Origin of the sequence: Pseudoalteromonas sp. S554, assembly GCF_005930865.1 — a bacterium.
In the GTDB taxonomy this organism is placed as follows: domain Bacteria; phylum Pseudomonadota; class Gammaproteobacteria; order Enterobacterales; family Alteromonadaceae; genus Pseudoalteromonas; species Pseudoalteromonas marina.
The window spans coordinates 1-42,601 of the sequence record NZ_PNDV01000067.1; the positions used below are offsets into that span (position 1 = coordinate 1).

Annotated in this window: 36 protein-coding genes and 2 pseudogenes; 5 read left to right on the top strand and 33 right to left on the bottom strand. The window is 37.8% G+C overall.

Annotated elements, in window-relative coordinates; translation table 11 throughout:
- Positions 1–24: 24 nt before the first annotated feature.
- The 13 genes and pseudogenes from istA to CWB65_RS14545 all read right to left on the bottom strand — a co-directional run.
- Positions 25–996: pseudogene (istA, locus tag CWB65_RS14485) on the bottom strand (IS21 family transposase); the annotation flags it as partial.
- A 246-nt stretch (positions 997–1,242) separates the two neighbouring features.
- Positions 1,243–2,871, bottom strand: coding sequence for a glucose-6-phosphate isomerase (gene pgi, locus CWB65_RS14490; protein WP_138740837.1), 1,629 nt, complete (start codon positions 2,869–2,871; stop codon positions 1,243–1,245).
- Between the two features lie 188 nt (positions 2,872–3,059).
- Complete coding sequence (locus tag CWB65_RS14495) at positions 3,060–4,034, bottom strand: class 1 fructose-bisphosphatase (protein ID WP_138740838.1); 975 nt, start codon at positions 4,032–4,034, stop codon at positions 3,060–3,062.
- 2 nt (positions 4,035–4,036) lie between these two features.
- Positions 4,037–5,119: a class II fructose-bisphosphate aldolase gene (fbaA, locus tag CWB65_RS14500; protein WP_138740839.1), complete on the bottom strand. Its 1,083-nt coding sequence runs from the start codon at positions 5,117–5,119 to the stop codon at positions 4,037–4,039.
- A gap of 134 nt (positions 5,120–5,253) precedes the next feature.
- Positions 5,254–6,876 (bottom strand): glycerol-3-phosphate dehydrogenase/oxidase, encoded by a 1,623-nt coding sequence (locus tag CWB65_RS14505; RefSeq protein WP_138740840.1) that lies wholly within the window; start codon positions 6,874–6,876, stop codon positions 5,254–5,256.
- Positions 6,877–7,114: 238 nt separating this feature from the next.
- Positions 7,115–9,103 carry a methyl-accepting chemotaxis protein gene (locus tag CWB65_RS14510; RefSeq protein WP_138740841.1) on the bottom strand — a complete coding sequence of 663 codons (1,989 nt, stop codon included), beginning with the start codon at positions 9,101–9,103 and terminating at the stop codon, positions 7,115–7,117.
- Between the two features lie 316 nt (positions 9,104–9,419).
- Entirely contained in the window at positions 9,420–10,595 is a 1,176-nt protein-coding gene (locus tag CWB65_RS14515) for a porin (protein WP_138740842.1), read from the bottom strand.
- 143 nt (positions 10,596–10,738) lie between these two features.
- A complete protein-coding gene (locus CWB65_RS14520; RefSeq protein ID WP_502704847.1) occupies positions 10,739–12,409 on the bottom strand; it encodes an ABC transporter substrate-binding protein in 1,671 nt (556 codons plus the stop codon).
- Positions 12,410–12,743: 334 nt separating this feature from the next.
- Complete coding sequence (locus CWB65_RS14525) at positions 12,744–13,016, bottom strand: DUF2160 domain-containing protein (protein ID WP_138740844.1); 273 nt, start codon at positions 13,014–13,016, stop codon at positions 12,744–12,746.
- 20 nt (positions 13,017–13,036) lie between these two features.
- Positions 13,037–13,843 (bottom strand): carbohydrate ABC transporter permease, encoded by an 807-nt coding sequence (locus CWB65_RS14530; protein WP_138740845.1) that lies wholly within the window; start codon positions 13,841–13,843, stop codon positions 13,037–13,039.
- 10 nt (positions 13,844–13,853) lie between these two features.
- The gene (locus CWB65_RS14535; RefSeq protein ID WP_138740846.1) at positions 13,854–14,720 is read right to left on the bottom strand and encodes a carbohydrate ABC transporter permease; all 867 of its coding nucleotides are present in this window, start codon (positions 14,718–14,720) and stop codon (positions 13,854–13,856) included.
- Positions 14,717–15,835: an ABC transporter ATP-binding protein gene (locus tag CWB65_RS14540; RefSeq protein ID WP_138740847.1), complete on the bottom strand. Its 1,119-nt coding sequence runs from the start codon at positions 15,833–15,835 to the stop codon at positions 14,717–14,719. Before CWB65_RS14540 ends, CWB65_RS14535 begins: the two co-directional genes overlap by 4 nt.
- Positions 15,836–15,842: 7 nt before the next feature.
- On the bottom strand, positions 15,843–16,931 hold the full coding sequence (locus CWB65_RS14545) for an ABC transporter ATP-binding protein (RefSeq protein ID WP_138740848.1): 1,089 nt from the start codon (positions 16,929–16,931) through the stop codon (positions 15,843–15,845).
- A gap of 678 nt (positions 16,932–17,609) precedes the next feature.
- Here CWB65_RS14545 and CWB65_RS14550 point away from each other — a divergent pair.
- Positions 17,610–19,484 (top strand): sigma-54-dependent Fis family transcriptional regulator, encoded by a 1,875-nt coding sequence (locus CWB65_RS14550; RefSeq protein WP_138740849.1) that lies wholly within the window; start codon positions 17,610–17,612, stop codon positions 19,482–19,484.
- 21 nt (positions 19,485–19,505) lie between these two features.
- Here the strand turns inward: CWB65_RS14550 and CWB65_RS14555 are convergent, their stop codons facing one another.
- The 7 genes from CWB65_RS14555 to CWB65_RS14585 form a co-directional block, all read right to left on the bottom strand.
- Complete coding sequence (locus tag CWB65_RS14555) at positions 19,506–20,597, bottom strand: ABC transporter ATP-binding protein (protein WP_138740850.1); 1,092 nt, start codon at positions 20,595–20,597, stop codon at positions 19,506–19,508.
- 560 nt (positions 20,598–21,157) lie between these two features.
- Positions 21,158–21,910, bottom strand: coding sequence for a triose-phosphate isomerase (tpiA, locus tag CWB65_RS14560; RefSeq protein ID WP_138740851.1), 753 nt, complete (start codon positions 21,908–21,910; stop codon positions 21,158–21,160).
- The gene (eno, locus tag CWB65_RS14565; protein ID WP_138740852.1) at positions 21,907–23,214 is read right to left on the bottom strand and encodes a phosphopyruvate hydratase; all 1,308 of its coding nucleotides are present in this window, start codon (positions 23,212–23,214) and stop codon (positions 21,907–21,909) included. Before eno ends, tpiA begins: the two co-directional genes overlap by 4 nt.
- 121 nt (positions 23,215–23,335) lie before the next feature.
- Positions 23,336–24,790, bottom strand: coding sequence for a pyruvate kinase (gene pyk / locus CWB65_RS14570; RefSeq protein WP_138740853.1), 1,455 nt, complete (start codon positions 24,788–24,790; stop codon positions 23,336–23,338).
- A complete protein-coding gene (gap, locus tag CWB65_RS14575; protein WP_138740854.1) occupies positions 24,787–25,830 on the bottom strand; it encodes a type I glyceraldehyde-3-phosphate dehydrogenase in 1,044 nt (347 codons plus the stop codon). The genes pyk and gap overlap by 4 nt, the downstream gene beginning before the upstream one ends.
- Before the next feature lie 93 nt (positions 25,831–25,923).
- Positions 25,924–27,462 carry a glycerol-3-phosphate dehydrogenase gene (gene glpD / locus CWB65_RS14580; RefSeq protein ID WP_138740855.1) on the bottom strand — a complete coding sequence of 513 codons (1,539 nt, stop codon included), beginning with the start codon at positions 27,460–27,462 and terminating at the stop codon, positions 25,924–25,926.
- A gap of 326 nt (positions 27,463–27,788) precedes the next feature.
- Positions 27,789–28,547: a DeoR/GlpR family transcriptional regulator gene (locus CWB65_RS14585; RefSeq protein WP_138740856.1), complete on the bottom strand. Its 759-nt coding sequence runs from the start codon at positions 28,545–28,547 to the stop codon at positions 27,789–27,791.
- Positions 28,548–28,769: 222 nt separating this feature from the next.
- Here CWB65_RS14585 and glpK point away from each other — a divergent pair, with 222 nt between their 5' ends.
- Complete coding sequence (glpK, locus tag CWB65_RS14590; RefSeq protein ID WP_138740857.1) at positions 28,770–30,248, top strand: glycerol kinase GlpK; 1,479 nt, start codon at positions 28,770–28,772, stop codon at positions 30,246–30,248.
- 374 nt (positions 30,249–30,622) lie between these two features.
- Positions 30,623–31,816 carry an iron-containing alcohol dehydrogenase gene (locus CWB65_RS14595; RefSeq protein ID WP_138740858.1) on the top strand — a complete coding sequence of 398 codons (1,194 nt, stop codon included), beginning with the start codon at positions 30,623–30,625 and terminating at the stop codon, positions 31,814–31,816.
- A 635-nt stretch (positions 31,817–32,451) separates the two neighbouring features.
- On the opposite strand, the pseudogene CWB65_RS14600 reads toward CWB65_RS14595, so the two are convergent.
- The 7 genes and pseudogenes from CWB65_RS14600 to CWB65_RS14630 all read right to left on the bottom strand — a co-directional run bounded on the left by CWB65_RS14600 (position 32,452) and on the right by CWB65_RS14630 (position 36,755).
- Positions 32,452–33,260: pseudogene (locus tag CWB65_RS14600) on the bottom strand (Dam family site-specific DNA-(adenine-N6)-methyltransferase).
- A 35-nt stretch (positions 33,261–33,295) separates the two neighbouring features.
- Positions 33,296–33,559 carry a hypothetical protein gene (locus CWB65_RS14605; protein WP_138740859.1) on the bottom strand — a complete coding sequence of 88 codons (264 nt, stop codon included), beginning with the start codon at positions 33,557–33,559 and terminating at the stop codon, positions 33,296–33,298.
- A 238-nt stretch (positions 33,560–33,797) separates the two neighbouring features.
- Positions 33,798–34,544, bottom strand: a complete 747-nt coding sequence (locus CWB65_RS14610; RefSeq protein ID WP_138740860.1) for a nucleotidyl transferase AbiEii/AbiGii toxin family protein — start codon at positions 34,542–34,544, stop codon at positions 33,798–33,800.
- Between the two features lie 8 nt (positions 34,545–34,552).
- On the bottom strand, positions 34,553–34,753 hold the full coding sequence (locus CWB65_RS14615) for a hypothetical protein (protein ID WP_138740861.1): 201 nt from the start codon (positions 34,751–34,753) through the stop codon (positions 34,553–34,555).
- Positions 34,754–35,028: 275 nt separating this feature from the next.
- Positions 35,029–35,628, bottom strand: a complete 600-nt coding sequence (locus tag CWB65_RS14620; protein WP_138740862.1) for a hypothetical protein — start codon at positions 35,626–35,628, stop codon at positions 35,029–35,031.
- Between the two features lie 33 nt (positions 35,629–35,661).
- Positions 35,662–36,003, bottom strand: a complete 342-nt coding sequence (locus tag CWB65_RS14625) for a hypothetical protein (RefSeq protein WP_138740863.1) — start codon at positions 36,001–36,003, stop codon at positions 35,662–35,664.
- Between the two features lie 191 nt (positions 36,004–36,194).
- Entirely contained in the window at positions 36,195–36,755 is a 561-nt protein-coding gene (locus tag CWB65_RS14630; RefSeq protein WP_138740864.1) for a hypothetical protein, read from the bottom strand.
- Between the two features lie 31 nt (positions 36,756–36,786).
- On the opposite strand from CWB65_RS14630, the gene CWB65_RS14635 reads away from it, so the two are divergent.
- Together CWB65_RS14635 and CWB65_RS14640 are read left to right on the top strand one after the other, a co-directional pair.
- Positions 36,787–37,338, top strand: coding sequence for a hypothetical protein (locus tag CWB65_RS14635; protein WP_138740865.1), 552 nt, complete (start codon positions 36,787–36,789; stop codon positions 37,336–37,338).
- Positions 37,338–37,604 (top strand): hypothetical protein, encoded by a 267-nt coding sequence (locus CWB65_RS14640; protein ID WP_249365035.1) that lies wholly within the window; start codon positions 37,338–37,340, stop codon positions 37,602–37,604. The genes CWB65_RS14635 and CWB65_RS14640 overlap by 1 nt, the downstream gene beginning before the upstream one ends.
- Positions 37,605–37,694: 90 nt before the next feature.
- Here CWB65_RS14640 and yfbR read toward each other — a convergent pair whose 3' ends face one another.
- From yfbR to CWB65_RS14670, 6 genes are all read right to left on the bottom strand, one after another.
- Positions 37,695–38,288, bottom strand: coding sequence for a 5'-deoxynucleotidase (gene yfbR, locus CWB65_RS14645; protein ID WP_138740866.1), 594 nt, complete (start codon positions 38,286–38,288; stop codon positions 37,695–37,697).
- A gap of 135 nt (positions 38,289–38,423) precedes the next feature.
- Positions 38,424–39,338: a DNA cytosine methyltransferase gene (locus tag CWB65_RS14650; protein WP_138740867.1), complete on the bottom strand. Its 915-nt coding sequence runs from the start codon at positions 39,336–39,338 to the stop codon at positions 38,424–38,426.
- Positions 39,325–39,744, bottom strand: coding sequence for a hypothetical protein (locus CWB65_RS14655; RefSeq protein WP_138740868.1), 420 nt, complete (start codon positions 39,742–39,744; stop codon positions 39,325–39,327). Before CWB65_RS14655 ends, CWB65_RS14650 begins: the two co-directional genes overlap by 14 nt.
- 107 nt (positions 39,745–39,851) lie before the next feature.
- Positions 39,852–41,363 carry an LPD1 domain-containing protein gene (locus tag CWB65_RS14660; RefSeq protein ID WP_138740869.1) on the bottom strand — a complete coding sequence of 504 codons (1,512 nt, stop codon included), beginning with the start codon at positions 41,361–41,363 and terminating at the stop codon, positions 39,852–39,854.
- A 6-nt stretch (positions 41,364–41,369) separates the two neighbouring features.
- Positions 41,370–41,786 (bottom strand): hypothetical protein, encoded by a 417-nt coding sequence (locus CWB65_RS14665; RefSeq protein ID WP_138740870.1) that lies wholly within the window; start codon positions 41,784–41,786, stop codon positions 41,370–41,372.
- A gap of 121 nt (positions 41,787–41,907) precedes the next feature.
- A complete protein-coding gene (locus CWB65_RS14670) occupies positions 41,908–42,300 on the bottom strand; it encodes a hypothetical protein (RefSeq protein WP_138740871.1) in 393 nt (130 codons plus the stop codon).
- Positions 42,301–42,601: the final 301 nt, after the last annotated feature.

The following is a 42,601-nucleotide window of genomic DNA, read 5'->3' on the forward strand; positions in this document are numbered from 1 at the left end:
GGTTTCATTGAATCACAACAGCTGAGGCATGGGCGCTAAAGCCGGACGGTCAATTGACGCGAACCATGATTGTCGTGTACCACTAAGTTGCTTAAAAGGCTTATTATTTACCTCAAGCAACAAAGCTTTAATACAATGATTAAGCTCCGCTAAAGAGAAAAAGGTTTGATGACGCAGTTTAGCTAATATCCAGCGTTCAATGATTTGCACACCCACTTCAGCTTTGGCTTTATCTTGTGGTTTTCGAGGGCGAGCTGGCACGATCACGGTGCCATAATGCGCAGCCAGTTGCTGGTAACTAGGGTTAACATCCGGATCATAGCGGCATGCTTTACTGACACCACTACGCAAATTATCAGGGATGATCATCTGGGGTATACCGCCAAGAAACTCAAAGCATCGCGCATGACTCCCAAGCCAATCAGGTAAACTTTGGCTCCAGGTTGCTTCGCAAAACGTGTAGTTGGATGCGCCCATCACCGCCACGAATATCTGAGCAAACTTCACCTCACCCGTTGCATTACAGACAATAGGCATCGTTTGGCCAGCGTAATCGACAAACAACTTTTCACCGGCCTTATGCACTTGCCGCATCGAACGCTTTTGTTTTTTAAGCCACCGCATATAGCGATCACAAAACTGAGAGTAGCTATAACAACGGTTTGGATATTGCTGGGTATATTCTTCCCAAAGTAAATTTTTGGTGATGCCTTTACCGGTTAATTCTTTTCTAATTTGTGGCCAGTCAGGCATTTCAAAACGCTGAGATGGCCGTGTATCGGCGCGGGGATAAAACTGACTTGCTAGGACGGTATCATCCATTTCATCAGGTAGTGGCCAGGTTAACGATAACGCTTTGGCCTTTGTTAATAGTTTTTGAATAGCACCAACACTGATTTTTGTACTGGCACTTATTTTTCTAACGCTGAGTTGGGCAGCAAAATGTAGCCTCAACACTTCTCGAATTTTACGCATTGTGATCCTTTTGGTCGCCATATCCCTTCCTCAATCGAAAAAGGGGATAGCTTAACAAAGTAAGTAATAATCAATGCGTTGAAATTGTACTGGTTTGGTGTGAACACCGATTCCGGAAAATCAGTAAAAAGTGTTCACGATAAAACCGGAATAAGCGTTCACGCTAAAACCAGTATGGGTGTTCACGATGGGCCGGAATCACTGTTCACGATGCTCCGGAATATGCAAATAGATCTAAATACCGAGCTATTAATTAACTTTTGGATACTAGCGTTCTCTATACATCTTAATTAATTCATTCGTTGAACCATCCATATTTAATATCTCTTTAGGATTGGTTATTTTTGATAATACTTTATTACCCTGTGACTTTCCTAATTCAACACCCCATTGATCAAAAGAATTCAACCTCCAAATAACACCTTGAACAAACACCTTATGCTCATACATGGCAATTAAACTGCCGAGAGCCTTAGGAGTTAACTTTTCAAATAAAATGGTATTACTCGGTTTATTACCCTCCATCACCTTATGAGTTGACAGCTTTTGAATTTCTGATACATCACAGTTAGCCTTTTTCATCGCCGCTTTAACTTCTTCGAGACTTTGCCCAGCCATTAGTGCCTGACTTTGACCAAAACAGTTAGAAGCGAGCATATCATGGTGATTACCAATTTCGTGGAAAGGGAATAAAGGCATCAAAAAATCTACAGGAATAGGGGTTTTGCTTTGATGGATTAGTTGATGAAATGAGTGTTGACCATTTGTACCTTCACTTCCCCAAATTATTGGGCCAGTGTCATAAGACATAGACTTATTATCAAGTGAAATTGATTTACCATTACTTTCCATATCCAGTTGTTGAATATAAGCTGGTAAACCTCGTAAATAATGATAATAGGGCAATAATACTTGCGATTGAGCACCATAAAAATTTCGGTACCAAATACCTAATAAAGCAAGAATAACAGGCAAGTTTTTTTCTAACGGCGCATGCGTGAAATGTTCATCCATTTCAAACGCGCCTTGTAAAAAGTCACGATAATTATCAAATCCTATCGCTAACGCCAAAGGTAAACCAATAGCAGACCACACAGAATAACGACCACCAACCCAATCCCACATTGGGAAAATATTTTCTTTCTCAATACCTAATTTTTGCGCAGCCTCTACATTAGAAGAAACACAAGCAAAATGATATTTAACCTCTTCAGCTGTGGCTGTTGCAACAAACCAATTCCGTGCGGTTAACGTATTACGCAATGTTTCTTGGGTCGTTAATGTTTTAGATGACGTTATAAACAGTGTTGTTTCAGGATTTACTTTAGACAGCACATCGTGAATATGACAACCATCAACATTCGCAATAAAATGGACCTTTAATTGAGATTGTTGGTAAGGTTTTAGCGCTTCTGACATTATTTTAGGTCCAAGAAAAGACCCGCCAATACCGATACTAACAACATCAGTAAACGCTTTGCCTGTATATCCTATTTTTTTACCTAATGAAATATCATTGACAAAATGTTCTAACTTAGCGAGCGTTGTCTTTATTTGTGGCATCACATCAACGCCATCAACATAGACGGGGTTATTTGAAGAGTTACGTAACGCGGTATGTAATACCGGACGGTTTTCAGTGGTATTGATAGCTGAGCCACTAAACATTTTGTCACGCTTATTCAATAAATCCGATGATTCAGCTAAATTCATTAACAAGTGCATTGTTTCGTCAGTAACACGATTCTTAGAATAATCTAGCATTATTCCCGCCGCAGAAAGAGAGAAGCTTTTAAACCGTTCAGTATCTTGAGCAAATAAATCACGCATTTGTATATGTATATTTTTATTATAATGATTTACGAGTGACTTCCACTCAGGGGTGCTGGGTAACATACAAGTTATATCCTAATTCTGAAATATGAGACTATCTAAATTATTACGTTGCAAATAAATATTTAGACATGAGCAGTTTTTTAAATTAATTAAAATAACAACTAATCTTTTAGCGTTATTAATCAAAGGTTTTTATACAAAAATCACGGCTGAACTTTATTTACAAAGTTCAGCCGACGCTAATATTTTTATTGGCTTTTTAAGTATCCTAAACATTCATCTACTTCGCCCGTTGACCCCATAATCACGGCAACACGTTGGTGAATGTGAGACGGTTCAATATCTAATATCCGTTCTTGCTCGGTAAAGGCTTTACCATTGGCATTTTCAACTAACATTGCCAATGGGTTTGCTTCATACAACAAACGTAATTTAGCCGGTTGTTCAGGTTTTTTAATATCATTCGGATAACAAAAAATTCCGCCACGAGACAACACGCGATGTACATCACCAACCATTGCTCCATTCCAACGCATGTTAAATTTCTTAGCTCGCGTCCCCTCATCACCCAAAATAAGATCCTTAATATAATGAGTGAATCCTGATGACCATTGATTGAAGTTAGACATATTCACAGCAAACTCTTGTGTTTCTGTCTGGATATCCATTTGATCAGTGGTCAGTAAATAACAACCCTGCGTTTTGTCTAAAGTATATAAACGAGATGGTCCACCGGTTGTCAGTGCCAACATGGTAGATGGGCCATATAAAACATAGCCTGCACAAACCTGCTCAGTGCCTTTTTGTGAAAATTGCGATTCACTACCTGCAGATTCATCATCTTTTGCACGATAAACAGTAAAAATTGTGCCTATCTGACCATTAATATCAATATTTGAAGAGCCATCAAGTGGGTCAAAAGCAACAATATAAGGTGCACCTTCAGTTGCAGCAACAACATAGTCTTCTTCTTCAGACGCGATAGTTCTTACTTTGCCACTTTCTAATAACATGTCTTTAAGTAACTGGTTACTTATGATGTCCAATTTCTTTTGAGTTTCACCTTGAATATTCTCATCTAACGTAGAGCCAAGTACATTTGACAATGCACCTTGACCCACTCTGAATGAAATTTCTTTACAAGCCGTTAATATCGTTTTGATTAACAAGATCAATTCAATTTCGACATTGTCTTGCTCTAAACATGGAATTAAACGCTTCATACTTATTCCTTATACCTATCAAGGCAATTAAGTTCTTTAAACGAAAGCGCTAAACGCTCAGTCATCGACTGTTCTACTTTACGTAACCACACACGTGGGTCGTAGTATTTTTTGTTTGGACTATCGTCACCAGTGGGGTTACCAATTTGGCTTTGAAGGTATTCTTTATTTTCTTTATAATAATTAGAAACCCCTTCCCAGCTTGCCCACTGTGTATCGGTATCAATATTCATTTTTATCACGCCATAGCCGATAGCTTCAGTAATTTCAGATGGTGCTGAGCCAGAGCCTCCGTGAAAAACAAAGTTCAAAGTGTTATGACCTAAACTATATTTTTGTGAAACAAAAGCTTGAGATTTTTTCAATATTTTTGGCGTTAATTGAACATTACCGGGCTTATAAACGCCATGTACATTGCCAAATGAAGCCGCAATGGTGAATGAATTATTCACTTGGCTTAATTGCTCGTAAGCATAAGCAACATCTTCGGGTTGGGTATAAAGTAATGACGCATCAATCTCTGTATTATCAACCCCATCTTCTTCGCCACCAGTGCAGCCAAGCTCAATTTCTATCCCCATATCTAGTTTTGACATACGCGCTAAATACTGCTGACAAGTCTCAATATTTTCAGTTAAGCTTTCTTCTGATAAATCTAACATATGCGAGCTAAATAACGGCTTGCCATGTAAATTATAATACGCTTGTCCTGCGTCTAATAAGCCATCAATCCAAGGTAATAATTTTTTAGCTGCATGATCTGTGTGAAGAACAACTGGTATACCATAATGTTTTGCAGCCGCATGTACATAATGTGCAGCAGCAATAGCACCAAAAATTGATGGTTGATGATCTTTTAATGGAGCGCCTTTACCCAGAAAAAATGCTGCGCCACCGTGCGACAACTGAATAATAATAGGTGATTGACATTGATAAGCCGCTTCAAGGGCTGCGTTAATCGAGTTGGTACTAACAACATTTACTGCTGGAAAAGCATAACTTTGCTCACGAGCAACACGATACAATGTATTTAAATTTTCTCCACTAACAACACCAGGCGGTACTAAATTCGTTAAATTGGTCATTAATAATCCGTATGTTGGGAAATATGTTCAAGACCAGCTTGTAGAATTAGATCGTAAAGAAACTCATTCAGGCTAGCTGGACTTGTTTAGAGCTCGGTCGCTTGCGCCGATATATATGCGAAAGTGCGTATTGTCTAGTTGTTATTTTTTGCCAGAATCATATCCTTATATTCCTGTAATTTTTCATCTGCCTGATCGCCAAACAAAATCTGGCAAGCCTCTTTCAGACCCGGCGCGTTAAGAATATCTGACTCCGGTACTACCAGAGAGATTTTAGAACGACGGCGTAAAAAATCGTCTAACTTAGTTACCATTTCTCGCTGCGCGGCATGTTCGATTTCAACCCGTAAATATTCTGAATTTTCTATCAACAACTCCGCCTTTTCTGGGTTCTCACGGATGCTTTCCAGCATATTAATAGCATTACGACCATAACGGCGCCAGAATCTTGTTGTTAGGGGCTCAGAAGATGATACAGGGGTTAATTCATCGAGTCCCATTAGTTCTGCTCTGTGCATGAACTCCCGCTTAGTCGCTTCATCGGGTTCACCATACCACTTGTGTTTAGCATGTGGCAGCTCTATGCCAAAGCTTTTCACAATGCTAGCTACTTCGTCGCCAACATTAATACAATCGGTAAGTTTACCACCGAATATTGACATATATCGTGCGTCAGCATTAATATCAATGGCATGCTTACGCGACAGCTGAACCCAGTCGGCTTTGCCTCCTTTGCCTTTAATAGCTAGGGGTCTTACGCCACATCGTTCAGCAATCACATGGTCTTTGGTTAATATCTTATCCAAAATTAATAGCTTGTTCGCGTTGTCTAATACGAACTGTCGATCATCGTCGGTAACATATGCATAAGGGCTTTCGACCTGTGTGTCTGTGGTGCCAATACAGGTCTTAGGCCCCATAGGGATTACAAAAAACAGTCTGCCATCGTCAGCAAAAAAGGTTAGTATTTTTTTACTCTCGGTGACCTTATCGACGATTAAATGGATCCCTTTTGAAAATAGGTGATGATGCTCAGTATGCTCTTTGTTGACCTTATTAAGTGGGTCAACAAAAGGTCCGCAGGCATTAATTATTGTTTTTGAGCGGATCGTTAACTGTTCACCGCTAACCGTATCACAGGCGTTGGTTATCCAAATATCGTCTTCTTTGGTTGAGCCTAGCGACTCTACATAATTTGCGGCTATGCAGCCATAACTCATGCTAGAGCGAATAAAATTAAAAGTAAAACGGGCGTCGTTGTCAGGCAAATAACAGTCAGAGTACTCAAAGCCGCCATTTACCGACGAAGTATTAATTACATTTTCCATCGATTTGATTTTTGATGCTGTGAGATAAATGGGCTTTTGAGTAAAAAAACGGCCAATAGACCAATATAAGGCAGTACCGAGAAAAACCAGAAAAGGTGGAAAACGAAAGCCCTTTTGAATACTGGTTAAGAATCGAACTTCTTTAACCGAAGAAGGATAATTTCGCATCAAGTGATTACGACTTTTGCACAACTTGTTGACCAAGTTATATTCATAACTCTCTAGGTATTTAATCCCGCCCCAAGCCAAATTGGAAGAGTTCGAGCTAGTAAAACCCGCAAAATCGCCTTTATCAATCAAAGCAACTTTAACCCCTTTTGCAGCAAGGGCGGCGGCAGACACTGCGCCATTAATGCCACCACCGATAACTAATACATCAAAGATTTCATTCGGTAGTTTGCTGATATTATTTGCTCTAAGGTTATTCATGTTATTCCTTCATCCTTATTTTATTAATGCACTTCTTCTGTGTTGGTAATGTTATTAACACAATGGTTCAGGTGGATAACCATAAAGGTGTATCAGGCAGGTTTAACATCTTTACCATCTACCTCTGCGTTAGCAGTAAGGTCTGAATACTGCTGAACCTTTATCATTGCAGCTGAAGGTGAACGTATCGATTAGAACAGCTCTTTATTGGTGATAACATGATGATAACTAAATCTGTCTAAACGACAAAACGACTAACTTCATCCATTAACTGTCTTGCTACAGAATCTAAATTTTCAGCTGTCTCCTTTAATTTAGACGCATTTTCATTAGTACAACGGTAGCTCTGCTGGATGTTCGCTATATTACGATTAACTTCGTCTACCGTCGCTGATTGTTCTTCCGTTGCAGCGGCATTCTGCAAATTCATGTCACTTAATTCAGATGATTGAAAGGTAATATTCTTTAATTGCTCAGACACACCACTAAAACCATCAACAGTGGTATTAGCACACTCTTGACTACTGAGCATGGCTTGAACCCCTTGCTGACTACGGGTTTGTAATTGTTCGATCATCTCTTGAATGCGAGAAGTTGATTCTGAGGTTTTATGCGCTAAAGAACGAACTTCATCGGCAACCACAGCAAAACCTCGTCCTTGCTCTCCGGCTCGTGCCGCTTCTATTGCAGCATTCAACGCCAATAAATTAGTTTGTTGAGCTACACTATTTATCACATCTAAAATACTACCAATTTCATTGCTATCATCAGCCACCAGCTGAATAATAGCTTTAGATTTATTTATTTCATCGGAAAGTTTATCTATAGATTCATTTGCTTGGTTAACCAGTAGCTCGCCTTGAAGAGCTGCATCATGAGTAGATTGGGATTTATCTGCAGTGCCAGAACAATTTGATGCAACGTCTTGGACTGTTGCATCTAATTCATTTACCGCGACTACCACTTGTTCAGCCTGACCTAAACCACTACTCACTTCTTTATCAACGGTCAATATAACCTGTTGTATTTCCCCAACCGTTTGGCTTAATTGCTCACTTGCATTTCTAACATTACCTGTTAAATCACCTAAATGAGCAACCATTTGATTAAAGTTATTGGCAAGCATACCGAGCTCATCTCCACTTTTTACTTCTGCATTCGAAGTAAGATCTGAATGCTGTTGAACCTTTATCATTGCCTTCGAAAGTGCACGAATCTGTCCAGCTATTTGCCGTAGTAAATAAATACTTATTGCTAAGCTAATCACTAATGCAATTATTGCAATTATTGCAAGTTGCAATAATTTCAGATACGCAACATTTTTTGCATTTGTAATAGATTCTGTTAATTTATTAGCCATTATATTTTCCAGTATTTTTAGTTTGTCTATCCGTGTTGAAGCATTAGCAAACCAATAGTTAGCATTGATGCGTAAACGTTTTTTGTGTTTCAATACGGTCTTACGTATGCGTTCAACTTCCATAACAGCATCCCCTTCAAGTGTGTCATTAAGTAGTTTTTCTTGCTCTTCGTTCGCTATATCAAGAAATAATGTCATGTAAATATCTTGCTCTGCTAATAAACTAACAAAATGATTATACACTTCAATAGTGGGCTTCTTCGCCGTAAAAGCTTGTGTCAATACAGCACGTTCAATTCCCGCTAGTTCTTTGTTTTGTAATAGATATAAATAGGCATTCATTTGACGATTTATCTGCTTATCGTCAATGAAGGTTGAAATTATGCGACTAATTGCCAGTAATGAACGATTAAGTTTGATGTAGTATTGAACTATTTCATTACTAGGGATATTTTGTTCTTTAACGCCAATACGAATATTACCAAGCATCTCAAATTGTTGATCGATCGATGAAATTAAACTAGACAGTTGCTGACTATTGTCTGTCGTATTGAATTGAATCGCTACGTCTTGATAATCAAATAATTGCTGGTTAGTGCTAGCGACTTGCTCAATTAAATCTGTGGAGAATTTTTTACCTTTAGCACTCAAATACCCTATCGAAAAACCACTTTCCTTCTGTAATTCATGAATTAACTTGCTAGCAACAGTGTTCAATGCCTCTAACTCTTGCGCTTGTTGCATATCAGCGAAGACTTGATAGTTTTTTGACAGCATATTAACAATAACAACCAGAGCTAGTAGCAGTGGTATTGATGTAAGAGCAAGTAATTTATACTGAATTGATAAATTTCGTAAAAAGCTCATTTATATTACCTCACAGTAAAATTGAATTAGTTCCAAGCCAGGTTCATAAACCAATCTCTGCTATTATTAATTCGAAGTTATTTCGGAATACAATAGACCTTAATTTCAATAATATTGAGCTAAAAAGCCCTGCGCAAAAAGCGCAGGCAAAGCAGAACAGAAAGTAGTGCATATATTGCCAACCTAGAAAGGCAACCCCTCTGTTCATTTCCAAAAGTTGCCTAACAACTTAAGAAACTGTGGGAAGAATCCCAAGTGTCAAATCAACCAAAAAACCATACAGTAAAGGCAAATCTAACTGTATGGCTGTCCTTACTTAAAAGTCGAACTGAAAACCAAGCACAATAGCATCATAATTAGCTTGAACATCTGACTTATAATCTTGCAGTTCAGCAACTAAACGAAATTCTGTTGACATTTGATAATGAACAAATAACATTGAAAGTTCATTGTCTATTTCTGCTACAGCATCAAGGCCTTTACTAGCATCGGCAGCTCGACTATCTTGTTGTCCTTCGCCGTAACTTATGCCAACGGTAGTTTTATCAAAGACATAATCTGCTTCCACATACCATTGAGTGGCATCGACATCAGCATCATTGATACCACCGAATCCGTATAGGCCATCAGCACCAATACCGGTAGTATCTGTAAATGACAATGTTATACCAAAATCACCTAAATCAAGATGAGTACCAACATCGAAGCCTTGCATATCATAATCAAAAGAGTTCGCGCCTAACACTGAGACATTCTGTTGTATGAATCCAGCCCATAACTTAATACCACCCGTATTAAACTTCGTTGCATAATTAGCTTGCCCTTCGAAGCGTGGTGAATCTGTTTCAATGCTAGCACCTTGTGAGTCTTGTGGCTCTTCAGGGTTAATCATTGCTACTTTAAATGATAAACCATTGTAATCATTTGAAACAAACTTCACTTGAGGATTGAAATTGGCATAAACATAACCTGTACCTATACGTCCTCCTGTAGCATTACCAGTATCAGCACCGCCACCTAACCAACCTACGCCACCTTGGCTGGCAATATCACCAATAGCTGAGCTGTTAAATACACCAAAATCCTTACCAACGACAACGGTACCAAAATCACCTGCTATTTGAATATTTGCAACACGGCTTTCGAATAACCCGCTATTTTGCACACCACTACCTTGTAAATGTGTGTCTATTTGAAAATTACCTGAAACCGTTAAGCCATTATCCAGTTTTGGTGCAGCTACGTGAAAATTTAAGTTAGCAGGATTAAAGCCTGATTGAACTCGAAAAGCCTTTTCTTCACCTTCATGATCAGAGCTAACCACAAAAACTGGAATAGAACCACTGATACTCGTTTCCCAACCCGTGTCACTTTCAATCGTTACTGCTGCATTAACAGGGTTTGACATAGCCATAGTTACCATGGCTAAACCAATAGCGCTGCTTAACTTAGTCATTTCTCTTGCGTTTTTAATATTATTCAATGTTTTCATATTTTTACACCATAAAATTAGTATTTAGTTCACAAAACAAATTTTATTTATTAATTTTTTGTATAAAATTTGCGTAGCATTATCCATGCCCAAAGAGATTTCTGAGGGCTGGATAATAATTTTTATGAAGAATTAAAGCTTAGTTATTCGGCTTTCCAGCTTTTAAGTAAGTCATCATAAGCAATGGTTTTACCTTGAGGTTTTTCATTACTTAGTTTAGCTTTTGGAGCACCTGGTTTATTCAACCAATAACTAGGGTCACGTTTTTCATTTAGTTTTGGACCACATTCACCTTGAACATCAGAACGCTCTAATCGTTTCATAACCTTATCTTGTGCAGCAGCTAAGCTATCAAGGGCTTGTTGAGGTGTTTTCTCACCACTTGCCGCTTCAGCAATGTTCTGCCACCAAAGTTGAGACAATTTAGGATAATCAGGTACATTCGTTCCTGTTGGAGTCCAGTTCTCACGTGCTGGGCTACGATAAAATTCAACCAATCCACCTAGTTTTGGTGCCGCATCTGTCATTGCTTGAGAGTTCAAGTCAGACTCACGAATAGGCGTTAAACCCACTAATGTTTTCTTTAATGAAACAGTTTTAGACACAGTAAACTGGGCATATAACCAAGCAGCCAAACGACGTTTTTCTGGTGTTGACTTCATGAAGGTCCAAGCACCGGTATCTTGATAACCAAGTTTCATACCTTCTTCCCAATAAGGACCTTTAGGAGAAGGAGCCATACGCCATTTAGGTGTACCATCTTCGTTAACTACAGCTAAACCTTTATCAGTCATGCTGGCAGTGAAAGCGGTATACCAAAATATTTGCTGAGCAATATTTCCTTGAGAAGGCACAGGACCAGCTTCAGAGAAAGTCATACCTTGTGCTTGTGGTGGCGCGTAATCATTTAGCCAATCAACATATTTAGTTGTTGCATATACGGCTGCAGGACCATTGGTCGCTCCGCCACGTGACACGCTTGAGCCTACAGGACGACAACCTTCAACTCGAATACCCCATTCATCAACTGGTAATCCATTAGGTAGACCTTTATCACCTGCACCAGCCATTGAGAACCAAGCATCAGTGAAACGCCAGCCTAATGAGGGATCTTTCTTACCATAATCCATATGTCCGTAGACACGATTACCATCAATATTTTTTACATGATTAGTAAAGAAGTCGGCAATGTCTTCATAAGCTGACCAGTTTTCTGGCACACCTAATGCGTAGCCGTAACGACTTTTAAACGCTTTCTTTAGATCTTCACGAGCAAACCAATCAGCACGAAACCAATATAAGTTGGCAAACTGTTGATCGGGTAGCTGATATAATTTTCCGTCAGGGCCAGTGGTAAAATCTAAGCCGATAAAATCATCAATATCTAATGTAGGTAACGTATAATTTACAGCTTCATTTTCAATCATGTCTGAAATGGCAACAACTTTACCGTAACGAAAATGTGTTCCAATTAAATCTGAATCATTGATATAGGCATCATAGATATTACGACCAGACTGCATTTGGGTTTGTAATTTTTCAACCACATCACCTTCTTGGATTAAGTCATGATTAACCTTAATACCTGTGATTTCTTCAAATGCTTTGGCCAAAACCTTAGATTCATAAGTATGTGTTGCAATGGTTTCTGAGGCCACATTAATTGTCATGCCCTTAAATGGTTTTGCTGCCTCCATAAACCATTTAAGCTCTTCAAGTTGTTCTTTTTTAGTCAGTGTAGACTCTGTAAATTCTTTGTCTAGCCAACTTTTTGCTGTTGTAATAGATTGATCTGCAAACGCAGGTAGAGTCATCCCCGCAACTGATATAGCAGCGCCTAGTAAAACAATCTTCTTTAATTTATACTTTCTCATGATGTATCTCATTTTAATTTTAGTTTAATTTTATATTGTGATAAATCACTGGAAGCATGCTTCAACTTCTACCTTGTTCATGCTTCCAGAACTATTGTTGGTGTTACCCAACAGGTCGACTTGATGATTAGATTCAGTTAATGATAGTTAATTGAATCTACTTCTCAAGCCTTTAAACGTATCGAACTTTCTGACTTATCCGATACATTTAATTTTTAACTAGCAATATTTTCCCCCCAACAAAATTACTAGTTTAAATTTATTTTCTACTTACTTATCCCCAACGCAACAATATTGCTAACCAAATAACTGACAATGCTAAAGCAATCATCAAACTTAATTCAGTCACTGCCAGAAAGGCCAAATGAATATAAGCACTTGTTAGTAAACCAATAAAGAGTCTATCTCCTCGAGTGGTACTAATCGGTAAAAACCCCTTGCGTTCAGTACAAGGTACTTTAATTTCATATACTGTCATGCATGTTAATATAACTGCGATAACACTAAAGAATGTTACGGTCAATTCAGTCCACGCCATCCAACTCATAATATATCTCCTAAAATGTCTTATACACGACCCAAGGCAAAACCCTTGGCAACATGATTCCGTACAAAATAAATCACCAAAATACCTGGGATGATTGTTAAAATACCGGCGGCTGATAGTAAGCCCCAGTCAATACCCGCAGCACCCACTGTTCGGGTCATAATCGCAGCAATAGGCTTTGCTTCTACAGAGGTTAATGTTTTTGCAAGTAATAACTCGACCCAAGAAAACATAAAACAGAAGAAAGCAGTCACACCAATACCTGAACTAATCATAGGGAGAAAGATTCGAATGAAAAATCTTGAGAAACTATAGCCATCAATAAAAGCTGTTTCATCAACTTCACGTGGTACACCAGATATGAAGCCTTCTAAAATCCATACTGCTAACGGCACCGTGAATAAGCAATGGGCAAGGGCTACTGCAATGTGAGTATCAAATAAGCCCACTGACGAATAAAGTTGAAAGAATGGCAATAAGAAAACAGCAGGTGGTGCCATTCTATTCGTCAACAACCAAAAAAATAGATGTTTGTCGCCAACAAATTTATAGCGACTAAATGCATAGGCGGCTGGTAGTGCTACTATTAAAGTGATGACCATATTCATAGCAACATAGATCATGGAGTTTACATAGCCCATGTACCAACTTGGATCGCTAAATATTGTAATATAGTTATCAAAAGTAAAGTTAGCTGGCCACAACGTCAGTGCACCAAGTATTTCATCATTTTTCTTAAATGACATATTCAGTAGCCAATAGATGGGCACTAATAAAAACAATAAGAAAGCGGTCATGCCTAGGGTTTTACGTTTATTTATTTGCATAGATTACTCCTTATTTTGCCTTGTCTTGTAAGTTAATTACGGTGAAAAACATATAACATACCAATAAAACAATTAAATAATAAATCAGTGAGAACGCAGCAGCAGGTCCCAAATCAAATTGACCAATTGCCATTTTAGTTAACGCTTGGCTTAGAAAAGTGGTTGAGTTGCCTGGTCCGCCACCTGTTAAAACAAAGGGTTCGGTATAAATCATAAAGCTATCCATAAATCGTAATAATACACCGATAACCAATACACTTTTCAAACGAGGTAATTGAATGTAACGAAATATTGCCCAGCTTGATGCACGATCGATACGCGCTGCTTGATAGAAAGCTTCTGGAATGGCTCGCAACCCTGAATAACAAAGTAAGGCAATTAATGATGTCCAATGCCAAACATCCATTAAAAGTACAGTGAACCATGCATCACCTGCATTAGAGGCATAGTTGTAATCAATACCAATAGCATTTACTGCCCAGCCGAATAAACCAATATCTTCACGGCTAAACGTTTGCCAGATGGTGCCAACTACATTCCATGGAATTAACAATGGAATAGCGACAAGTATTAAACTCACCGATGCCATTCTGCCTTTCGCAGGCATCATTAACGCAACGATAATACCGAGTGGAATTTCAATCAACAAAACAGAAAACGAATAACTAAATTGTCGTAGTAGTGAGTCAAGTAAGCGCGGGCTGCGCAACATTTCACGGTACCATTCGGCGCCAACAAAATAGGCTGTATTTTGGTCAAAGATATCTTGTACCGAGTAGTTAACTACGGTCATTATCGGCACGATTGCCGAAAATGCTACCAGTATAAATACCGGTAATACAAGAAACCATGCTTTATTATTGGCTACCTTATTCATGCGTTTGCTCCTTCTAGCTCGACAGCCACTTCAACTAAAAATTCATCAACATAAAGTTTCAGCCATTGCTCAGGGAAACTAATATAAACTTTGCCTTTAGGTACTTTACGGTCTTCGTCAAGACGAACTTTTAATTGTTGCCCGTCAAGTTTCAAGTTGAGTATTTTGTATGTGCCTAGATCTTCAACATGGACAAGGTCACAACAATAAGCATCATTATTAGGCTCATCCCATATATGGATAAACTCAGGACGAATGCCTACCTTCAAATTATTGCTTGGCATTTGTGCAAGTAATTTAACCATTTCGGGTTCAAGATTTACTTGTGTGTTGTTAAATTTAACACCGGAAGAACTGCGTTGTACTTCGATCAAATTCATTCCTGGGCTACCAATAAAATAACCAACAAAAGCATGATTAGGACGTTCAAATAATTCGCGAGGTGTACCAAACTGGACAATTTGCCCGCCGTACATCACTGCAATTTTTTCAGCAAAAGTCGAAGCTTCTAATTGGTCATGGGTGACATACACCATGGTAATATTAAATTTCTCATGAATTTGCTTTAATTTACGGCGCAACTTCCATTTTAATTGTGGATCAATAACCGTTAACGGTTCATCAAACAATATCGCTGATACGTCACTGCGAACTAAACCACGACCCATTGAAACTTTTTGTTTTTCATCAGCAGTGAGTTTACTTGCATTACGCTTTAATAAAGGGGTTAACTCAAGTGCTTCAGCAATCTCATGTACTCTACTTTGTACCTTAACTTCTGGCGTTTTCATATTTCGCAGTGGAAAAGCCAAGTTATCAAAAACAGTCATCGAATCATAAATAACTGGAAATTGGAAAACTTGTGCAACATTACGATCTTCAGGTGGAATATTATTTACTTCAACACCATCAAAAAGTACCTGTCCATCAGAAGGAGAAAGCAGCCCTGACATGATATTTAATAAAGTGCTTTTACCACAACCTGATGGGCCAAGCAGCGCATAGGCACCGCCATGCTCCCAGACATGGTCCATTTCTCGAATAGCATAATCAGAAGGTTTACTTGGATCCTTGCTGTAGCTATGGGCCAACGATTTTAAATGTATTTCAGCCATGAATTTATTACCTCGTGATACGTTGAGATGGTGTTTGAATAGTATTACCTGCTTGATCAAAAACAAAAAGTTTATGTGTAGGTAAATAGACTTTGATCGGGTCGCCAATATGGTAACTAATGACACCTGACAGTTGTATTACTAAATCAAAATGATCATTAACAACATGCATATAGGTTTCAGAACCACTAATTTCAGCTAATTGCATACGCATTGAAAGCTCTAAATCATCGTCATGATTTGGTACTAAACCAATATGACTTGGTAATACACCAAAGGTATAGTTTCCGGGTTTAATCTTACTTAAATCCTGATCGAGTGGAAAATGAACAGACTCATCAAAAGTGACTTCACTTTTACTAAGGCGACCGGGAATGAAATTGATAGCGGGCTCACTGAACAGTTTTGCGGCATCAACACTGACAGGATTACGATATACTTGAGTTGCAGGACCAGTTTGTATGACTTGTCCTTCATGTAGTAACGTTGTTACCCCACCTAAAGCCATCGCTTCATTTGGCTCCGTTGTAGCGTATACGGCAATAGCATTACGTTCTTTAAATAGATCGCGTAATTCTGCTCGTAACTCTTCCCGTAACTTATAATCAAGGTTAACTAAGGGTTCGTCGAATAAAATGATACTTGCATCTTTGACTAATGCTCGAGCCATGGAACAACGTTGTTGTTGTCCACCTGAGAGCTCAAGAGGATGTCGATCTAAAAAAGGTTCTATCTGCAATATCGCCGCCGTTTCATTAACACGCTGGGTGATCTCTGACTCTTTAGTTTTTGCTATTCTCAATGGTGATGCAATATTTTCACGCACAGTTAAGTTAGGGTAATTTATAAATTGCTGATACACCATGGAGATATTTCGTTGTTGAACAGCTATATTGGTCACATCTTGACCATCCATATAAATACTGCCAGACGTGGGCTTATCTAGTCCTGCCATAAGGCGCATAAGGGACGTTTTTCCTGCAAGCGTACGACCTAATAGTACATTGAAGGAACCGGGTTCTAATTTCAGGTTTACATCGCTTAGGTAAGTTTCACCATCGACAACATAACCTAAATTTTCTAAAACGAGTGACATGTTATTGAATTCTCCCATTCATATTTATATCTCACATAAATCATTGATTAAATTTATGAACAAATCTTTTGTCATAACTCTATCTATGCATTCATTAAGCCAAAATGTAACAACTCGTAATAAAGCTCAATAAAACAATGTAAACCACTGTTATAATTAAATTAATTTAAATAGTGATTTTATTTAATTTAAAAATAGAAAAAATGCACACTGTTCAAAACTGTTCAAAATAATATTTTTATGACCACAGTTAACACATTTATTGAACAACTCCTATTGAACAGTTAAGAATTTCCACAATCTATATACTAAGACTAACAGATTATAATTAAATTATTATAAATCAAATATTTTGAGTAAAAACAAAAACAAAATAGGATACACCATTGTTTTATAATGGATTTTAAAAAAAGCTAAAACATCTGTTTTTTTTACTTATACTTAAAATATTTCCTTACTGTTGACTAAACAACCCAAAACACCTATAAATTGTATAACAATGAGTAGAATTTTTTTTGTTTAAACTGTTCAACAATTGGTCAGAGAGTATTTCAAATCAAGTTGTTGTTCAAATAATATGCTCATTCTCTGTTGTAATTTACAAGATAAAATATTGATATCAACATTTGATCAGCTTGAATTTGCTGATGTTGCTATTAATAGTATGAGGAAAAGCAGGTGAAAGATGATGATAAAATTAAGGAGTCTTGGCAACGTTGTGAGCTTTATGGCTTAGAACAATCAAGCCAACCTCAATTACAACGTTTGGGGCAAAGCGACCAACACTCTTTAGATGAAGAGTATCATCAACTCATCAAAACTACCGGTAATGAAGTATTACCTTATTACGAAAATATCCTATCAAATACTCAATGTTTGATTCTGCTCACTGATAATCAGGGGCAAGTCTTAAATAGCTGGGGAGATAAGCGTTTCCTTGCCTCACCTAATAAAGCACTTTTTGAAAAAGGGGTTGATTGGAAAGAAAGAAATAATGGAACAAATGCTATTGGTACAGCGCTAGCTTGTGGTGAAGCAGTACAAATTCAGCAAGATGATCATTTTTTAAAAGCTAATCGCTTTATGATCGGATCCGCGTCACCTATTTATGATGTGAATCATACCTTGTTGGGTGTCCTTGATATTTCTAGTGATGCCTATTTACCACAATCCCATACATTGGGCATGGTAAAGTTAATGTCACAAAGTATCGAAAATAGACTAATCATCAGTACTTTTAGCGATGAGCACTTTTTACTTACCTTTAATACAAATTTTGATAATTTAGATAGTCAATGGTCTGGAATAATCGTTTTCAGCGAAGAAGGTACGATTATTTCTGCGAATCGACGAGCTGAAATATTATTGTGTTACGACCTTTCCTTAGTAAATATAACCGATATTTTTGATATTCCCTTACAAAAACTGAAGAATCAGCTTCCTAACCTGCCATTTTCCTTTAGAGCTTTAAGTAAATATCATTTACATGGTTTTATTAAAGCGCCGATAAAAAATGAAATACAGCCTGTTGATTTTCGAAACAATGCACCTAAAGAATCGGACATTGATATTATTTCATTAGCACAGTTTAGCTTTGGTGATGAAAAGATTTCACGCTGTATCGAACAGGCTGAACGCATTATTGATAAAGATATCCCTATTCTTATTCATGGTGAAACGGGTGTAGGTAAAGAAGTTTTTGTCAAAGGCTTACATCACTATAGTCAACGAAGAATGCATCCACTTGTTGCAGTTAATTGCGCCGCAATCCCCAGTGATTTAGTTGAATCAGAACTCTTTGGTTATGAAAAAGGTGCGTTTACTGGCGCATCAAGTAAGGGCTCAATTGGCTTTATACGTAAAGCACATAAGGGAACTTTATTTCTTGATGAAATAGGAGAAATGCCACTTAGTGTACAAAGTAGGCTATTGCGTGTTTTACAAGAAAGAACAGTGACTCCTTTAGGTTCTACCGAAAACTATCACGTTGACATCAAACTCATATCAGCAACTAACCGTAGTTTAAGAGTGGATGTTGAATCGGGTCAATTTCGGCAAGATTTATATTATCGTGTCAGTGGACTCAACCTTGAGCTGCCACCTTTACGTGAGCGAACGGATAGAAAGCAGCTCTTTCATCAGGTCAATGCTCTTTATAGTCATGGCAGTGAAAATGAAAAACTACCTCCTGAGATAGTTGAGTTGTTTAATCAACACCCTTGGCCAGGAAATGTCCGTCAATTGGTTAGTGTCATTCAAATAGCCCAAGCAATGTCTGATGATGAGCCGATTCAAACAAGACACTTACCCGATGATTTTTTTGAAGATCTTAAACAAAACAAAATCAATAAAAAACAGTTGGTTAATAGTGAAACTGTTCAAAATGAACAAACAATTGAACACCTGACTATTGAGGATAAAATCTCAGCAGATAGGGCGGATTTACTTCAGACATACAATGAAAATAAAGGTAATATTTCACAAACAGCGAAAGCATTGGCCATTAGTAGAAATACCTTATATAAAAGATTAAAGGAAATAGGTATTCGTTAAACATTATAAATTAACGGTAATTTAATAGGTTAATACTGGCGCTTTAATCAATAAATCATTAGTACCAAACACAAAAATTTTATGTATCGGCATGTAAACCTTAATCTGAGCATCGGTGTGATATTCATGTACGCCAGCTAAGTGCATAACTAGACTAAAATGCTTATTCGAAAGCCTTATCATGCTTTCAGAGCCACTGATTTCGGCTAAATCAACTCTCATTGATAATTCTAAATCTCTATCATCAGCAGGCACAAATTTAAGGTGACTCGGTCGTATACCAAAACGATAATCTCCTGGTGCTAATTCAGCAATTTGCGAGTTTAAAGGGTATCGTAGCGTATTATGAAAAATAATTTCATTGTCAGTGATACTTCCTTCGAGTAAATTCATTTCAGGATCACTACAAAGTTTGGCGGCATCAACATTAATAGGTTGATTGTAAACAACACTGGCCTCCCCCTCTTGAATCACCCGTCCTTCATGCATCAATATCGATTTTCCTCCTAATGCCATAGCTACTTTAGGGTTTGTTGTTGCATAAATAGCAGTACAGTTGCGTGCTGCCAATAAATCTCTTATTTCAGTTCGTAATTCTTCGCGCAATTTATAATCAAGGTTCACCAAAGGTTCATCTAATAAAATGATGTCGGCATCTTTAACTAAAGCCCGTGCCATTGCAGTTCTTTGCTGCTGACCACCAGAAAGCTCAAGAGGGTAACGATCTAAGCAAGATTCTATGTGTAACAAGGCAGCAATTTCATTTACTTTAAGTTCGATTTCGGACTTTTTAAGGCCTATTACGCGTAAGGGTGAAGCAATATTATCTCTGACCGTTAAATGGGGATAATTAATAAACTGATGATGTACCATTGAAACATTACGTTGCTGAACCGGCACGTTAGTTAAATCAACACCATTTTTTAAAATACGCCCTGATGAAGATGATTCCAAACCCGCAATCAAACGCATTAAGGTAGTTTTACCCGCTTTTTTTCCGCCTTTCTTACCAAGTAATACGTTAAAAGAGCCCGGTTCCAGTACTAAATTCACATCATGAATACGTGTTTTACCATTTACTTTGTGGCATAGGTTTTCTAAAACTATTGACATAAAATCACTCAATTTACTTACTAGCGTCCTTACTAGCTATAGTATGACAATTTATGATTAATGTCAGTTTGATCGTAATCAAAAACCCCTATTTTATTTATTATAAACAAGCCCTAGAGGCATGGTTAAAATAAGTAAAGTAACTTAGCCAAATAATGCTACCTAATACCATTAATTCCACGAAGTTATTACTCACCTGTGCTGGTTAAAATTAACCAAAGCGGCGTTACTTTCAATCCCAATAGCCAGCTATTGCTCAATCAAGCGCCTTGCCCTGATTTATTTTCCCTACGCACAACCTAATCACAAACTTAATGAAAATAGTATAATACCTAGCGTTCTTTCGTTTTAAGGAGGTTTAGTTGATTACTGAATTGTTAAATAGTGCGGCAATAGAGTACAACGAGACGTTGAAAGCATTTTGTTTTGTTAGAATTTATAAAGCGTATAGAGAGTAATGTACTGCAAGTGTTGCAGAAGCTACATAAAGTGTAGCTTAACGCGTTAAATCCCAAGCCTATAACTGGTATTTAACACGTTAATAGTAGTATTGAGAGGGGTTAGTTATAAGCTTGGCAAATGTTAATAAAAGCATCTGCATTTAATGAAGCTCCGCCAACTAAACCACCATCAATGTCGTTTTGTTTAAACAAGGAGTGGGCATTATTGGCATTAACACTACCGCCATAGATAATGCGTATATTGTTGGCAATAGTGACGTCGTATTCGGCTAATTGGCGACGGATTAGAGCATGTACTATTTGTGCTTGTTCTGGGGTTGCTGTTTCACCAGTACCTATGGCCCATACTGGTTCATAGGCAATAACGGCATGCTCAAATGCTTTAATTCCTACTTGTTCAACGACCTTTGATATTTGCTCAGCAATAACGGCAAAAGTCTCTTCAGATTGACGTTGAACTAACGTTTCACCAACACAAAGCACAGGAGTAATTCCAGCTTGAACCACTGCCGAAAACTTATCAGCTATCTCTACATCACTTTCGTGATGGAGACTTCGACGCTCAGAATGTCCAAGCAACACATAAGAACACGAAAAATCATGTAGCATTGCCGTTGACACTTCACCAGTGAATGCGCCACTTTTGTAGGCACTAACATTTTGAGCACCGAATTTTATTTTACTTTGAGACAACTGCCGACTTACTTGATCCATGTAGATTGAAGGAGGGCAAACTACGATTTCTATACCATTACTTGAATCATACGAGGTGCTAATAGTAGCTAGCAATCTATCATTCTCTGCTAAATTGCCATTCATTTTCCAGTTACCGATAATCAGCGCTTGCCTCATGACTGATAACCTTTTTGAGCATAAACTTCAGCAAGACCATTATAAATAGATTGACCACTAAGTTCTTCTTCAATACGCAACAAGCGATTATATTTAGCAACTCGATCAGAACGTGAAAGTGAGCCCGTTTTAATTTGGCCTGCGCAAGTTGCTACGGCTAGATCAGCAATGGTAGTATCTTCCGTTTCACCTGAACGATGAGAAATAATCACTGAATACCCAGCCAATTGGGCCATATTAATGGCCTCAAACGTTTCAGTTAAGGTGCCTATTTGATTAAACTTAATCAAGATGGAATTAGCAATATTTTTCTCGATCCCTTGTCTAAGTATTTGTGTATTAGTGACAAAAAGATCATCTCCTACTAACTGAATTTTATCGCCTAGTATTTTGGTTAAATATGTCCAGCCTTGCCAATCACTTTCATCTAAGCCATCTTCTATAGAAACTATAGGGTATTTTTCAGTTAATTCTGCTAGATAGTCTGAAAACCCTTGAGCATCAAACGATTTGTTTTCTCCCGTAAGTACGTATCGACCTTCATAATAAAACTCACTGGCTGCACAATCCAAAGCTAGCGTAAAATCCTTCCCTAATTCATAACCTGCCTGTTCAACCGCTTCTTTAATTACCACTAATGCTTCTTCGTTAGAAGCTAAATCTGGTGCAAAACCACCTTCATCACCAACAGCCGTATTCAATCCACGTCCCGATAATACTTTTTTCAGTTGTTGAAATACTTCAGCGCCCATACGTAAACCTTCACTAAAGCTCTTTGCTCCTACAGGCTGGATCATGAACTCTTGAATATCAATATTATTATCCGCATGCTCACCACCGTTGATTATATTCATCATGGGTAACGGCAACGATAACTTATCCAAACTACCGTAAAGGGCAGCCAGATGCTGATAAAGCGATTGTTCTTTAGATAAAGCAGCCGCCTTTGCAACTGCCAGTGAAACGGCGAGAATAGCGTTAGCACCTAAATTTGATTTATTCTCGGTGCCGTCCAGCTCAATCATTGTCTTATCTATTGCTTGTTGATTCAGCGCATCAAGTCCAAGCAAGGCTTGATTAATCGGACCATTAATTATTTCAACAGCCTTTAAAACCCCCTTACCGTGATAACGACTATTGTCGCCATCTCTAAGCTCTAGTGCTTCTCTTGAACCTGTCGATGCACCTGATGGCGCACAAGCTGTTCCCACTTGGCCTGACGTTAAGATAACATCGGCTTCTACTGTTGGATTACCGCGAGAATCGAGGATTTCTCTGGCAATAACTTTACTAATTACACTCATATTTTGTCTCTTTATTATCAATTAACTTCTGCGATTAATACCAATATTGACGAGTCAAAAAACCTATTTTAATGACTCGTTATTGTTGCTGATTAGGTAATTAATCGTTAACTTGCACTATTTATCCTGCATTATGTTTAACCTGTACTATGTTCATTGCATTAGTGCCACCATGGATATTACAAAAATCACCTTTAGAGATAATAATCCAGTCTCCTTCGACAACTTCACCACGATGAACGAGTTCATCAACGACACTTTGGTTAACTTGTTCAAAAGAGATAGAGTCGAAGTTATAAGTTACGGGAACAACACCTCGATAAAGTGCTACTCGATTTTTCGTTTTTTGTTGGTGAGTAAAAGCAAAAATCGGAATGCTCGAGCTAATACGCGACATCAGTAATGGCGTATTTCCGGTCTCAGTTAAACTAATAATAGCCTTAACACCAGACAAGTGATTGGCCGTATACATAGTCGCCATCGCCACTGATTCATCAGCAGCAGTAAAGTCTTCATGTAGACGATGTTCAGATACTTGAGATTGTGGGTGACATTCTGCCCCCAAGATTATACGTTCCATAGCCTCAACAGCTTCGACAGGAAAACCACCTGCAGCAGTTTCGCCTGACAACATTACCGCATCAGTGCCATCTAATACCGCGTTAGCAACATCAAACACTTCTGCGCGTGTAGGTAATGGACTCTCGATCATCGACTCCATCATTTGGGTAGCTGTGATCACTACTTTTTGTAGTTCACGAGAACGTTTGATTAAATGTTTTTGTACGGCAATCAGCGCTGCATCACCTATTTCAACACCTAAATCACCTCGCGCTACCATGACCACATCAGAGGCAAGAATAATGCTGTCAAGCAAATCATTATCAGCAACAGCTTCAGCACGCTCAATTTTAGAAACGATATCGACTCGTCTACCATTACTGGCTTGCTCGTAGGCTTGACGGGCCTGATGTAAATCGTCTGGACATCGCACAAAAGAAACAGCTAAATAATCAACATTAATTTTTGCGGCTAATTTAATATCAGTAAAATCTTTTTCAGTTAAAGCACCAGCTGAAAGCCCACCGCCCTCACGGTTTATACCTTTGTTATTTGATAACTTACCAGCGACAACTACCCTTGTTTCAATACAAGTACCTTTAATTGCTTCTACTTGCAGTACTACTCGTCCATCATCTAACAGCAAACGATTACCAACAATGACTTCTTCAGGCAAACTGGTGTAATCTAGACCTACTTGCTGCTGATCACCAGCGGTTTTGTCTAGTGAAGCATCAAGATTAAAACGATCACCTAAGTTAAGCTTTATCGGTCCTTCTTTAAATTGTGCAATACGAATCTTTGGCCCTTGCAAATCGCCTAGAATGGCAACAGTTCGACCATTTTTATGCGCTAATTCTCGCACTAAGTCGGCACGTTGTTGATGATCTTCTGCTTTACCATGAGAGAAATTTAAACGAACGACATTAACGCCCGCTATAATTAATTTTTCAAGCACTGCTGGTTCGTCTGTTGCTGGACCCAGTGTCGCTACTATTTTAGTTCGTCTGATCATGCTGCATCACCTGTTAATTCTTTACTGTTTGAACGAAAAGCTGCCATCAAAGCAAGAGTATTATCGAGCATGCGATTAGAAAAACCCCATTCATTATCATACCAAGACATCACTTTGATTAAACGACCGTTAATACGTGTTTGTGTTGCATCAAAATTTGAAGATGCTGCGATATGATTAAAGTCTACCGAAACAAGTGGCTCTTCGTTAAACGCTAGTACGCCTAACATAGGTCCTTGTGCTGCTGCTCTAATACTATTATTGATTTCTTCAAGTGTGGTCTCTCGACTTGCAATAAAAGTGAAATCAACTAATGAAACATTTACTGTTGGCACTCGTACGGCCATACCATCAAGCTTGCCGTCTAACTCAGGCAAAACTAAGCCAACCGCTTGGGCTGCACCCGTTTTGGTTGGGATCATAGATTGGGTTGCTGAACGAGCACGATAAATATCACTATGATAAACATCACTTAAATTTTGATCATTGGTGTAGGCATGTATGGTTGTCATTGAACCTTGTTCAATGCCTATTGAATCATTTAATGCTTTGGCAACGGGAGCCAAACAATTGGTTGTACACGAAGCATTTGAAATGATCTGACTTTCAGCCGTTAAACAATCATGGTTAACCCCATAAACAACAGTAGCGTCTGCATCATTAGCAGGGGCTGAGATTATCACTTTTATCGCGCCAGCTTCAATATGCCCCATGGCTTTATCACGACTAGTGAAAAAGCCCGTACATTCATAAACCACATCAATCTCAAGTTCTTTCCATGGTAATTGTCGTGGATCGCGCTCAGAAAGAGTGACTATGGGGTCTCCATTAATAATGATCTTCTCATCATTAACTTCTACTGAACCAGGAAACCGACCATGTACAGAATCATATTTAGTAAGATGGGCATTAAAGGCTGTATCACCTAAGTCATTAATCGCCACTATTTCAATATCGTTGCGGTAATTAGATTCGTACAGTGCTCGCAAAATATTACGACCTATGCGGCCATAACCGTTTATTGCTACTCGAATTGTCATAAGTTATCTCTATTAGTTGTTATTTTTAGTACTAACCTTGGCTAACTAATGCAGCCAAGATTAGTACAGTATTTGATGTAAGGGATAGAAGTGTTACGCTTGTTTTTGTTGTAATTCAATTGTTGAAGTTACAATTTTACTGGCCGTAGTTGTACCAAGAAAACTTTCCAATGCGTCTTTTTCTGTTTGAGTTAACTGCAAACCTAGTTTGCTGCGACGCCAGATTATGTCTTCAAGGTTAACGGCCCATTCATTCTCTATTAAGTACTCAACTTCTCGTTGATAAAGACCTGCACCAAAATATTGTCCCATTTCTTCTAACGAGCTAAGACCCGCACAAATTTCATGACTTAACATGCCATAAGAGCGAACATAACGATTAATTATTTTACGAGGTAGCCAGTTATATTGACGTTGCAGACTGGTTTGTAAATTGTGCTGATTGTCAAAGTTGCCACCGGGTAATGCCGCATCAACTGTCCAACTTTTGCCAGCACTTGGAAAATAATCAATAATTCCATTAACCGCAGCTTCAGATAATTTACGATAAGTAGTGATCTTGCCGCCGAACACTGACAATAAAGGCGCTTTTCCCTGAGGCGCATCCACTTCAAAGGTATAATCACGTGTTACCGCCGCTGCCGAGTCTGACTCGTCATCAAGTAACGGACGCACTCCAGCATAAGTCGCTACAATATCTTTCGTCGATATTTGATGTTTAAAATGATCGTTGACTACCGAAATTAAATAGTCAGTCTCTTCTGTTGAAATAGATGCTGTGGCGGGATCGCCTATATGCTCAACATCAGTAGTGCCGATTAAAGAAAAATCGTCTTCATAAGGAATAACAAAAACAATGCGGTTATCTTCATTTTGTAAGATATATGCCTGCGATTCGGTATGAATACGCGGTACTATAATGTGACTACCTTTAATCAAACGAATTTGTTTCGGTGAACGAATTTTCAATGCGTCATCAAAGAAACGGGTTACCCATGGACCTGCAGCATTTACTAACGCTTTAGTTTTAACTACCTGTTTTTGCCCAGTTTGATTATCATGAAGGGTTACTTCCCAAATATCGCCCACTCTCTTAGCATTAGAACAACGAGTGCGTGTCATAATACGCGCACCTTTATCTCTAGCAGCTATGGCATTAAGCACCACTAAACGAGCATCATCAACCCAAGCATCCGAATATTCGAATCCTTTGGTTATTTTATCAACAACAGGGCTGTTTTTGTCAAATTTAATACCATGAGAGCCTTTTAAAGTCATACGTTTAGCTAAGTTATCATACATAAACAAACCAATTCTGATCATCCACGATGGGCGTAAATGTCGACGATGAGGTAAGCGAAAACGTAGCGGGCGTATGATATGAGGAGCATTTTTTAGTAAAACTTCACGTTCCGCAAGGGCTTCTCGTACCAGACGAAACTCATAATATTCAAGGTAGCGTAATCCACCATGAATGAGCTTACTGCTATTAGATGAAGTTGATGACGCAAGGTCATTCATTTCACAAAGTAAAACATTTAGTCCTCTACCCGCTGCATCTGCAGCAATACCTACACCGTTGATGCCTCCACCAATAACTAATAAATCATGAATATCATTTTTAGCGTTCATATTGTTCTCTTTAATTTCCACAAGCAGGAATTTAACTAAAATGCTAATTTCCCTTCGGTTGTGTTTATTTATATATGTTGAATAATGTTGATTTTCTATACAATAACCTCATATCGAAAACAGATCAACACAAAACGAATATTAACGAACATTAATAAATATTGCTTTTATACTACAAACGATATGCATATGATAATTATAAGGATTATATTTTTACTAGTGAGAGGTATTAATTGATCTATTCAAAGAAGGTTTGCTTTAGAGAAAGGAGAGCATTATTAACTAGTGTTAGTTCGGAATGCTTTATAATATTTTCTGGTTTAGTTTTAAGTCAGATGCAAAGTAACTCGGTGATCTGAAAGGATCTGTTGTATTTCTGCTGGCGGGGTAGCGTCGGTAAAAAAATGATCTGCCTGATTGATGTTACCCAAGCGAACCATGGCATTGCGTCCAAATTTTGAATGATCAGCGGCTAAAAGTACCTGACGAGAATTAGCTATAATGGCTTGGGCTACCCTAACTTCTCGATAATCAAAATCCAATAAAGAGCCTTCTAAGTCGATACCACTGATACCAATAATGCCAAAGTCCATACGAAATTTTTTAATAAATTCTTCCGTAGTTTCACCAATAACGCCTCCATCTCTGTGGCGTACCTCGCCACCAGCAATAACAACTGAAAAGTCTTCCTTAGCACCTAGAATAGAAGCAACATTTAGATTGTTTGTTACGATTTGAAGACCTTTATGCTCCAACAAAGCCCGTGCAATAGTTTCAGTTGTCGTTCCGATATTAATGAAAATTGAGGCTCCATCGGGGATCATATTTACCAAGTCAGCAGCAATTTTTTCCTTTGCTTCAAGATCCATAATTTTTCGCGTTTGATAATCGGTATTGACAGTGCTAGATTCGGTGCCTGCACCGCCGTGATAACGGGAAATTTTCTTTACCTTGGCTAGTTGATTAAGATCACGACGCACTGTTTGTGGTGTTACTTTAAAATGCTTTACTAATTCATCAATGGTAACAAAACCACTTTGTTGAATCTTCTCAAGAATTAATGCCTGTCGTTGTTGTTGTGTCATGCTAGTTATATTTTACCGGTTAATAATATCAATTTATCAAGAGGGCTGCTTAGAGGTAAAAAAAATATTGCAGCTATACTTAACTATTCTGCCAGTAACAGAGAAATTAGCAAACACATTTAGCTAATAATATTATTTGTGCTGTTGTAATTATTACATAAAGGTTATAAAGTGAACATTATCGAACATTAATGAAAGTTTAACAACTTATTTGGATTTTATATGAGTGACTATATTTTAGCCATAGATCAAGGCACCACAAGCTCTCGGGCTATCTTATTTAACCGTGAAGGCCACAGCGTGCATTCTGCCCAAGAGGAGTTTCCACAATATTTTCCAAACGATGGTTGGATTGAACATGAGCCAGCAGATATATGGCAAACGGTAGAGCGTAGCTTTCAACAGGTCATTGCAAATGTTGATACGAGTAATGATGTAGTCAGAGCTATTGGTATCACCAATCAACGTGAAACTACACTAATATGGGATCGTAAAACAGGTCAACCGCTATATCGAGCCATCGTTTGGCAAGACCGTCGTACCAGCGAGTATTGTCAACAACTTAAAAACGAAAATTTGGAATCGTTAATCAGTGAGAAAACTGGATTATTAATTGACCCTTATTTTTCCGCTACAAAAATACGCTGGATTTTGGACAACGTTGATGGTGCTCGCGCTCGTGCTGAAAAGGGAGAGTTGGCGTTTGGTACAGTAGATAGTTATATATTATGGAAATTAACTGGTGGAAAAGAACATCGCACCGATGCAACCAATGCATCACGCACTATGTTATTTAACATACATACCCAGCAATGGGATGAAGATTTATTAAACCTTTTCAATATCCCTCGCGCTTTATTACCTGAAGTGATGGACTCTTCAGATAACTTTGGTGTCACAGATAAGGAAACTATGGGGGTTGAAATCCCTATATTAGGTATGGCTGGTGATCAGCAAGCAGCGTTATTTGGACAAACCTGTTTCCGAGAAGGTATGGCCAAAAGCACCTATGGCACAGGTTGTTTTATGATTGTCAATACAGGTGATATTGCGTTGAAATCAGAAAATAGGTTGCTGTCGACAGTCGCCTATCGAATTAATGGCAAAGTAACCTACGCTTTGGAAGGCAGTATTTTTATTGCAGGGGCTACCGTTCAATGGCTTCGAGATGGTCTTAAACTAATTAATGATGCAGGAGATACTGAACCTTTAGCACGTCAAACGCCAATTGATCATGGTGTGTATTTAGTACCTGCATTTACAGGCTTAGGCGCTCCCTATTGGGATCCAAATGCCCGTGGAGCTATCTTCGGTTTAACTCGAGATACAGGCATTAAAGAAATTGTTACCGCTGGTTTGCAATCAGTTTGTTATCAAACTAAAGATTTACAAAAAGCGATGGAAAGTGATGGTGAAAGACCTATTGCATTACGCGTTGACGGAGGCATGGTAGCAAATAACTGGGTGATGCAATTTCTTGCTGATATTTTAGGCGCGACGGTTGACCGCCCACAAATTACTGAAACAACGGCATTAGGTGTCGCTTATCTTGCGGGACTAAAGGCTGAAATATATAACTCACTTGAAGAATTAGAAGGTATGTGGCAGCGGGAAAAGTGCTTTGAACCTGAATTTGATAAGCCGACTCGTGATAGTTTATACGATGGTTGGAAAAATGCTGTACGCCGTGTGCAAAGTTAATAAAACACTTGGTTCATTACTTTCGGCAAAGCCTGTTCATTTAGGATGGTATAACAACAGCATAATTACCATTTTATGCTGCCTCGATAAGATTAAAACCTTAATCGCAGATATGGTAATTATTAGAGGACTAGTTTGAAATTATTTCAAGCTTGTCTTCTAATCTGAATAGCTTGATCTAAGAGCAATAAATAGCCAATGCTTTCAATACGCAATAACAAGTCAAAATTAAGGTCAAAACCTATCTCACTATATGATGGCGGAAACGATCCTAAATCGATCTGAAACTTATAGGGCTGTCCTAGTTGTTTTGATAATATTTAACGAAAATTAAAGCTCAATATTGAAATAAACTACTCAGTTTAGGATTAAATATGGAATACTTACTAGAAGCATTTAACTTCGCTAAATGGCCCAAAATCTATTACGGCCCCGGTATTACAAAAAGTCTTGAAAATACCTTAGCTGATTTAGATAATGTGTTATGGGTAACCGGTGGGAAAGAAGGTTATTACTCCTCCTACTTTAAAATGTTTCTTACCATTAGTGGCATTAATATTAATAGTAAGAATCTAGTACAAATCAGTGGCGAACCAAGTCCGCAGGATATTGATGCAATTTGCCAACGATTTCAGGATGAAAATAATCAAACTAACATAAACAAAGTTATCGGGATTGGTGGTGGTTCTGTCTTAGATGCCGCTAAGGCCTTATCAGCAATGCTGGTAACACAACATAGTTTGTTAGATTATCTTGAGGGGATAGGTAAAGGATTAACGCTGCCAGATAATATTCTTCCATTCGTTGCGATTCCCACCACATCAGGAACAGGCAGTGAAATGACTTCGAACGCAGTATTTAGTCAAGTTGGAGACCAAGGTTATAAAAAATCAATTCGTCATGACAAGCTCATTCCCACAGAAATTTGGTTAGATTCAAGCTTAACAACCACTTGTCCTCCCTTACAAACAGCCTGTTGCGGACTCGATGCTTTTACCCAACTACTTGAAGCCTACTTATCGACTAAAAGTAACCTCATGACAGATATGTTAGCTGAAAAGGGTATGCAACTCATCATAGATAACCTTGATGCAGCCTGTTCTCATGGCGCACAAAATACCAAGGTTCGTGGCGCACTGGCAATCGCATCTATGCTATCTGGAAGTTGCTTAACCAATGCAGGCCTTGGGATAGTTCATGGCATAGCGGGTCCTATGGGTGGGTTTTATGATATTCCACATGGTGTAGCGTGTGCTGGACTTATCGCAAAGGCGAACCAAGTAACACTAGATGTCATGATAAGAGAAAATAACAACAAAGATATAACAAAAATGGCAAAAATAGGACTGCTGTGCAGTGACCATAAAACCTTAACTAAAGAGCAATATTGCCAAGCCCTAGTTGATAAGCTTTACCGTTGGCAAAAAAAATTTAAAATCCCTAAATTTGCACAATACGGTTTAAATCATGCCACATTAGATCAACTTATCAGTGCCTCAAGTTACAGGAATAATCCCGTCAAATTAAGTGATAAAGAGATTCGAGATATTATACAAGCTTGTATTTAACCTATTGCCAGTTTTCTAGATAGGGGTTAGTCAACGTAAGCCATGCAAACTAAATTTTTATGATTAAATCTGTTATGCATTTTACTATCGAATGAATGTCCGCTTTAGCTATTCAGATATTGCACCTTAAAAGTACGCTAATGTCGAGAATGTGCAACCGATCTGAATAAACTTAGAGTTAAGAATGTTTGCTTCGTAAGTATCCTTACAAGCAATTTCATAATCAATTCCTTAAACGGGCTAAAACTGAATTTGGATTAGTTTTTGTATCGGTAACGCCCACTTAAGCGGACAAAAGTAGTTGGCTATACGGTGCCGCAAGACCATGATGAAACTAACTTTAACCGTATAACCAACACAAGGGCATTAGATCAAATTTTAGCGATGAGGTTCTCTTGGTGGGATATTTTTACTCAAGGTAAGAAGCCTGTAAAATACAAAAGTTATTTGGCATAATTATTACTACTCATTTTAGCCAGACTCAATAATACCTTCATATCTAGCTGCCGAATTCGGTTGAAGGCTATTTATTTCGAAATTAACTATTCATCGATTCGAGATTGTAAGGATAATGTAAAAAATTTTTTTGAGTGAATTCAATGTCTGTAAAAATAAAGCTAACTTCCCTCCTTCTATTATTTATAAAGAGCTAATATTTCCTCAACTTTGATTCGCCCCTTACCTTTTTGACTTATCGTGCGTTGTACCTGAAAAAACTTCTTTTTAGAGGCATCTTTATACAGTTCACGAGTGAAGTCTACATGGTGATTTGATATCAATGTCGGGACATTATTATTTTTAGCAACTTCAGCACAATCAACTAAGCGTTTTTGGTCTTCATCTGTAAACGAATTACCTGCGTAAGCCGTGAAGTTTGAAGTAGGATTTATTGGTGAATAAGGTGGATCACAATAAACTACATCATTAGCTTTAAGCTGAGCGAATGCAGTTTCAAAGTCACCTTGAATGAATGTAGCTTTTTGGGCTTTTTCAGAAAAGTATCTTAGCTCATCTGTTGGGAAGTACGGATGCTTATACCTTCCAAAAGGAACATTATATCCACCACTCTTGTTGTAGCGGCATAACCCATTGTAGCCATGCCTATTTAGATATAAAAATAATAGAGACCGTTCATATGGATCACTAGACTGATTAAATTGGCTTCGAAGTTCATAATAAATTTCAGGCTGATTATTATTAACATTAAAGAAACGCTGAGCATCAGCAATAAATTCATTCGGTTGATTTTTGATGATGTTGAATAAGTTAATTAGATCTTTATTCATATCTACCAAAAGATACTCATCAAAGTCTAAATTAAGGAAAACTGAACCACCACCCACGAAAGGCTCAACTAACCTTTTTTTACCTCTTTTAGGTAATAGATTAGCAATTTCATGAACAACTTTTTTTTGCCTCCGGCCCATTTCAAGGCCGATCGCATTCCTACGGGAGATTGAGCTTTAGTCACGAAACAGCCTATAATTTATTTGTAGCTAAAGCTAACATAGATATTTGAACGAAAGTAGATGATATATCACTTTTCATAGTTTTAAAAAACATAAATGCGGAGCAGTCGAGTTTCATAAAAAAATCGTAAGAGTACCCTACCCACTTGGCTCTATAAGCTTGGAAGCAACGCTTTATGCTGCCCCATAACTCTTCTGTACATTGGTGTTCAACTGTTACTTTATTACCTGTAATTGTAATGCCATTTGCAAGAACGCTATATAAATCAAACATAGTGAATAACCTTAACTCTAATAATTAACTTAAAGTTAAGGTATCAATTACTCTGAAAATGATTTGAATTGGGGGTGTTATAAGATTCGAAGCTGCTCAGGTTCCTATATTCTGATTTAAATTAAATCGGTGATTTAAATATTATGAATTCCAGAATAAAGATAGACTTCACCATCTTTCGTTTTTACTTTACCTATAGCTGAAAAAATACAGTGCCCCGTTAATGTATATTCTTACATTACATTGACGGGGCTGAACTATGATTTATTTCTTTTTTTGGTTCGTTGCTCAGGTAGCTCAGCAATTCTTTTGATTCGTTAAGAAGTAAATCCCGAATCAAATTTCTATCTATGCTCAGGTTTGCACCACTATCTGCAACCTTAAGCAGCTTGCCTGAATCGTGGTTTAACGATTTTAATTGTTTTATTAAGTCCTGTTTGGGAGCTTTACCATAGATTCTTTCACAGTTTTCCCATACTGAATCAGCTGGCTTCCCCCATACTTTTGACATCATTAATATATCAAACATGTCCTTATTGTCAGGGGAGTATTGTCTATCTGAATGGGCTAGTGCTTTAGTTAAAAAACAGCCATCCCTATTGACCATAGGAACACCAAATGGTTTATTTGTGTCAGGCTTCAGGTTATAACCGTTGATATTAACCAATTCTAGCTTAATAGGAGTGTCTTCAATTAAAACTACCGCTCTCACAGCATCTCGGTTAATTCGGATCTCCTTAACTAAATTCAACTTCGTCTTTAGTAAATCTCCAAAACCAACATTAGTCACTTGACTTCGCACTGCTTTATACGATTCGAGTGATGGACATAGAAAATCCACATCTATTGATTCCCTAAACTCATTTAACTCTAATGATATACGAGTCCCACCACCAAAAAGAATATTATTTTTTTCTAGGTATTCACTATTGAAGCAATTCAATAATTTTTGAATTTTTATATGGTGCTGTCTTTTGAAATTCATATTTACCTCTAAAATAACGCTACGCCAGCACCGTAACGATTAACCAGGTCATCTATCAATGCAGTTTCTTCAGGTGATAATTCGTGTTTATCGAACCACTTGCTGACGCGTTCTTCATAATACAAAAACGCATCTTTTTCACTTATTTCTAACTTATGGTAATCCCAAAGAATTTGCTTTAATGCAGGGTAATTTTCTATCAAAATCACAATTATTCTCCTTAATTTGAATTACCTAATCAAGAAACTATAAACAGTTATTAGCACTAGCGTTAATTAAAAAGTTAACAGCCATGATAATCCTATTTAGCCGTTCCAACTAAATAAAGTATACCTTAAGTTAAGTTAATCATACTACCATGGATGATGTTACTAAAAGAGGTGTTAAGGAAATGCTTTTGGGTAAAACGAGCGAATGTCGGAAATTGAAAAATTTTACCAACCGGTAGCGGTTTTTTTACTGAGTATTCTCTCATGATTTTTCATCAAAGATCTAATTGTTCATAGCGCTCATCAAATAATGATCCGCATAGTGATTTATATCTACCATTTGAGCTGGCGATAATGTTAACTTCATGATTAACGTCTAACCGGTATAACGTGTTATATGGATGGGGATTAATAAGGCCGGACTTAACAGCGCTGAATAATGAGAAATTGCATTCCAAACTACTAATATACTCTTCAGTTTGTAGCGGGTTAACTTCTAATATTTCATCAAACCATTCATCGAACTCAGTGCAATAGGTGGTTTCGTTTGTGACTGGTGACTTGATAACTTGCTCATTCAAATATAACTTTTGCCATAATGGGATGGCATGCGCTGAAGTACACTCACGGCTTGGAGCTAAGGCCATGGGGTAAACATCTGCCATGGCCAGTAGGTACAATGAATGCGACAATCCTTGTCTTAAATTTGTTTCAGCGGTGGCGCAATGGCGCACCCAGTAGTTACCGCAAGTGGTACTTCCCAACTCTAGGAAAGATAAAATTTGCCCCTCATTTTCAACCATGTAAATAATCACATCATTATCATGATATTTAATTAATTTATTGCTTTTGTTGGCCATTAAAGGGGTAAACATACGATAACCTTGATTAAGTTAGTAATTCACGGCCTAAGCCGCAACTGGTTCTTCAGCAAGCTTTAAATTATTGCGTTCAAGTACGTATTCAATAAACTGATTAACACGAGCCTCGTCAACGACCAAGTTATCCAGTTTTTTCTGGCCAAAGCGCTTCGCTTCTTCAACTAAACCTTTCACCCCACTAAAACCTTTGATTGTTTGCCAGCCATCGCTTTTAGTGACAGGCTGAACCGATAAGTAATAGCCGCGCTTTTCATTTTCATAACTTGCATAGTTGATGCCGCCAGCATTAAAGCGAACTGAAATAACAATACAATTTGAACTTGAGCCCGTTACAGGGATTTCTCTGATAATGCGATTACGTTCTGCCATGTTGATTCCTTAATTTGTTGTTGATGACATCACTAAGGTGACAAATTAAGGGGAGGATTTCTGATAAGGTGGTGTGGTTCGCTCCAACCTGTTTTTCAAATCAATCATGGTCCCCGTATCGCGATAGCAGATACGGGTCAACAAAAAGCCACGGTAATTTTATTAAATAAAGAGCTTTTGCTGTCGGATTTTTATTTTGCCAAAAATTCAACCTCGGTTATGGCGTTTTCAGGTGGTTTTTCGTTATATGGAATATATTCAAAGCGCTGTATTGTTTCCCCTAGAAGTTTCATATTTTTGGGTTTGTCATTGGTACCATAATCCGTATATTTTTTAGTGCGTCTGAATGCGCCACCAAGTTCATAAACCTTACTCTTAGTGAAAGCTAATAATTTGTACTTGTAACCGTTGTTGACCTTTACTTTTTGTCGTTCTGATTCATCCGATTCAATACCATCGGTTAAAATTGAAAATACATACTTAAAGTGTTTGTTATGATTATGCTTAGGCCCAACAATTAAGTGTGCGATTTCATGAAACATTGTCTCTTTTAATTTATTGTAAGCCGTGGTACCTAAGAACGCTGGCGCGATTAATACCACTCCTTTATTGGTAACCTGGCCGTATTTTGATTTATGTTTATCTAGTTCGATACCGCTTGGTTGTAAGGCCCATTTTTCACGCGAAAAACATTCTGAAGCCGTTTCGATGCACTCTTTAAAAGTTGTATTGATAGTTACTAGTGAAATCATAATTCATACCTAATTGGTTGATGTAAAACCAATGTATAAAAATGCGATTAACATCACCGAAACGGTGGTGTTAATACTGCATTGTAGTAGAACCCCCTATCACACTTCCCACCATGAAAGCCAGTACATTAATGATGTAGAAAGCAATCAAATACCAAAGTTAAACATTAAAAGGGTGGATAAAGTGAAAAACACGGACTTAACAAAATTCAATCTTAAAGAAGCAGGCTTTAACGTGGCGGTTTTAACTACCTCACATGAAGCTTGTGAAGCTGATCAATGGCTTGTTGCTATTTACAACAATAATGAGCAAATCACTTTTACATTGCCGCCAGCATTATCTTATGAAAAAGCTGATGCACTAATGGAAAAAGTTAAAGCGTCTGGTGTAGTTGATTTGACCTTGTGGGATGCTTCACCTGAACACATCTGGTCTTATGATTGTTATCAGCAAACAGCGGAAGAGGCTAGAGAACAGCAGTTAGGCGAACAGAAAGCTGAATTTATCAGTGGTTATATTATTGCTGGCGGTAATCAGTTTGATGCTGAAACCGAGTGGAATTATAAGGTTTCTGAGCAATAATGGCTATTATTACAACGAGTGAAGCAGCAGAAATAATGCTTGAAAGTGGCGGTTGTTTTACAGCCGCCACCCTGGGCTATAAATTAAACATTTCCGCTAAAGAGGCTTCAGGCTTACTTTACAATATTAGAACGGGTAAGAAATACGTAACGGTTGAAACTGATTTACCTAATAGAACGGTTAAAGTGGTATCTATTTCAGGTCGCAAAGTGAGTGAAAATAACTTATGGCGTGTAGCTTTAGGTTTGAGCACTGCAAGCGCTTAAGATTAACGTATAAAGATATTGAACAATAGGCTTGCTTGACTCACCAATTTATGGGCGAGTCAAGCATAAGGAATAGGTAATTATGATGTATCACGCCTGCTTGCGATAAAGAGTATCAACGGTTTGATTGAGTGAGGTTAAAAACTTATCAATGAAATATGCAACGCATTCATACTTTAATCCCCAAGAATCGACACGCTCTTTAGTGGAATTTACAGCTTCAGCAAATTCATAATTACCCAACTTTAACTCTTTCAGTGCTTCAATATATGCGCAGATATCATCACTTGCTTTGCATAGATACCCCTCTCGACTGGTTTTACACTGGGTAGTATATGAGCTAAGCGAGTTTTGAAGCTCTGGTGGTAGCGAAGATAAAATAACATCTTCAAAATGCCGCTCTAAGCCCTTAATTGTATCGTGTACATCTTTATTATGGTTTTTAGCCACAGAATTAATATCACCAAGCAAGAGTTCGCCTGTTTCATGATAAATACACATTGTGGCCATGCGGTCTGGGTTAACGTCATTGTTAAACAAGTCACGATCAATTACACCTATCAAGTGAGCTACGATTGAGCATTCAAAACTATGAACGGCATCATTTGTTGGTGACAAACAATGATGTAAAGGCCAGCGGTTAATGTTTTTCGCTTTTAACCAAGATTCTAGAAAATTTTGCATGACTACCTCATTAAAATAATACTTATTGATTATGATTTTACACCGATTAATACATCTAATTGAAAAAGGGGTACCCTGTTATCAACTGAGCAACCTTTTGTGAATCACCTCAAAAAACTAATAACTTTAATGCTTCTAAGCGTTAGCTAGAACAGCTTTTATCACCTTTTCTGCCATAACCGGTGGAACAGCATTACCAATCATTTCTTTTGTGATTGTAGCGCCAGCGGGGAATTGATAATCATCAGGAAATGTTTGAGCAACTGCCATCTCTTTTATTGTTAGTGGTCTAATATACTCCCCCATCACCAAAGAATGTTTATTAACTGTGGTAATGGTACCGACTGGTTTATCAAGCGACCTACCCCCCAACTCTCCGCTATAAGCAGCATCTAAAAAAACATCACCGAATTTTTTACGGCCATGCTTTACTCTGTTTTGTGTTGCAATAACTCGGTTGCTTACCAGATCCCATTTATGGCCCTCAAATGAGGTATCTATAAAGGTTCTCGCTGGAACATGATCTACTTTCGGTAAATTCAAAGCTATTGGGTTTTTAGAGCGAGTAGCAACGATAAATATTCGCGGTCTATTTTGCGGTATTCCTAAGTCAGCAGCATTTACATGATTAATAGATAAGGAATATCCCATTTTTTTCATCGCAAACTCCCAAGCTTCAAATAAATCCCACTTTAAAAAACATTCAACATTCTCAATGATTGCTAAAGGCGATCTGTGCGCATCTAAACAATCCACGACCGCCCAAGCTGTACTTCGGCTTTTATCAGCCTTTATGCTTTTCTTTGCTGTGCCAGATGCTTTTGAATGACCTTGGCAACAAGGGGAAGCTAACGTCAGGTCATGATTGGGAACGAGAGACCAATCGGCTTGCTGTAAATCCTGACAAGCGTGTTCTACTTCGGGATGATTAATAGAATGGTATTCTACTGCCTTAGGGTTATGGTTTGCCGCCCAAGAGATGTTGACACCTGCCCTTTTAGCGCCCAGCGAAGTACCACCAGCGCCAGCAAATAAATCAATCCCTATCATTAGAAGCCACCTTAGCTAGGTTACTCAGGTAAGTATCTGCATGTTTTAATTCATCGGTTACCATGACAATATCTTCATCGCTATATGAGACACCGCAAGCGCCCTTAAGAATAAACTCAGCTACAGCTGGGTCGCTAAGCTTTATCGAGTTTAATGTTATAGACTGGGTTTTGATCCATGTTTTTATAAAATCATCCGCAGTCGCTTCACAATCGTCTTCACATGACCAGGTTGTGATCTCATCTTCATTAACAGAAAAAACAATTAATCCATCATCAAGGGTATAAACCCAAGTGATTTTATTACCCAGTAAGTCAACTGCACTTCCTTTGCGTTGGCTTTCGATGCAATCACAGTCATTCTCACCACAGAATGAGCATTTGGCAAAATCAGATTGATAAGACATATATTTCCTTAAGTTATTATTGTTTTGTAAAAAACATTGAGTGAATGGTGACACAATAAAAATATGACGTTTGAATTGGGGGTGTTTGGTCTACTATTAAAAAAACACTAAATAGCCGCAAATAATTGTTGTAACTCACTATTGAATAAGCTGTTTAAAAATATTCTCTCATCTCCGATTGGGTAAGGGTGCATGTCATATCGATGATCACTTTCTTTAGTGCCAAAAGATAACCATTGATTACTGATATTCATACCCTCAGTTCGGTCTTGAATATATGCCTCAAATGCCCTTGCTATTAATTCAGATGGTAAAGACCAATACTTTTTAGTGCCTTTCTGTCCATCAATAGATAAAGCGCGATTATAATATTGGCTGTTTTTATCAATACAATGGGATGTTATCTTATTGAACGCATCTAATCTGTGAGTGATGTCAATATGGTCAGGCTTTTTTGTTAATTCGCTGTACAATGTTTCATTATGACCACACTTTTTCGCCAGTCTATTATCAATTGAATGAAAAAACTCATGTGCAATCGAGCCTGCACCGTTAAATCTAGTCAAATTAATAATATTTAAAGATGGTTCATAATGAGCTGCCGCTGAACCTGAGCCACGAGCTCCAAATGCAAGGCCAAGAGCGCCAGCACCAATCCAACGCTGTGGGATCTCTAAAATTTCAGATAAAACAACGAGTGCATGATATGTATTACTTATAAAAGTTTGTCGCTCTATATTTGATAGTGCGTTACCAAATTGAATCCCGCGAAATGCAAAATCTCGCAATAGCATTTCAGCGCTTACACTGTTGAATTTAGTTGGCGCTCCCATTAGGTTGTTTATGACTTTTTTAGGCGTATAAAGATTAAGGGGGGCTTTGGGGGTAGATACGAACTGCGAACCATGGTTTTTAACTAATGCTGTTACTGCGCTTTCGTATGTGTCAAATTTATTCGTTATATTTTCATCGACCTCCCTCCAAGAAACGCTTTTAAAGTTAACATCACATAACCGGTAGAATGCTTTTTTTGAATGCTTATTAATTAATTTTATCGGAAAAAGCTTTATATTTTTTGCATTAACACTATTAGGCCAATCTAAATAAGGCAATAAAGTCTCATATTCTTTGTATTTCCCTTTAGGTGATAGAGCGTGAAACATCGTTCTACCTGTATTCCTGCCAGCCGCATATAATTGATAACTATTTTTTGATCCGTCATTAATATTTAGATGTTTTTTAAATGCTTTATTGAACACATCAAAACTAGCTAAGCTCGAAGCACTTTCACACCAATCTCTGATAAATAGTATTGATTTAATGAAAGCGTCTTCCCACATCAAATCTGTAATATCTACTCCATCCTCCCTAAGGTGAACCCCTACTTTTGGTTTGAGTCTTAATCCGTGATAATAGCTATAAATACGAGCTAACAAGTCTTTAGGGTAACCAATATTGAATAATTCAACCCAGTCAGGTTCAGGCCAAAGATATTTTAAAGTAACTGGTGACAACCTGTTATTATTACAATTTGAATTTAGGCTATCAGGGTCAGCTATGTGACCATGATGTTTCTTTGCATAAGGTAAATACTCCCCTACATCTAATATACTTTCCATAATTGTTTACGCTGCTATTTGTGTCGCAACAGGCGAAACCACCTTAAAAAACGCACTCCCTTGAATAGCTAGGTTTCTAAATTTTTCTTGGAATTTTTTATCATGGGTATACAAAACATAGGTAATATTGGGCACCGCTTTGTAATGATTTAAATCGCGTTTAAATGCTTGGAGTAATTGTTGATCTGCTCTGTCTTTTTCAGCTTCACTAAAGGGAATGTGATGAACCAAAGGCCGAGAACTTCCTATATTATCAACGATAAAATCAACCACTTTAGATAAATCATCTTTAAAGGAAACGTTGAATTCATGCACTTTAAGCTGCTTAATCAAATCAACACCTTTGTCATGAACGTTTTCAATATCATAATAAATAATATGTGGTGTTTTTTTTGGTTTGTAGTTCATTGGTATACGTTGCATAAGAACCTCTGGCTAAATGGACTTTATAAATCGACTGTATCAGTAAAAACATGATGAAAACATAAAAGGGGTACCTACTTGGATCAACTAATTATCCAGATCATACAAATAAGAAGCTCAGCTAATGAATTTGCTTTTGATCAAGGAAGATGAACTCGTTTGTGTCATACCAAGCTCTATCGTCATCAGGAGTAAACGTGGCACCAATGTAAGATAAATAAAAATCAAAATTGTTATTGTTAAACTGAGTTACAAAAGCATCTTTATCGATAATTAGGTGTTGCATCGAATTTACGGCAATCAATGCTGTTTTCTCTAATGAGTTTTGACAATACGAACCATGCTGATCACTAAAGCTTGGTGTAAATATATTATGAAGCCAACACAATAAATCAATTTCCGTTTCTTGTTTGCGTAATGATGGCACTGCGACATTAAGTAAGCTCTCAATATCACTAATGATCTCGTTGTTAACTATTAATTTTCCGGATGGTACGTTGATAACGGTGTACATATTCAACCTTAAAAGTATTTGTTTTGGTTAGTAAAACAACCAAACAATAAAACATGCTTAAATGGTATTTAAGAGTAAAAAAACCCCACCTTTTACAGTGGGGTCAAAGTAGTGAGAATAATAACTAAACAGTCCGGCTAAGGTGTTATTGGTTGGGGGAGCCACACATTAACCAGACATAACGCAATTTTATTAAAAATAATTGAGTGTTCAAGTGTAATTCCCGATCACCTTATGAAATAGAGTTAATTAAGCAAAAATCAAACTATTAAAATCTTTCTTGTTGTGGTCAACTAATTCC

Coding starts and splice junctions, on each gene's coding strand:
- CWB65_RS14655 (WP_138740868.1), bottom strand. CDS start 39,744: ATGTCTTATCAATCTGATTTTGCCAAATGCTCATTCTGTGGTGAGAAT.
- CWB65_RS14595 (WP_138740858.1), top strand. CDS start 30,623: ATGGAATACTTACTAGAAGCATTTAACTTCGCTAAATGGCCCAAAATC.
- glpD (WP_138740855.1), bottom strand. CDS start 27,462: ATGAACGCTAAAAATGATATTCATGATTTATTAGTTATTGGTGGAGGC.
- pgi (WP_138740837.1), bottom strand. CDS start 2,871: ATGTTACCCAGCACCCCTGAGTGGAAGTCACTCGTAAATCATTATAAT.
- CWB65_RS14640 (WP_249365035.1), top strand. CDS start 37,338: ATGGCTATTATTACAACGAGTGAAGCAGCAGAAATAATGCTTGAAAGT.
- glpK (WP_138740857.1), top strand. CDS start 28,770: ATGAGTGACTATATTTTAGCCATAGATCAAGGCACCACAAGCTCTCGG.
- CWB65_RS14670 (WP_138740871.1), bottom strand. CDS start 42,300: ATGTACACCGTTATCAACGTACCATCCGGAAAATTAATAGTTAACAAC.
- CWB65_RS14620 (WP_138740862.1), bottom strand. CDS start 35,628: ATGTTTACCCCTTTAATGGCCAACAAAAGCAATAAATTAATTAAATAT.
- CWB65_RS14515 (WP_138740842.1), bottom strand. CDS start 10,595: ATGAAAACATTGAATAATATTAAAAACGCAAGAGAAATGACTAAGTTA.
- CWB65_RS14505 (WP_138740840.1), bottom strand. CDS start 6,876: ATGAATAACCTTAGAGCAAATAATATCAGCAAACTACCGAATGAAATC.
- CWB65_RS14605 (WP_138740859.1), bottom strand. CDS start 33,559: ATGTTTGATTTATATAGCGTTCTTGCAAATGGCATTACAATTACAGGT.
- CWB65_RS14520 (WP_502704847.1), bottom strand. CDS start 12,409: ATGACTCTACCTGCGTTTGCAGATCAATCTATTACAACAGCAAAAAGT.
- fbaA (WP_138740839.1), bottom strand. CDS start 5,119: ATGACCAATTTAACGAATTTAGTACCGCCTGGTGTTGTTAGTGGAGAA.
- CWB65_RS14660 (WP_138740869.1), bottom strand. CDS start 41,363: ATGGAAAGTATATTAGATGTAGGGGAGTATTTACCTTATGCAAAGAAA.
- yfbR (WP_138740866.1), bottom strand. CDS start 38,288: ATGCAAAATTTTCTAGAATCTTGGTTAAAAGCGAAAAACATTAACCGC.
- pyk (WP_138740853.1), bottom strand. CDS start 24,790: ATGATCAGACGAACTAAAATAGTAGCGACACTGGGTCCAGCAACAGAC.
- CWB65_RS14540 (WP_138740847.1), bottom strand. CDS start 15,835: ATGGCTGAAATACATTTAAAATCGTTGGCCCATAGCTACAGCAAGGAT.
- CWB65_RS14650 (WP_138740867.1), bottom strand. CDS start 39,338: ATGATAGGGATTGATTTATTTGCTGGCGCTGGTGGTACTTCGCTGGGC.
- CWB65_RS14495 (WP_138740838.1), bottom strand. CDS start 4,034: ATGAAGCGTTTAATTCCATGTTTAGAGCAAGACAATGTCGAAATTGAA.
- CWB65_RS14525 (WP_138740844.1), bottom strand. CDS start 13,016: ATGAGTTGGATGGCGTGGACTGAATTGACCGTAACATTCTTTAGTGTT.
- CWB65_RS14585 (WP_138740856.1), bottom strand. CDS start 28,547: ATGACACAACAACAACGACAGGCATTAATTCTTGAGAAGATTCAACAA.
- CWB65_RS14510 (WP_138740841.1), bottom strand. CDS start 9,103: ATGAGCTTTTTACGAAATTTATCAATTCAGTATAAATTACTTGCTCTT.
- gap (WP_138740854.1), bottom strand. CDS start 25,830: ATGACAATTCGAGTAGCAATAAACGGTTATGGCCGCATAGGTCGTAAT.
- CWB65_RS14535 (WP_138740846.1), bottom strand. CDS start 14,720: ATGAATAAGGTAGCCAATAATAAAGCATGGTTTCTTGTATTACCGGTA.
- CWB65_RS14625 (WP_138740863.1), bottom strand. CDS start 36,003: ATGGCAGAACGTAATCGCATTATCAGAGAAATCCCTGTAACGGGCTCA.
- CWB65_RS14635 (WP_138740865.1), top strand. CDS start 36,787: ATGTATAAAAATGCGATTAACATCACCGAAACGGTGGTGTTAATACTG.
- CWB65_RS14530 (WP_138740845.1), bottom strand. CDS start 13,843: ATGCAAATAAATAAACGTAAAACCCTAGGCATGACCGCTTTCTTATTG.
- CWB65_RS14665 (WP_138740870.1), bottom strand. CDS start 41,786: ATGCAACGTATACCAATGAACTACAAACCAAAAAAAACACCACATATT.
- CWB65_RS14555 (WP_138740850.1), bottom strand. CDS start 20,597: ATGTCAATAGTTTTAGAAAACCTATGCCACAAAGTAAATGGTAAAACA.
- CWB65_RS14545 (WP_138740848.1), bottom strand. CDS start 16,931: ATGTCACTCGTTTTAGAAAATTTAGGTTATGTTGTCGATGGTGAAACT.
- CWB65_RS14630 (WP_138740864.1), bottom strand. CDS start 36,755: ATGATTTCACTAGTAACTATCAATACAACTTTTAAAGAGTGCATCGAA.
- tpiA (WP_138740851.1), bottom strand. CDS start 21,910: ATGAGGCAAGCGCTGATTATCGGTAACTGGAAAATGAATGGCAATTTA.
- CWB65_RS14610 (WP_138740860.1), bottom strand. CDS start 34,544: ATGAATTTCAAAAGACAGCACCATATAAAAATTCAAAAATTATTGAAT.
- eno (WP_138740852.1), bottom strand. CDS start 23,214: ATGAGTGTAATTAGTAAAGTTATTGCCAGAGAAATCCTCGATTCTCGC.